The organism is Veillonellales bacterium, from assembly GCA_039680175.1.
Taxonomy (GTDB): domain Bacteria; phylum Bacillota; class Negativicutes; order JAAYSF01; family JAAYSF01; genus JBDKTO01.
Map to the genome: position 1 here is coordinate 1 of JBDKTO010000019.1, position 52,912 is coordinate 52,912.

Annotated in this window: 27 protein-coding genes; 1 reads left to right on the forward strand and 26 read right to left on the reverse strand. The window is 47.8% G+C overall.

The genetic code is table 11. The features are described from left to right. The 11 genes from ABFC84_02935 to ABFC84_02985 all read right to left on the reverse strand — a co-directional run. The coding region (locus tag ABFC84_02935; protein ID MEN6411704.1) for a leukotoxin LktA family filamentous adhesin at nucleotides 1-20,084 on the reverse strand (20,084 nt) is incomplete at its 3' end. A 171-nt stretch (nucleotides 20,085-20,255) separates the two neighbouring features. Beyond that, a complete protein-coding gene (locus ABFC84_02940; protein ID MEN6411705.1) occupies nucleotides 20,256-22,745 on the reverse strand; it encodes a LuxR C-terminal-related transcriptional regulator in 2,490 nt (829 codons plus the stop codon). A gap of 432 nt (nucleotides 22,746-23,177) precedes the next feature. Next, entirely contained in the window at nucleotides 23,178-24,347 is a 1,170-nt protein-coding gene (locus ABFC84_02945) for a (Fe-S)-binding protein (protein MEN6411706.1), read from the reverse strand. Continuing rightward, nucleotides 24,344-25,807, reverse strand: coding sequence for an FAD-binding oxidoreductase (locus ABFC84_02950; GenBank protein MEN6411707.1), 1,464 nt, complete (start codon nucleotides 25,805-25,807; stop codon nucleotides 24,344-24,346). The genes ABFC84_02945 and ABFC84_02950 overlap by 4 nt, the downstream gene beginning before the upstream one ends. Before the next feature lie 63 nt (nucleotides 25,808-25,870). Continuing rightward, the gene (locus ABFC84_02955; protein MEN6411708.1) at nucleotides 25,871-26,212 is read right to left on the reverse strand and encodes a carboxymuconolactone decarboxylase family protein; all 342 of its coding nucleotides are present in this window, start codon (nucleotides 26,210-26,212) and stop codon (nucleotides 25,871-25,873) included. A gap of 44 nt (nucleotides 26,213-26,256) precedes the next feature. Beyond that, the gene (locus tag ABFC84_02960; GenBank protein ID MEN6411709.1) at nucleotides 26,257-27,450 is read right to left on the reverse strand and encodes a dihydrolipoamide acetyltransferase family protein; all 1,194 of its coding nucleotides are present in this window, start codon (nucleotides 27,448-27,450) and stop codon (nucleotides 26,257-26,259) included. A 25-nt stretch (nucleotides 27,451-27,475) separates the two neighbouring features. After that, the gene (locus tag ABFC84_02965; GenBank protein ID MEN6411710.1) at nucleotides 27,476-28,471 is read right to left on the reverse strand and encodes an NAD(+)/NADH kinase; all 996 of its coding nucleotides are present in this window, start codon (nucleotides 28,469-28,471) and stop codon (nucleotides 27,476-27,478) included. A gap of 28 nt (nucleotides 28,472-28,499) precedes the next feature. Next, a complete protein-coding gene (locus tag ABFC84_02970; GenBank protein MEN6411711.1) occupies nucleotides 28,500-29,465 on the reverse strand; it encodes an alpha-ketoacid dehydrogenase subunit beta in 966 nt (321 codons plus the stop codon). Nucleotides 29,466-29,490: 25 nt separating this feature from the next. Continuing rightward, entirely contained in the window at nucleotides 29,491-30,447 is a 957-nt protein-coding gene (locus tag ABFC84_02975; GenBank protein MEN6411712.1) for a thiamine pyrophosphate-dependent dehydrogenase E1 component subunit alpha, read from the reverse strand. A 57-nt stretch (nucleotides 30,448-30,504) separates the two neighbouring features. Then, complete coding sequence (locus ABFC84_02980; GenBank protein ID MEN6411713.1) at nucleotides 30,505-30,867, reverse strand: Lin0512 family protein; 363 nt, start codon at nucleotides 30,865-30,867, stop codon at nucleotides 30,505-30,507. 443 nt (nucleotides 30,868-31,310) lie between these two features. Beyond that, a complete protein-coding gene (locus tag ABFC84_02985) occupies nucleotides 31,311-32,018 on the reverse strand; it encodes a response regulator transcription factor (GenBank protein ID MEN6411714.1) in 708 nt (235 codons plus the stop codon). 389 nt (nucleotides 32,019-32,407) lie between these two features. On the opposite strand from ABFC84_02985, the gene ABFC84_02990 reads away from it, so the two are divergent. Then, nucleotides 32,408-35,065, forward strand: a complete 2,658-nt coding sequence (locus ABFC84_02990; GenBank protein MEN6411715.1) for a flagellin — start codon at nucleotides 32,408-32,410, stop codon at nucleotides 35,063-35,065. Nucleotides 35,066-35,138: 73 nt separating this feature from the next. Here ABFC84_02990 and ABFC84_02995 read toward each other — a convergent pair whose 3' ends face one another. The 15 genes from ABFC84_02995 to ABFC84_03065 all read right to left on the reverse strand — a co-directional run. Next, nucleotides 35,139-35,567 (reverse strand): tetratricopeptide repeat protein, encoded by a 429-nt coding sequence (locus ABFC84_02995; GenBank protein ID MEN6411716.1) that lies wholly within the window; start codon nucleotides 35,565-35,567, stop codon nucleotides 35,139-35,141. Nucleotides 35,568-35,630: 63 nt separating this feature from the next. Continuing rightward, nucleotides 35,631-37,388 (reverse strand): tetratricopeptide repeat protein, encoded by a 1,758-nt coding sequence (locus tag ABFC84_03000; GenBank protein ID MEN6411717.1) that lies wholly within the window; start codon nucleotides 37,386-37,388, stop codon nucleotides 35,631-35,633. Between the two features lie 131 nt (nucleotides 37,389-37,519). Next, the gene (gene fliS / locus ABFC84_03005) at nucleotides 37,520-37,912 is read right to left on the reverse strand and encodes a flagellar export chaperone FliS (GenBank protein MEN6411718.1); all 393 of its coding nucleotides are present in this window, start codon (nucleotides 37,910-37,912) and stop codon (nucleotides 37,520-37,522) included. Nucleotides 37,913-37,976: 64 nt separating this feature from the next. After that, on the reverse strand, nucleotides 37,977-38,396 hold the full coding sequence (locus ABFC84_03010; GenBank protein MEN6411719.1) for a hypothetical protein: 420 nt from the start codon (nucleotides 38,394-38,396) through the stop codon (nucleotides 37,977-37,979). A gap of 38 nt (nucleotides 38,397-38,434) precedes the next feature. Continuing rightward, nucleotides 38,435-40,723 (reverse strand): flagellar filament capping protein FliD, encoded by a 2,289-nt coding sequence (gene fliD, locus ABFC84_03015; GenBank protein MEN6411720.1) that lies wholly within the window; start codon nucleotides 40,721-40,723, stop codon nucleotides 38,435-38,437. 24 nt (nucleotides 40,724-40,747) lie between these two features. Beyond that, entirely contained in the window at nucleotides 40,748-42,268 is a 1,521-nt protein-coding gene (flgL, locus tag ABFC84_03020) for a flagellar hook-associated protein FlgL (protein MEN6411721.1), read from the reverse strand. A 15-nt stretch (nucleotides 42,269-42,283) separates the two neighbouring features. Then, the gene (gene flgK / locus ABFC84_03025; protein ID MEN6411722.1) at nucleotides 42,284-43,801 is read right to left on the reverse strand and encodes a flagellar hook-associated protein FlgK; all 1,518 of its coding nucleotides are present in this window, start codon (nucleotides 43,799-43,801) and stop codon (nucleotides 42,284-42,286) included. 22 nt (nucleotides 43,802-43,823) lie between these two features. Next, entirely contained in the window at nucleotides 43,824-45,908 is a 2,085-nt protein-coding gene (flgK, locus tag ABFC84_03030) for a flagellar hook-associated protein FlgK (protein MEN6411723.1), read from the reverse strand. Between the two features lie 85 nt (nucleotides 45,909-45,993). Continuing rightward, a complete protein-coding gene (locus tag ABFC84_03035) occupies nucleotides 45,994-48,270 on the reverse strand; it encodes a flagellar hook-basal body complex protein (protein MEN6411724.1) in 2,277 nt (758 codons plus the stop codon). A gap of 113 nt (nucleotides 48,271-48,383) precedes the next feature. Beyond that, complete coding sequence (locus tag ABFC84_03040; protein ID MEN6411725.1) at nucleotides 48,384-48,827, reverse strand: flagellar hook capping FlgD N-terminal domain-containing protein; 444 nt, start codon at nucleotides 48,825-48,827, stop codon at nucleotides 48,384-48,386. Between the two features lie 77 nt (nucleotides 48,828-48,904). Further along, nucleotides 48,905-49,684, reverse strand: coding sequence for a hypothetical protein (locus ABFC84_03045; GenBank protein MEN6411726.1), 780 nt, complete (start codon nucleotides 49,682-49,684; stop codon nucleotides 48,905-48,907). Then, nucleotides 49,669-50,244 (reverse strand): hypothetical protein, encoded by a 576-nt coding sequence (locus ABFC84_03050; protein ID MEN6411727.1) that lies wholly within the window; start codon nucleotides 50,242-50,244, stop codon nucleotides 49,669-49,671. The genes ABFC84_03045 and ABFC84_03050 overlap by 16 nt, the downstream gene beginning before the upstream one ends. A 477-nt stretch (nucleotides 50,245-50,721) precedes the next feature. Then, nucleotides 50,722-51,528: a hypothetical protein gene (locus tag ABFC84_03055; GenBank protein ID MEN6411728.1), complete on the reverse strand. Its 807-nt coding sequence runs from the start codon at nucleotides 51,526-51,528 to the stop codon at nucleotides 50,722-50,724. 47 nt (nucleotides 51,529-51,575) lie between these two features. Continuing rightward, nucleotides 51,576-52,244, reverse strand: coding sequence for a hypothetical protein (locus ABFC84_03060; GenBank protein ID MEN6411729.1), 669 nt, complete (start codon nucleotides 52,242-52,244; stop codon nucleotides 51,576-51,578). A 296-nt stretch (nucleotides 52,245-52,540) separates the two neighbouring features. Next, nucleotides 52,541-52,912: manganese catalase family protein (locus ABFC84_03065; protein MEN6411730.1), on the reverse strand; the 372-nt coding region annotated here is incomplete at its 5' end.

Genomic DNA, 52,912 nt, shown 5'->3' on the forward strand with positions numbered 1-52,912 from the left:
TCTTTATCCTTATCCTTATCTTTATCTTCGGCTTTGGCGGCACTGCTGTCGCCTGCCGTTGAATCAAGCTGCAGTACACTGGTTCTCGCGGCAATACCGGTTTCCGTTATCGGATTGCCATTGCCAGTCAGGGACGGACCGGCTGTGCCAGCGCTGTTCCCCGACGGCTCCGGGAGAGTTCTTCCATTGGTAGTTATGGCATGCTCCGCTGCGGTAGAGGCATCATCCGTCCCGCTGATCCGGACACTGCCGGAAACTCTTAGGGCTGTTGCGTCGGTTTCCGCTTTGCCGCCCAGCATATTCAGATAAAATACTCCCTGGGGCTTCAGTGCCAGCGCAGCATTTCCCACCTGGCCGGGAGCCAGGTTCGGCCCGGCGACTGCGGTATAGTATTTGTTGGTGAAGTTTGCCATAGCGGAAATATTCATATTCCGCAATCTCAGGTTATCGGTGCTGCCGGCGGTAATAGCCACATTCACAGCATCCATGGAATTAACCGTCACATCTTTGCTGCCGGTTAGGGTGATATCAGCCGAGTTTGCCGACTTCCGGTTATATCCGGTCAAGGTAATCGTTAACGGGTCGGAACCGCTGCTGTACAGATCGCGCAGCGTCACATCATTACCGGCAAGGGCCATGCTATGATTGACCTGCCCCCTAAACACTGCGGTATCACCGTTGGCAATAAGATGATCGGCGTCGATCAGCAAGGGATTGCTGTCGGTTCCCAATGTACCGGTATCGGCAATAAACGTAACGGTATTGCCCTGGGTCGCGACTGAATTAATAGTATCATTGGTATTTGTCAGAATCGAACCATGGGCATGCAGCCTTACATCGCTCTGACTGTAGATTTCCGCCACTGTTAAATCATTGTATAAGCTGTCGATGTAGATGCTGCCAGCCGCCCTGGCAGTCAGGGCAGCACCGTCGGCCAAGCTGACACTGAATGGCGCAGCCTGAGTACCGATACTGCCGGAATAGCCGCCCTCAATTACCGTCCGGCCGCCTTTTATGGCCGTCAGCTTTTGCGCCTCCGTCCAATTAGCCTGAGCGGTATTCCAGGAAGTTTGCGCTTCATTCCAGGCGGCTTGCGCTATTGTCCAATTATTTTGCGCAGCCTGATAATTATTTTCTGCTTTCGTCAAATTGTCCTTAAACGATGCAAAACTTGTTTGGGCCGTCTGCCAAGCGTTTTGGGCATTCTGCCAAGCTTGTTTATTGGGAGGATACAATTGCTGGAGAGGGTCTAATTTATCCCACTTAGCCTTTGCTGCTTGGTAAGCCTCAAGCTTCGCCGCATAGTCAGTATTAGCCATATAATAAGCGATTTCCGCCTGGTTGTATTGCGCTTCGCTTGTCTCTTTGGCATTCTTAACCGTATTGTAAGCGCTTTGCGCCGCGTCATAAGCGCTTTGCGCCTCTTCGTAAGCCGCCTTTTCCGCCGCCAAATAGTCGCCGGCACTAATTCCCTGTAAAGCCGCTTTCCCCGAAGTGGAGACATCGTATACTCCGGCCTTGCCCTTAAGACGGATTGTACCGTTATAAATACCGTTCACATCATTGACCCGGGTACCGCTTTGAATGCTTTCAACATTAATTGGACTGGCAGAACCAATATACACATGGTCTCTGGCCATCGCCGTCAGCGTATCCGATTTTGTATAAACCGCTTTTCTGAGCGCAATATGAATGTTGTTATTGGCATCAATGGTTACATCATCACTTTCGGCAGCCGCCAGAGCCAGCCGCGCTGCACTGGGAGTCACCGTACCGTCAGCATTGGTAATATCTTTCAACGCAGCCGTATCGCCGGCTTTAATGACGAGTTCACCGTTATCTGTGCCAATTCCTCCCTGTTTAGCGTTCAGCTTGACATGGCGTCCGGTCACATTCGGATCCTGCAGGGTACTGTCCGTGCTGACCGTCTGCTTGGCAATCCCCAGGTCAATCGAATATTTCAGCTGGCTGTCTGTCCATCCTTTAGTCGTCATGCTGGCTCTGTCAGCATCGGTAAGCGTATACGTATAATTGGCATCATATGTGGCATTGCTGTTCAATTGACTGCTTACCGTACGGTACGTTTCCGTCTTCTGATCAATATACTGCTGCTGCTGTGCCGCCGTCATCCCGGCCTGAGTAAACATTAATTTATCGCTGTCGGTCGCCGTATACGTATAGTTCGGATCATAAGCATCCGCCGTATAGCCTGTCACCTTGCCGTTACTGTCATAAGATGCCGTCACATGGCGCAGGCGCCAATAGTCGAAATACGCCGATGTCTTGCTAGCGGCATAGGCTGTCAAAGCCTGATTGTTCAAGGCTGCCGCCTGATCTCCCTGTTTGACCTGCATCCGGTCCCATACGGCATTGAGTTCGTCAACCGTCCGCGTATCGGTCGTCTCCAGCGGATTGGCATCTACCAGCGAGCCGTTAGCCGCCTCAACCGTTACATCACCGCTTTTGGATTCAATATGCCCCAGCCTGAAATCCCCGTTTGGCTGGCGCAAATTAATATTCTTAGCGGCAATCGCGTCAACACTGTCGTCAACGCCGGTACCCATCACGCTGACATTCAATGCCTGATCATCACTGCCGATGGTACCGGCAGTGGATATCAGATTGATGCTGTTTGCACGAATCACCGCATTGCTGCCGCCTGCCGCCTGCAAAATACTGCCGTCACCAGTAAGAGTCACTGTACCATACTGGCCACTGCCATAGGTATCAATGTTATTGATCCGCAAATCACCGGCCGTAGCGTTTAAACTGATATCTCCGGCCTGGGTAGTCGCTGCTAAACTGCCTGATGAGCCGAGCAGCTTCACATTTATCGGCAAATCATTGCCAATCCCATTACCGAGACCACCGGCGTTTAATGCAATGGATTGCGCCGAAATCACCGCATCCTTATTGCTGCCGGTAATTGCACCATTGCCGGCCGAAACCGTAATTTTCCCGCCCTGATTGGTAAGTGATTTATTCAGTACGATATTGCCGCTGCCTTTGACATTAATCGCGGCATTGCCGGCATCATAGCCGATAAAGCTGATGCCAATCGGGTAATCGGCTTTAGCAGAATACGTATAAACATCTTTCGATCCGGTTTCGGTAGTCCGGTCCGTCACATAATGCTTGTAGAAACCGAGCCAGCCGCTTCTATAGGTATATTTCTGTTCTGTCACATTGGAATTAAGCAGGATATTTTTGTATGTCCGTTCCAGTCCTACATTCTCCAGGCTCGTATCCACAACGGCATAAGCGCCGTTAGGCAGCGATACCAATTGTCCGGTTGTCGTCGTGCTGCTTATCTTATCGGAATCACTGGTGACCCAGCCTAACGGATCCCAGCCCCACATGCCTTTCTTGTGATCATAAACATCCTCCGTCGTTGTTGACTTATCCTGCCCCAATGTCCATACATAGCGGGTGCCTGTTACCGGGCTATACCCGCCGTCAACCGTTCGGGTGGAAGAGCCGGAAATGGTTGTAACCGGAGCTTTGCCTGAAGTGCCCGTATAAGAAACGGTCGTCGCAATGGTACCGTCATCATTCCGCCCATACTGTGTAACCTGATAATAATGATTATTGCCGGCATCGGTGTAAACTTTTCCCGTATCGGTAATTTTAACAATTCCGTGAAGGCCTCCCGTATCAAGCGCATTCAGTACCAAACCGTAGGAGGTATTGTTGGTAATGCTGATGTTGCTGTAACCGTCCATGGCTTTGATATTGCCGCCGCCGGTATTCATAATCTGACCGAACAATTCAACCCGTCCGCCCTTGGTCCTGGCGTCACCCAATTCAATCTGATTGGTAGCAGGATTGTAATAAGCGGCTATGGTGCCGAAGGCATCATTTTGCAGGCCGGTAACCTGATACTTGGTATCTGACGGGCTGCCGGCAGCAGCCCATTCCTGTTTTTTATCATTAATAAACTGCCCCAGAGTCTTCGATTCTGTACCGGAATACTTGCTGTTGTTATCCAAGGTCAGGCTCCAGTTATCGACTCCGCTTTGGATCGTGCCGTTGATATTGAGATATTCGCCGCTGATATATACCGTACCGTTGGCAAAAATACCGCCGCTGCCATTAGCAGTCAGTTTCTTATCAAATCCTGACGTCGTAATTCTCGGCACGTTATTGAAGGTACTCTCCAATCCGCCTAAGAGGCCATACGTCAACTGCCAAGATGGGTCGTTATTAACTGCATTGTTCCACAAAGAACGGGGATCGCCGCCTACAGAGGTCAGTCCTGTGGTATATGCCTGGTATACATTGCCGTTAGTTGCCGTGATCTTAACGGTATCGGCAACAATATTCGGCTGGCCGCCGTCGCTTCCTCCCTGCAGTGAAATACTGCCTTCTTTATTGTATATATTGACTAATCCACTGGCATTGGTAATACTGTCGGTGATCTGGATATCGGGCCCGGAAGTGAAAATTTTATTTAATTTATCCCCGCTGTACAGTACGGAATCAAAAGCATTGCTAATGTTAACCGTAGGTTCAGCAGCTCCGTCCAAATGATAAGTAGTGTTGACGGCCGTTCCTGGGGACACATTATACGTTTCCGTTCCATTCGTCGATTGATAAGTAACCGTATCAACAACCTTGCTGACTTTTACATCGCCCCCGCCCCGGGGCAAAGAAATCTGCAGATTTTTGGCATCTGCGGCAGTTGACTTGTTCCGGCTGATCACATCTTGGGTACTCGTTACTTCCACGCCGTTAAGGTTCACATGTCCGCCTTTATCATCAATTGTCAGTTGATGGGTCCTTACATACAGCGGACTATTATTAATGATGGTAATACTGGAATCTTTGGGCGACTGGAGAATGCCGCCGCCGATAAGATTATCGGCGGTAACATTGATATTACCGCTCTTAGCCGTAATATTATTGACATTCAGATAGTAAACATCAGCGCTGGCCAAGGCAATTTTGCTACCGCTGCCGTCAGTCATCAGCATCCCCATACCGGCAAGCTGGCTGTCAATATAAGCGATATCGGAATCATAAGCGGCTATCGCTTTGTCGTCCCCGGCATAGTTTGCCTTTAAGTTCTCCAGCTCCTGACGGCGGGTAAACAGGTTATCCACCAAATTTTCCTTGGTAATATAGTAGCTGACGCCTTCTGAATTCTGTATTGTCACATTATAGGCCAAATTACCGTTCCCGGTATTTTCGTCTATGTTAAAGGCAGTGATATCTCCCTCTTTGATTGGATTAACGATGAGAACCTGCTTGTTTTGGATACCGGTTTCCAGTTTGCCGTTAACATTGACCGTGCGTGCAGTGGTGGCAGCACCGGAATTGTATTCCGTGGCAAAGGAAACATCCCCGCCGCCAAACAGCTTGCTGATTGCGGAGGCCAGCTTTGCCAGCGCCTCACGGTAGGCGTCCTCACCCTTACCGTAACCGACAGCGGTGACGGTGCCGGGTTCTGTCAGCAGGTTAATATCATTGACACTGCCCAGCCAGTTATTTTGACCAATATCGATCGTTTCCGTCTGGTTTACAGCAGCATCAGCCTTGGGAGACCCTTCAATCGGAATCACCGAATCATTATACAAATCCGTATTGGCTCTGGCGGTTATCGTGCTCGTCAGCCCACCGGCACTGCGGCCGGCGTAAAGATTAATATTACCGTCTGTTCGCCAAGTACGGACGGCCTCCCCGCTTGGCGAATCACTATCGGCCAGTGTTATAGCGATTATCGGATTAATGGCGGAATTCGTCGCACCCTGAGAAGCGCCGGCTAATCCCCATACATTAACGCCTACTGAAGTCTGAGCATCATCAGTGGTGTAGGCAGCCAGCGTAACATCGCCCACCGAATCAATTTTTACGTTTTTCCCTACGGAAACTTTCGTAGTAGGATTCATCGTAATAGTAGAAACCGCCTTGGCAATCTCAATCGCGCCGCCGGCTTTCAAGCTGGCCCCGTCATAGTCCTGCATATCGGTCAGGGCTTCAAAAACCATATCCCCCGGATTCTTTTTATCACCGATTAAAGCAAGGTTGGCGCCCTCGCCAATGACAATCTCCGTATTGCCGGTAAATAGACCGGCAGACTGGGCTGCCGCACCGTTTAACAGGCCGCCGGATCCCGCTTCCACGTTATCGTCATGATTGTCTCTCGCCGGCTTTAGCAAATGGTTAATCGCCTTAACGTTCAAATCTTTTGTGGTAATATTACCGTTAAGCAATGTTTCGACATTCATTGTCAGTGTATTGCTGCCAATCGCGCCGCTGGCCCCCGCCACCGAAGCATTCCGGCTGTTTGCATGGGAATGAACCGTACCGGTATATTCAGCCGTCATCGCAAGGGCTGCCGAATGAATCTGCGTATTGTCGTTGACGTTGCCGATGGCCGCCCATACATTATCCAGGGTATTCCCATTATTATCTGTGAGCTTATTTATATTGGTTGTAGCTTGGGCCGCCGCACCGCTGATGATGCCGCCGCTGCCGGCTGTGGCTTCGGCTGAGGAATCGTCATTGCCGCTGGCACTCACCGTTATGCTTTCGCTATCTGTCGTTCCTCCCGCAACGGTTATGTTCTTACCCAAATAAGCAGCAGCGTTAGGAGTCACGTCGGTTTCAGCCAAATTTGCCCCCACAGCGATAATGCCGCCTACTTTGCCGCTGGCACTGGCGCTTTCCTTACTGTCGGCATCGGCGGCAACGTTGATACTGCCTGCCACAGTAAAGCTGCTGTTATCGCCAAGATACGCCGCTATATTATAATTTTCTTTTGCGGTACTCTTGGTAGCATTCACATCGATCAAGCCGCCGCCGGAACCGGTAGCCTCAGCATAGGAGGATATTCCATCTGCGGGCAGTAAAAGATTAGCGGTTACGTTTAGCGCATGCAGCGGAGAATTATCCGCCGTATACGCACCGGTCATATTGCCCGAGCCAAGATACGCCTGCACGGTCGGGTCGACTTCAGCATCAGCCAGGGAAGCTCCCACGCTGAGAATGCCAAAATTATAGCCTTCGGCGATAGCCTTAGCGGAAGGCGTTGCTGTCGCCTTAACTGTTAGTTGGCTGAATCTATTATAAATCTCGTAAATGGTACCGTCCGCATTATAGTAAATAGTGGTACTGCTGGGTAAATTGAGCCGCACATTGCTGCCTGTATAGGCTTTGGTTGCGGATTTGACAGCAGCGGTGGCCTTGGAACCTCCCCCTGCGCCGACTCCGGCGGCTCCGGCCGTGGTTTTTGCCTGTACCGTATCAGTGTTGTCGGCTGTCAGGTTGAGGGTACCGCCGGCTCCCATACTCACCGAACCGTTATCCGCAATAAAAGCCTCAGATTTTCCCTCATCATCTGTGGTAGCAATGGCAGCGCCGATGCCGATACCGCCTACCCCTACACCGATGGCTTCCCCGGTAATCGTTGCCGTATGTGATGATGCTACAGTCAGCGTTTTAAGGGTATTGGCGACTACCGCCTTATCGACATAAGATTCCGTATCGGTTTTATCCTGCAGCGTGGTTACCGCCGCACCGCCGGCAAAGAATCCTGCACTTGGCGCAAGCACTGTACCGCTTAAGGCGGTATCCGTATTGGCTTGTACTGTAATTCCGTTGGCCGCGGTCAGTGTACCATAGGCATTCGTAACACCGTCCACATTGGCCGTAAACACCGCGCCAACTACAGCCGGCCCTGCCAAAGCCACCGAAGCACCTGCTACCTTTCCTGCAGCCGAATGATCCGCCTCCGCTTTTATACTTGCCGTGTTGACCGACATAGTACCCGAACCAACATAAGCCAAAGAGCAACTGCTGTCGTCAATAATTCCCGCCGCACCGGCAATCGCACCGGTAAAACCGGCTCCGCCTGCGGCAACGGTATCGGTGAAATCTTCCGCCAAATCGCTGTTTATTGACAGGTTATCTGCCGTAATATTACTGCCGGTACCAATATAAGCTTGTACATTATCGGCAGTCGAAATAATACTAACCGCGCCGCCTAGGGCAACGCCTCCGGCTACACCGCTGCCGACAATGCCGGTAAACTTCAAATCCTTTTGGGCTTTCACCTTTATGTCTTTACCGGCGCTGACTGCAGCATTCTTGCCGATCATCGCCACCGTTCCATTAGGTACGGCAGTACCGGCAGCAGCTTGAACCGCCGTGCCGTTGACAGTACTGCCGATTTTTACCGACTTATTATTCAAGCTGCTTCCTGCACTTTGTATGTCACTGTTTTGATAGCTGCCGAGCAGTGCCTGATAGCGAGTGAAATCAAGCTGATTATCCACATAATCCTCTACATCATCTTCCGCGGGGTTATTACCATTCGCGGCGTCTTTTTTAGCCTTCAAGCTGGCCAAAGCATCAGCCGTAAGATTATCGTCGATGCCATATACCGACACACTGCCGGCAAGCCCCACAGCACCTGCGGACACGCCCACCGTATAGCTTTCAATATTGCGTGCCGCCATGGCAATAACATCTATACCGCCCAGCGCATCAGCAGTAACATTGGCATTATCGGCAATATAGGCTGCCGTATCGTTTTTGATAAGACCGACATCCACACTGCCGGCCACTCCGAGGCCGCCGGCTCCGCCGGCTCCGCTTACCGACAGGATATTCGCAGTATTGACCGCCGCCACACTGACCGATTGTGCATTGTTAGAACTCCACCAAATATCTTTCGCTGTTTCCGCATTGCGGGAATTGATTTTAGCCTTGCCGATATAGGCCTTGGTAGTAGAATGGTCAATATCTACGCCCAGCGAACCGGCGACCCCGGCATATAAACCGGCACCGCCACCGGCTGCTACATCGGTTATTGTTTCCTTACTGTCCGCCTGTACCGTTAGCCCCTGGATCTGCTTAGCTGTCCGGCTGCCGTTGGCATCCGTATCGCCTGTATACACATTCCATGACTTACTATTTCCAGCATTGCCGCGTACCTTGGCATCTACGACCGCATTGTCGGCAATAAAACTTTCCGTATCCTTGGTAATATCCACCACACCGACCGAACCGCCGACGCCGGCCGCACCAAAGACTATCCCGGCACTGATACCGGCTGCTCCGGCCACACTCAGTACATCGGTTGTATCTTGAGCGGAAATTTCAATCCCGTCAATCGCCGTCACATCCGTATTGCCGCCAATATAGGCTTTTGTATCATCATTTAGGACGGTAGCCGTCACGGCGCCGGCTATGCCGGTTTCGCCGGCAGCCCCCAATGCCGCTGACAAAGCCATAATATTTTCATTGGCATTGGCTTTTACAGCAATATCGGCCATGCCAAAAGCAACATATCCGTCGTTACCTATTCTATGGGTAACCTGCGAACCGTCGGCAAGATAAGCTTGCGTCGTATTATTTACTACCGACACACCGGCTCCGGCCCCGATACCGGTAGCGCCGCCGCCCGAGAGGCCGCCGCCCACCGTCATTTGGTCATAATCGCTGGCAGCCGCCAGCAATAAATTCGAGTCAGTAAAACGATCAGTCGTAATTTTGCTGTTTTGTCCAATGTGGGCCTTTGTAGTGTCTGTCACCACATTAACAGCCGCTGCCCCGGCGAGTGATGTGCCGCCTCCGGCAACTCCGGCTGCGGTTGCCGTTCTAATGGTATTTTGGGTTGATGCCGATACGGCAATGCCTAAAACCGAACCTTTTTGTTCCTGTGCCTGGCGTTTTTTAGTCAGATTTTGGCTGTCGAGATTGCCATTGCCGTGGGTATTAATACCGGGATTGACGACATCGCCGCTGCCGTAATCTCCATACGAAATGTCAAACCCGCCCAGATTAGCAGTAACACCGTCGATGCTGTAACCCGGCCATGTCGAATTAAACGTATCACCTATCAATACCGTGGCCTGCACATTAGAGCCAAAGAAGGCCTGCACATTTTTGCTAACGATATTGACTCCAGCAGAAGCACCTACCCCCGCTAAACTGCCAGTCGAAGCACCGCCGGTAAGCTGATTAAGTTCACTGTCATCCTGGGCCTCTACCAGCAAGCTGTCCCCTGTAGTTACCGTCGTCCACGGAGTAGTGCTTGCAGCCGTATCTGCACCGATATAGGCTTGGGTATCGGTATTCATATTATTTACATTGCCTGTTCCCGACAAGCCGGCTGAACCGCCAACCGCCGCTGCGGCTCCCAGGGAATTTACATTTTCCTGGGAAACTGCTGTGACAAGCAAATCTCTTGCTACAGCTACATTTGAACCAGTATCGATATATGCATACGTTTTGCCGCTATTGTCCACATAAATAATGGACTGACCCGCAGCACTACCGCCGCCGGCGGCTGCCGCCTCCGACACATTGATATCATCCGTTGTAGAGGCATTGACAGCCATATCATAATACTGCACCTTTATCGGATCAATATTCGGACCGACATAAGCCTTAGTCGTAGGCCGATCCAGTATGGTTGCCACTGCTGCCCCTTCTGCATAACTGCCGGTACTTGGAGCAACCAGGATGCCGTCCAAATCACTTTGATGCGTGGCCTCAATCGTGAGAGCTCCTGCTGTAATCGGTCCTAACGTATAGGCCTGCGTCAGGCTGGACAAATCCTCTGTCAAAAGCGTTCCGGCTAAGCCGCCGCTCCCGCCGGAAAGACCGCCGCCAATGATATTGGCGTTTACATTCTGTGCACTTTGTGCCGTTATCGCTACGGAACTATTTAGAAGAGAACTGTCTTCCAAAACAGAACCGCCCTGGTCAACATAAGCAGCCGCATTGGTTTTCGCCGCTAACACACCGACGCTAACGCCGTAGGCTTGCGCTCCGCCGCTCACTGCACCTACACCGGAAGTAAAATCCAAGGTATTCTTGGCATTCACATTTACACTGCCTGTCGTTGCCGTGATCTTAGCACTGCCGATAAAAGCATTGGTTCCGCCTGTCGCAGCAGCAGTGCCATTCAAGCGGCTCCCGATGGATGTATTATGATTGCTTAAGGTTGTACCGGCATTATTGATATCGGTATTTTGATATTGTCCCAGCAAACCGGCATACCGGTCAAGGCTCATTTGGCTGTCGGCATACTCCTGGACATTGCTTTGTGAAGGATTATTCGCATCATTTGCATCCTGTTTAGCATTCAGTTGTTGTTTCGCCTGGTCACTGAGATCCGTGTCAACCGCATAGACAGATACACCGCCCGCTATTCCTACAGCGCCGCCCGATAGGCTGACAACATAACTGTCGATATCCTTATCCGACACGGCGCTTACATTCACCGCACTGCCGGTAACGGTACTGCCGTTGCCGATATAGCCGTCTGTCTCATTATTAATTACACCGACATCGACAGCGCCGGATACGCCTACGGCACCGCCGCCGGCCGCACCGCTGATCGAAAGCAGCTTAACCGTGTTATTCGCCCCGACATTGATGGATGCATGGGAAGAAACCGTATCATCATTACCGATATAGGCCCTGGTTGTGGAATCATCCACATTGACCGCCACGTTGCCGGCTACACCGGCATACAAACCGCCGCCGCCGCTGGCAATGACATCAGTTATATTTTCGCTGCTGACTGCCTGCACATTTACGCCGACAGTCATATAATCCGGATCATATCTGTCCAAATCGTCCAGATAATGATGAACTCCCAGTGCGGTAATGCTGGAACTGTCGTCGATATAGCTTTCGGTATCTTTGGTAATGCTAAGAATATCGACGGAACCGCCTGCCCCCCCCTTCGTAATGCCAATACCAACATTGCCGGCTACCGCCGTCACCTTGGTCGTATCCTGGGCAAGCACTCTCAGATTATTTCCTACATCAATTATTGTATTTTTACCGACATAAGCTTTGGTCGTATCATCCAGCACATTGATCACGCCTGAGCCGGCTGCTCCGACATTGGCGCTTCCTCCCACTGCCGCCGCTGCAGTGATGATATTTTCACCGGCAGCCGCCTTGACCCAGACATCCCGATCGGTTTCCTGATTCACATAACTCGCATCGTCGGTTATGCAGGTTTTAATCATACTGCCGTCATCAATATAAGAGGTAGTGCGATTCGTAATCACGGAAACTCCGGCGCCGGCGCCGACACCGGCAGTCCCGCTGACTGCCAAAGCACCGCCCAGCCCCAGTTCGTTATAGTCGCTGCCGGCCGTCACCAGAACGGTCGATTTATAAGCATTCACCGTCTGATCCTTGGTATACTGGCTGACATGAACATTTTTACCAAGATGCGCATCGGTAGTATTACTGACTACATTGACCAGCGCCGAACCGTCAGCCGCCACAGTTTTGGCTGCAGCGCCGCCGGCGACTACCGACTGAATGGTATTCTGCGCCACTGCCGTAACGGCCAAACCGCGTATCGTTCCGGTCTTTGGCGTTGCAATTCTTTTTTTCGCAGCCGCCGTATTGTCGATATCCCCGTGCTGATTGGTAGTAAAAGTTGGAGCCTTAACATCACTGTCACTATAATCCTGATAAGAAATAGCAAAATCGCCCAAATTAACCGTAACTTCCGGTCTATACCCCGTAAGCAGGAGGCTTGCATTGTCGCCGACAGTGGCCAGCGTCTTCTTCGTAACAACATTTACCCCAACGGCTGCGCCAATACCGGCATTTCCGCCGTAGGCGGCATCGCCGGCAACCAAAGTAAGGGTACTGTCATCCTCGGCTGAAATCACCCCACTGCCGGCAGCGGTAAGTGAAGCCGCTGTTTCCAGTGTATCGCCGCTCCGGCCCACAAAGGCCTCGGTATCCGTATTCATTACATGTACGTTGGCGGCTCCCGCTACTCCTACCTTGCCGCCGCCTGCCGCACTGCCGGCAAAGGATATGACATTTTCCCTGGAGTCTGCCTTTACCATCACATTGTCAGCCGCTGTCACAGCATCATCAGAATCAATATAGGCGTACGTATTCCCGCTGATCACATCTACTTCGGCGCCAACACCCACACCGGCGCTTTTGCCAATCGCCAAAGCTCCTGCCAAGCCTGTAGCTGCCGCCCTATTACTAGCCGAAATTTCCACACTGGCATCGCTGGCAGTCACCGCCGCATTCTTGCCAACAAAGGCCATCGTATTCTGCGTCATCACATTGCTGGCCAAAGATCCGGCAATTCCCGCCGAACCACCGCCCGCGCCGCCCGCGGCAAGCGTAACTGTCTGCGCCCCTTCAGCAGCCGTTAAAGCTACATTTTTCGCCGCTACCGCAGTTTTCGCCGCACTGGCTGTTTGCTTGCTTCTTTCGGCGGCCACCGCCGCCTTATCGGCGATATAAGCATAAACATTGTCATTAGCAATGGATACCGCCGCCGAAGCGCCGAGGCCATTGCCATCCGTATTAGCGGCCACCGCCGCCGAACCCGCCGTAGAAGATACTGTGCTGCTGTCATTCGCGCCTAAACTTAGACCGCCGGTAATATCTACCGCTTTTTTCGTATCGTCGCTGCCGCGAGAAACATATGTTTCAACATCATTGGCGCTGTAATTACCGGTCGCGGAAAAAGCACCCGCCATTTTGCCCTGGCTGGCACCGATTGCGGCTGTCAGAGCAACAAGATGACTATCCTCTGCGCCGGTAAGGCTGACATCTCCATTGCCGGTGATTTGAGAATCGTTACTATAATCGGCTACGCCGTTATCCATGATATTGACACCGAACGATGCGCCAACGCCGGCTTTGCCGCCATATCCCACCGCGCCGCCGACTGCAACGATAGTTTCATTATCCGCAGCGCTCACCGCCGTACCAAATGTCATTGGTCCATTCAGTTTCACCTGCGACTGGTCAATATAAGCGTCGGTATTATTTTGAAGCATATTGACACTGACCTGACCGGCAGCACCTGTACCGCTGGGGGCAATCCCGCCGCTGGCCGACAAGCTGTAAATATCAGAATCGTTATTGGCTGATACGGATAAAAAATCGTCCGTAATGGTAAAATCCGTTTTCGCTATATCTGCCTGGGTCGTGTCAAATATGCCGTTGAACATTAGCGCCCCGGCAATTCCTTTCGATGCGGCATTCGTATTCGCCGCCAGGGCCACCGCACCGGACAGGGCATAAATTCCCGTATCATTTGTCGCTTTAATATTGCTGCTGCCGACGGTTACCGTAGTCTTGTCCGCCGCAGCAGCATCGCCTACCAAAGCCACAGCCTTATCCTGCATGATATTCAGCGCCACATTAGCCGCCGCGCTGATTCCGGATTTGGCCTTGCTGCCGGCAGAATCGGCAGTCGATAAATTGGAGACCTTGCCGGTTACTTTATTTAAAGGGTCGTCATTATTTTCTTCAAAAAGGAAATGAATATCTTCCACCGGATCTGCTGGATCGGAAGTTTCATCGTCAAACAGGTAACGGATATATTCCACCGGATCGGATTCATCGCTGTCTTTGGCGGGTTCCGTTGTTTGCGGCTGATCGGCCGTAGCGCTGCCCGCCAAAGAAATGCCAACACTCGTACCGGTATTTTTACCGGTTACCGACAGAGAATTGCCCGCGGAAAGAGTACCTGTCGCCAAAGCCTTTGTATCCCGTTCAATCAGGTTAAAGGCAATGGAAGCGCCGATCCCAACACTGCCGCCTTCCGTAAGCCCTCCGGCCGCATTGATGTTGTACAGCGAATCAGCGGCATTAATATTGATACTGTTCGCCGCTGCAATCCTAGCCTGGTTGGCTTCCGCATAGGTGGTATTCTGAATGATATCGGCAATAACTGTTCCGTTGAAACCAATATCGGCGGTCTTACCGCCCGCAGCACCGATTGATGTGTTCTTTACATTGGTATCGGCTTTAATGGTAGCAGTATTGGCGTTAACCTTGGCAGCGGAATCGATATATGATTTTGTCGTATTTTTTTCGATAAGCACCAGCGCCGACCCGCCGCCGCCGCTGCCTTGGGAAGCATCCCCCCACAGATCCGCATCCGGCTTGGCGCTTTCCCGCGCCGCTTTAATATAATCATTCATCGGCGATTTTAAAAGGCCGGATAAATTTAAAGTGGTAATGTTATTCTCCGCTTGAACAGTTACATCAGCCGCTGTTCCGGCAGTGTTCTGATTAATCCTAGCGTTTTTACCAATATAAGATTCACTGTCGGTATTGTAATTCATCACATCAATTGAACCCGAGGCCGTACCTTTGCCGGCATCGCTGCTGGTCTGTGCCCAACTGGTAAACATAGCCTGGGAAAGGCCGAGATTATCACTCATAAAGGCGTTTTCCAGATTGGCCGTCCAATCTGTCTTCCAATCCGTCCAATGATTATCAAAGGGAATTGTCACATTGGAATGAACCGTTAAAGTTTTAGCCGCATCGGCTGTGGCATTATCGCCGATATACGCCTTGGCGGTGTTCTTATACTGCCCGTAGATGATAGCCGCCGAAGCCCCATAATCCTTTTTGTTGGCAGGCGTGTTTTCTCCCAGCACTACCGTATCGTCCCGCTGCTTTTGCTGTGCAATGGCACTCGTTTTCATCACATCGGTAACGGCGGCATTAACAGACATATTGCCGCCGGCACTCGCCGCAGCCTGGTTGTGCGTCTGTTCGGCCGCGTCGCCGCCGATATGAGCCAGAGCCGTATTATTGGAAAGGGTCAAGGCCATCGCACCCGCTATGCCTGTACTAGGCGGCACAAAGGGTTTATCATCCGGAGCTGAACCTTTTTTAATCCATCCTTTTACTGTCGGAACAACGCCATTGGCAATCCAGTCGATGACTGTATCCAACCCGGAGCCCGGATCCCCGTCGCCGACCACCGTTTGTGCATTCGTATCGTTCAGCGCCGTAGCAATAGCAGCGTTAACGTTCAAATCGGTACCAGCCGCTGCCGTGCCGTCAATATTGGCGATTGCATTGACATTGGAATGATTGATGGCCACACCGAAGCCCAGCAGCCCGTTGCCGGTCGAAGCCGAGGCCGTGGAGCTGATACTTTTGTCGCTGGTGGCATTAATGTTGATATTTTTCCCCGTCGCCGCCGTTGTCGTAATACTGGAAGTATCATCCAGCGTAATATCCGAATTGGAATCCAGTTCATTGTAGGTTACCATTACATTAACCGGGATTTTTTTATTGGTCAGATTCCCCACAACCGGGCATGGTCTCGTCGTCTCGCTGACCTTATTGGCGGTATGGGCCGTGACATTTACATTATCTCCGGCTGTAATGGCCGAGCCGCCCAGCATATTGACCACCGCATCGGAGTCCGACAGAATAACCCCCACGCCGCCGACCAGGGACATGACCATTGCACTGCTGGTAGAGGAAGACTCGGCGTCAAGGGTCACATCATGCACAGCCTCCAGTTTGCTGGCCGTATCGATATTGATGGTTGCATCGGCCTTAACCTTGGAAAAGCCGACTAACGGCCGGACATTTTCGATGGTGGTAAATAGACCGTCAATCGTCCCTTCCCTGGACAAAGCCCCCAACGAGGCAGTATCCGGCTCATCCCCGCTAGAGGAATCAAAATTCTGGGAAGCATCGTTCTGAGCGACGGCCTGGACGTTGACATTATTACCCTTGATGTGCGCAGCGTGAATATTTACGTCCGCTTTCGTCCCTGTTAAGGCGTAGGTTACCAATTTTGTTTTGCTGGCAGCAATCACGGAAATGGTTCCGTCATCGGTACTGGAATTGCCATCATTATTGCTTGCATAGCCGTTATTGGCAAAGGACAGCAGTTTTGCCCCGCTGTCTATGTCAATCTTGGCCTCATTTTCATAAGTATCATGGGCAACCAGCAAATTTAAGTCACCGGATTTACCGGTTGACAACGACTCATCCTTCTCATGATCACCGGCTGCCGTATTATTGGCTACCTTGCGGGTGGAAAGAATCGCATTGCTGTTCACCGTAATGCTGTCGCCGGCCGTTGCCGTCAGCCTGCCGCCATAGGTCAGAAAATTGCCGGTAAAGCTGATGTCCTTGCCGCTAACCGTTAAATTGCCGCCATTTGTCGTAATATCGGAATTGAGGCTGATCGTTCCTCCGCCCGAAGCAAAAAATCCGCCTGTTCCTGTTGTTACAGGCTTGTCTATCGTTATTGTGTTGGCAAAGACATTCACACTTCCTGTTGCCGTACTTGCTCCCGGAGGAACCTCAGCCGCTTTAATTGTCCCGCTATCCGTAAAAGCATCGGCTGTAATAGATAAAGAGCCTGTCAAAATACTGCCGGTTAATCCAACCGTAATATTCTTGCCGCTGTCGACAAGAGTTAGCTGTCCGCCGTTCGTATCAACCGTACCGTTAATCCCTAAATCTTGATTATTGGCCTTTATGTATACTCCGCCGCCATGTGAGTAAACAGCACTGCCGATTTTCAAGACAGCCTGATCTGTAAACACTTCAAGACCGTATTGCGTCCCTGCTGTATTGCCTACACGATGAGTTTCTACCGTGCCCGCTATATCAAAATTACTGCCTGCGGCTATGCTGTAATTACCCGGACTGTAAAAAAGGTCATCCTCTGTTTTTAATACCGGCAAAAATTTATTTTTTTCCGCTGAAAAAAAGCTGCCGGTCAAATTTGAGGTGAGATTGTACACATTAAGGGAACCGACATTAATCGTACCACTTTGGCTCACAATCATGCCGTTAGGATTAAGAAAATATACATTGCCGCCGATGACGCCGCCTTTTAATGACTTGACCATACCATTAATAACCGATGAGCTGCCGTTGACAACATTGATTAAGTTATCGGCATTATCCGGCACCAGCAGATTAACGATATTCCCATTACCGACAGTAAAGCTGGAAAAAGAATTATAGGCATTGTTGCCGATAATCGACTTAGTGGAGATATCATCGTACCAGTTGGTACCATCCTGGTAATAATTAAGCGTCGTTTCGGTCTGACCATCAGTGGCGATATTGTTGCCGCTATTGATATCGGAGTATTTTAAGCCGTAAATATGGCCTGTATTAATAAAGGTCCCTGGTAAGGTAAAATTCGTCCCGCGCCCGTCGATCACACCGGTATCGGTATTGGTCAAATTACCGGTGGTACTAATGCCAAAAGTTCCCCGGTACGCGTCGATAAAACCGCTGTTTGTCAGACTGCCTGTTGTACTGACAGCAAAATTTGCCTCGCCGCCGCTGTTGATTATGCCAGCATTATTTAGATTGCCGGTCACCGTTAAGCTGCTGTCATTGCCCGTCGCTGCTATTGCCGCGATGCCGTAAGCATTCAAATTGACCACATTGTCAAAGGTGCCGCTTGCTGACCCCGAGGTATCAAACTTGGCGCCGGTGTTGATAATACCACCCTGCCCGACACTGGTACCGCCAGAGCCTGTCCCCAAGGAAATGTTGGAAAGCGCATTAATGGTGCCGTTAAGAGTAATCGCTTTGTCACTAAAGGATAACGGCGCAGTACCGTTCGCCAATGTTGTAAACTGGCTCCATTCCGGAGTATTGCCTGTAAACAGTCCGCTCATATAAGCCGTCGACGGCGTGTAAACCGTTAACGATCCGACATTCAGCACACTCCCGCTGCCTGCTACGACTCCGTTGGGATTCAAAAAATATACATGTCCGCCGATGGCGCCGTCTTTTAGCGAATTGATCGTGCCGTTGATGGTAGACATGTTCGGACCGTTGACCAGATTCAGCAGATTATCCGCCCCAGCCGGCAAATACAGATTCACAATTTTACTGTCGCTGACGTTGAATTGACTGAAAGAATTCAAGGCGAGATTGCCGGAAACCGTCGTGGTCGTAATATTGGTAATTACCTTGTCTCCGCTGACACTGTTTACCACCGTGGTGGACGTTTTCCCGTCCGGAACTATCGAGCCTTCCTTGACGATACCGTAATTGACAAGCACGTCTGTTGCCGGAGAATACGCCCCGTCGTGAGGAGCGATAGTCGCGTATGCCGGATGAATAAAAGCATCGACATTCGTACAATCAATAGTTCCTTGGTGATAACCTTCCAGCCATGCATTAATATCGCCGTTAATAAACTTACCGCCGCTGCCCACATTCAAAGTAAAAGTCTTGGCAATGGGAGTAATTGTTCCCGAATTATTAAAAGTATTATTGCCAATATTCAGCGTAAAATTATTCAGCGGATTGGTCTGGATGGTCGCTCCGACATTTGTAAAATCTCCGCTGTCAAGGCTAATCGTAAAGTCTTTATTTACTCCACCGCTATATATCCTGCCGACATTTCTCATACCTCCGGCCACGATTTCAATGCTGCCGTCCTGATCGGTTTTTACGATTGTATTTCGGTTCTGATCCACATACCCCCAGCCATTGGTATTCACTACAGAATCGAATAAACCGGCCGTCGAACCTGCAGTATCAAAATTAGCGCCGACATTGACTTCCGCGCCTTCTCCTATCCTTACGTTGTTGAGTTTAATGCTGTTGACGGCATTCACACTGCCGCCCTGAATATAAATCAAGCCGGTTGGATCGATGGGCAAAGTGCCGTCCATAACCTGTTGCACTGATGTGGTATTTAGCTGATTATTGCTGTCAAAAAACTTATTGACAAAATCCTGGGTGGGAGTATAAATCGCCAGCGATCCGGCGTTAATACTGCCGGTACCATTTTCATTCCGACCGACTAACACACCCTGCGGATTGAGAAAATACAAATTGCCGCCGATCTTGTTATCCTTAATCGAGTTGAGGGCACCGTAAATCTGGGACTGACTGCCGCCGTTGACCAGATTGATTAAATTAGCGGCGCCGGCCGGCAAAATCATGTTTACCGTATTGCCGGCTGTTACATTAAACCGGCTAAAGGAGTTAATACCGGTAGCGCCGTTGCCTGTCGTAGTGGTCGTTGTAATATTGGTAACCTTGCTATTGACATCATTAACCGTTGTACCTGTCTTGCCATCTGTGGCAATATTATTATTGGCCGCGTCCGTCACCGGTATGCCAAAATTCATGGTCGCAACCATAATGGCCGCTGCTGCTGCCGGTGAAACCCAGCGGGTGAAACGACTGGCCCGCTTGCTCTGAACCCGCTTTTGCCGGGTGGCGATGAGAGTTTTTTGCTGCTGTTGCTTCAGCCACCATCCCCGATAGTAGCTTCGATGACCTCGCTGCCACGCCCGACGCCATTTTCTCTGCATTTTCATCGATAAACTGCCTCCAGTTTATTACTATTCGTAAAAAATTCTATAATTTTTCTGAACAGCAAATTCTAATTTTGCACAAATACCAAAAATAGTAAAAAATCCAATTCACTTTAATTATAAAGTAAGTTGAATTTAAAAAATACTACCCAAAAAGGTACTTTTATTTAATTTTCATTTAATTTTTTGCTCAAAAAACACTTTTGTCAGTTCCGTTCGATTGTTAACACCTAATTTTATAAAAATATTGTGCAGCGCTTTCTTTACAGTGTCCTTAGCTATCCGCAAAGTTTCTCCAATAGCCTCATTGGACATTCCTTCCGCAACAAGTTCTACAATTACCTTTTCCCGTTCAGTAAGCAGCCGCTCTCCGCCAGCACTGTCCAACCCGGTCGAAACCGCCTGCCATTTGGCGGCTATTGCCGGAAACATGCTGCAGACCCTGCCAATAAAATCCCGATAATGACCGGTTGTCGTCAAATCGATCAGCAAATCAGCAATATACTCGCTATTTTCCACAAACGGCATAACAACATGATCAGGAACCGCAATATTCAGCGCTTCCTGCAGCATAGCCCGTGCCTCCTGGCGGCGCCCAAGTTTCTCCCGGGCACCGGCAGCGAAGATATAGATATATACCTTCGCCAGCAAATTGGGGTAAACGGCGGCTGAATCGAGCATTTGATCGGCAACACCGGTTAATTTATGATATTGGCTGCTAATTAACAGCGCTTTCCCCCAGAGAATATTTAAAAATGCATGAATAGGCGCATAAATGATATCCGGCATATCGCCCCGATAAATCCAGGCGGGAATTTTATCTGCCTGTTTCAAGCAGGAGAAAATAAAGCTTTCACACATATCCAGAGTGTAAATATAAATATGCATATAGGACGGCTGTTTCTTTATTTCTTCCCGCATCCGCCGCAAACTGTCCCGCACAGCGGCAAATTCTCCTCTGACAAGCGCCAGCCGTATCATAACAAACTTTGCGCACAAAATGATTGAAATTTGTTCTTTAGATTGAGCAATATGTAAAGCTTTATGAGCAACAATTTCCGCGTTGTCAAAATCACCAATATAATAATACCGCTCAGCCGCCATGACATATTCTGCCCCCGAACCGTGGCCGCTGGTAATATAGTAATAATTGGGAATTTCTTCTGTGACAGTCTTGACTAACGTCTCCAGTTGCCCGCTCTCACGGTAATACAAGTATAACACTGAGGGCGAGCCAAAGGTCCACGAAGTTTGCGGATCAAGAAATATAGACGGTCCGTGCAGCAGTTCCCCGGCCGCTTTAAAATGCTCGGTCATAGCGTTAATGTCATTATACGCAGTAACGCCCTTCAAAGCCTCAAATTCGCCCCTAAGGTTCACCCCGGCCTGATCGTCTATCCCGGGCATTCCTTTGATAAAGCCCGCCAATTCCTCCAGCTGCCGGGTCAACAATTCCAGCTCTTTGGTAAGAAACAAGCTATACGCATATATAACAGCAGCCAGCGGATGCCTTTTTTTTATCTCAGCCGGACATTCCTGAAAATATTTGTTCCGCGCTTCTTTCATTTGTCCGGCAAACGCTGTACCCCTGGCAGCTTCAAACGCAATCAGCAGTTGATCAAAATCGGCACCTTGGTAAAAACAATCCATGGCGCGGCTGTAATCGCCAATGTGCGAATACCATTCGCCCGCCCTCCTCCAGCAAGCGCGGCGCCTGTCTAAATCCTGCCGGTCAAAGAGCTGCCGCAGAAAACCCGTCAGAATATTATGCATGCAGTATGTACGGCTATCATAATCAAAAGTAATAAAAGCGTTTTCGGCTGTAAGCCGCACCAATAAGTGCGCCGCATTTCCCTTTCGCCACATGTACTCAGCCTGCGGCAGTGAAAAGTCGGTGAAAATACTTATCATGATCAGAAATTCTTTCATTTCCGCCGAACAAGGCTGATAAACCACCATGTCGATCAATTCGTCCAGGCTGGCAAAATACCGATCGATCCGCCCATACCGCCGATAACCGAGAATACAGAGATAGACGGCGGTAATCCAGCCTTCGGTATACGAATGAAGCAAAGCGGCTTCTTTGGCATTCAGCCTGACGCCGCACATTCGGCAATACTCAACAACCTCCCTGTATGTAAGCTCAAAATAGCTTTTATCGAGAACCAAGCAATAACCCTTGATCGACAATTCAGTCGTATTTTTGCCGAAAACACGCCGGGATACAATCACAATATGCAGTCCCGAGATTTCCGCTTTTGCCAGCCGCTCGAAAAATCGGTCGATAACATCAGAAAGCAGCAAATTATAGTCATCAAGCACAAGGAGCGTTTTCTGCGGAAACGTAACGCTGCCAAGCAGTTCAACTGCCTGTTCGATGAATACGGTCTTATCTGAAACACCAAGCTGACTAAGACATTTGGCGCATATTGGGTCGAGGTTCTCAAACAAACGGCTGAAGCCATTCCAAAAACTGGTCACGGAAGAGTCATACACTGTTTGCCAAAGCACGTTAGCTTTACATTTTTGCGAGTACTCCGCAATGGCAGTTGTTTTACCATAGCATACCGGCGCTTTCACTAACGTCAGTGGATATTTCCATATTTTAGGTAATACTTTGCTAAGACGCTTACGTGTGTATAATATTTTAGCATCATTAACCATGGTAGTACCTCCAAAAACCGCTGGCTTAGATTATTAATTCTGTGGTTTTGTTCCCAGCCATATCTGTGGTCCAGAAAACCGACTATATATTACATTAATTTTACATTGCCTTTGATTTTCCTTTTATTGCTCAAATATCACAAATAAACGCCAGCCAATTTTCCAAATTTTATCATTGGAAAATTGGCTGGCGTTTATTTATTCCCTTTTTGACACATTATGTGACGAAAAGGATTACAGAGACCGATTCGAAGAATGTTTATACATTTTCCGCCAAAGCTGACTATCCAAACCGGTAATTGCGTCTACGCTCTCGCCTGTACCATTCTTAGCACATCCTGAATTTACGCATCTGCCTTCTTTAATGAGCCAATCAAAGAAGCAAAATGTACGTCCCCATACTTTCCACGCTTTCAGTCCTTTCGGCGCGGCCTATTCCTCCATCGCCATTAACAATAATTCAGCTACATCCATCACCTGTAATGGCAATTTCTCCGTCCGGGCTGCTTTTTCCAGCATTTGTTCACATTGCTGACAAGCAGACACGACAATCGACGCACCAGTTGCCTCAGCCTCTTTTATCCGTTTCCGGGCAATGGCGTCTGCCAGACTCTGATCGGCCCCCTGCAAATTCCCCCCGCCGCCACAGCAGGTGGACTCTTCTCCGTGAGTCGCCATCTCAACCAGCTTAATTCCGGGGATACTATTAATAATATACCGCGGTGGATCAATGACCCCGCTATTACGTCCCAAGTCGCAAGGATCGTGATAGGTTACTGTTTCGTTTAACTCGTTAGGAACTAGTTTTCCCTGTTGGATCAGTTCTGCCAGCAATTCCGTTGCGTGAACCAGCCGGAAGCCGAGATCCTCCTTTAAAATTGCTGAATATACGTGGCTCCAGACATGGTAGCAGGATGCGCACCCCGTAACCATGGTCTTGGCACCCAAATCCCGCACCTTTTCCACATTATGCCGGACATATTCAGCAATCTCCGGCTCATGCCCGCCAGCCAGCAAGGGAAAACCGCAGCACCATTCTTCCCCGCCCAATGTAGTGAAACTAACTCCTGCTTTTGCTAATAATTGCACCATAGCAACAGGTACTTGGGCGGCACGCGGGAAAAATGAGGATACGCAGCCGACAAAATAAACGATTTCCGCCCCTTGTTCCTGATCAAGGTAATCCGGCACTTCATCTAAATCTTCAGCCCAGTCAAGTCTGCTCTCATTAGCAAAATTAGAAATATTCCGCTTCCGCTGCAAATTTGCCGCGATGGCATTATACGCTTCCGGCGCCTTGCCCTCGGCGACTAGTTTTGCCCGCAAATCCTTCCATAGGGATTGGAGATCGATTCTGGCGGCACAAGAACGAGTGCAGGCGCCGCACATGGTACATTGGGTAATTCGCTTGGCATATTCCGGACTAATCTTATCATGGCTTTTTCTGGCAAACAATTCGCGTGCCAGCGAAATCTTAGCGCGGGGCGTTGCTGATTCCCAGCCAATTTCCCGGTATACCGGACAATCAGTCCGGCAATTGCCGCACCGTCCGCAGATAAGGGATTCATTTATTAGATCCTTATAAAAACTGCGCGAACTCATAACTGATTCCTCCCCGCTTTTCCCCTATATACGCAGCGGCTGGCAGCCAGCAAATCCATTCCCGCCTTAAAAAATGCCGGTTTGAGCAGCAAAGGCGCCCCATATCTTTTCCCGGGATTCATAATATTCTTAGGATCAAGCAGCTGCTTGCGCCGTTTTAACTCGTCAAGTTCTTTTGCTGTTTGGCATCGGTTCAAATAGGGGGTGTTCCAAAGGCCAATGCCGTACGGCATACCGCCGAACTTTGCCCCAATATCATGCAGCTTTTTTACCAGGGCCAATCCTTGCAAATATTCAATGGTATCCCGTTCATCCGCCTTAAACATTGTCATAATCATTACATTTTTCTCGGATACAATATGGCCGTAACTTTTGAAATCCATTCGCTGTTTACTGCCAAAAGCAGCTGTCTTTGACAAATAGTCTGTCAGGTTATTAATTGGCAGCAGAATTTCCGCCCCTAATAAAGAGGGACCCTCCCGCTTTAAAACTAAAGAATAAAACCGGTGCTGCCATTCCTGCTCAGCTTCTGCCGACCCCAAATCCCTGCCTTTCGCCGCCTGCAGACAACGCTTATATGCTAAGCCTGCTTCGTCCGTTTCGGCTTTTGAGCCATCATCATCAAAGGCAACCGTATATACTTTCCCCGTGTGCGGACTTGCCAACTCCAGACGCTGTCTAAGTGAATTGCATCCCGGATCGCTAAAGTGTAAATTAAAGGGCTTACTGTGCAATGCTGCCGCCGCTTCAATAAAGTCCTGCATTTGTTCGGCATTCTGGAATGCGGCCAAGCCATGCCATTGTGTTTCCGGATAAGGACGTACTTTAAGTTCAACTTCGGTGACAATACCTAATGTTCCCTCAGAAGCCGCAAGCCAGGATACCGGAGGATCGCTGCTTTCATCCAGTTGCCTGACACTGCCGTCAGGCAGCACCACCTGAGCCGAAATGACTTGCTCCCTTACCGAACCGTATTTTAAACTGCCTATTCCATACCCCATCATAACCAGCCAGCCGCCAATAGTAGCCGATTGTGCACTGCTTGGATACGAGCAGGCGGCCAGCCCCAGCCGGTTAAGCTGCCGTTCCAATTTCCACCAAGGCATACCTGCCCCAACCCGGACAACTTTATTATTTGCATCGACAGCTGCCAGGCTGTTTATGCCATTCATGTCAAGGATAATGCCCTTGCGTGTACAAACAGCATTAAAATAAACAGTCGATCCTCCGGCGCGTGTTGTTATTGCTATGCCCCGTTCATTGGCTAGTTTAACGACCCAGGCGACTTCTTCGACGCTTTGCGGCCTAATAATAATATCTGGCTGTGTATCCGCCAGAGGCTTGGCTAAAAAACCGGGAATAGGCGCTAAATCCCGCTGATAAAAACTGAGTTCGAATTCTTCAGTCGTGGCGCGGTCGCCAAAGGTATTCTTTAATTGTTCAACTGTTTGCGCATCCATGCATTTCCTCCTTCCTTACGACATTAGAATAGTCTGTCTCTGCGGGTACCATTGTCGTCGGCGCTATTCGAAAGCGTCAAGCGCTTTCACAATTTTCGTAGACAAATAAGCCATCGACGGCGACCCGCCAAAAGCTACTGCTACCGCTGCCGCTTCCAAAACCTCTTCCCGGCTGGCTCCTTCTGCTAAGGCATTTTTTACATGAATATTCATACAGTACTCGCAGCGTACGGCAAGAGCAATGCCGACGCCGATCAGTTCCTTATATTTGCGTTCCAGTTCCCCTTCCACATAGGCCGCCTGATCCATGTGGACAAATGCGGCCATAAGTTCAGGACTTTCCTCTTGTAATAGGCTCATTCCCTCTTGCAGCTCACTCATTAACTCCATGCTGTCTCCTGCCATTTATATCCCCTGCCTTTTGATTTTATTGAACACGCAGCCTATAGTTAAATGAAAATTTTATGCGGTTGTTCTATCAGTTTAATAAGCAGCGCCAAAAACTCAGCCGCCGGAGCCCCGTCGATAACTCTATGGTCAAAAGAAAGCGAAAGCCCCATAATAGGTCTGATAACAATCTGATCAGCGACTGCAACGGGTTTCCTCACTGTCCGGCCAACACCTAAAATAGCTGACTCAGGTTGATTGATAATCGGTGTGAAATAATCAACCGATCCATAGCCTCCCAAATTTGTTACGGTAAAACTGCCCCCTGTCATTTCTACCGGGTCAAGCTTATTTCTCCGCGCCGATTTGGCAAAATTCTTAATCTCTTTACTTACCTCGGCTAAGCTCTTCTTATTGGCGTTCTTCACGACCGGGACGACCAGGCCGTCCGGAATAGCAATGGCAACCCCAATATTGATGTCCTGCAATATCAATATTTCATCACCATTTAATGTAGCGTTAATCTTGGGATGAACTTCCAGGGCTCTGGCAGCCGCTTTAACCACTATATCAGTCACCGAGATTTTTTCGGTTTCTTTGACATCGGCGTTAATTGTAGCGCGCAAAGTCTGTATGGCGGTTAAATCAACCCCCACATGATGCGTGACTTTAGGTGCCGTCTTCCAGCTGTTGGCCATATTCTCGCCAATTACTTGGCGCATCCCTTCATAAGGAAGCACTTCAATCGTTGCACGACTATCCTTAGCGGCACTCTTTTCAGTTATCGCCTGTTCAATATCTTCCTTGACAATTCTCCCCTCAGGTCCTGAGCCGGCAAGCTGACTATAGTCAATTTCGTTTGCTTCAGCCAGCGCACGCGCTGCCGGTGAAATTTTAACTTTTGCGCCTGGTACAGCAGCTGATGCGGCCATTGCCACTTTGCCTGCCGCTGTTTTAGCCGCTGCCGGAGTTGTTTTTACCGTATTATTAGCCGCAATGATCTGGCTAATATCTTCACCGGCACTGCCAATAATGCCTAAGAGCCCGCCGACCGGCAATTTAGCTTTTTTATTCGCAATAATCTTAAGCAGCGTCCCCTCGACCGGAGCCTCGATTTTATTAGAAATTTTGTCGGTCATGACTTCAAGCAGATCTTCGCCCTTTTTAACGCTGTCGCCCTCATTTTTCAGCCATTTCCCCACAATGCCTTCCTTCATTGACAAACCTAGTTTTGGCATATTAACTGCTGTCGCCATCATTGTCCTCCTCTTGACTGTAATATCAATTGCCTTTTATGTTGTAGCCTCGTGCAACCGCTGCTGTAAGTGCAGCAGCGGCGTCGATCACCCTGGGACCGTCAAAAGTCAATTTTATCTGCACTTTCTCGTCCGGACGAACTTCAATTTCCCGCTCGCCGTCTAAGGCAATCACACAGGCTTCACTCAATTCAACAACTTCGCCAATTCCGATATACCTATATTTTTGAACAGGTACACATTCAATTAATCCCGGCGCAATCGGGGCGCGTATTTGCAAATTGCCCGCTCCGATCTCAATATCAGCACCTCTGGCCTCACCGGGGCCGACTGGCACCAAATTGCCTGGAATTGAGGATATTCCTATATTATGCGGCTCGCCGCGCGTTACTAAAATTCGCCTTATCTTGGCAACATCCCAAACCGCGCGCGAGCCAATAAAGGAATCCTTAAGAATAACTGCATCAACAATAGCGCAATCTAGCGGCTGACCATTTTTATAGATAACTAATTTCTTGCTTGGCTTTATCGCCGGCTCTCCTGCTACAATTCCCTCGGCGATTACTGCCGCCGCCATACCGGCAATTGTCCCTTCAATTAAATTAGGAAAAACATTATTGGTTCCTGTGGAAATAGGAAGAATGGGTACATCCCGGCAGCCTTTTGCCACTAATCGGTTGGTTCCATCACCACCCAGCGTTATTATGCAGTCAACCCCGCTGTTGGCCATAGCTTCGGCGGCATTACAGCTATCCACTTGTGTCCCTGTAACACAAATATCGGCGGCAGCGAATTCCATATCAGGGCTGTGCCGGCTGCAGATGTTTGCCAGCGCACCGGCAATAATCCCATAATACTCCGGCATATATGTTACCTTCGTCACCCCGGTTGCAGCCAAACTTAAAATAAGCCGTCGAACAATATTAACTTTTTCAAGGTTGTCAACAACAGTTCCATAGGCCACCAGCCGCCGGATATCTTTACCTGATGCCGGATTAGCGATGATACCAACATGTCCCATGCTTCCCGTTTCCCGCCTTTATCGTTAGTTAAAACAAACTTTTTACCGCGTCTATAATCTTTTCTTCGCTCGGAATAACGCTATTTTCCAATACCGGACTAAAGGGAATTGGTGTAAACGGCATAGCCACCCGTTTAATCGGCCCATCCAAAAGATCAAGTCCCTCTTCCGCAACAATCGCTGCAATTTCTCCCCCAAATCCGCCCGTCTTAACCGCCTCATGGACAATCACCAATTTCCCGGTTTTAGCCACAGACTTTAAGATACTCTCCGTATCAAGGGGTATAAGTGTACGCGGATCAAGCACTTCGGCGGCTATACCTTCCTGGGCAAGAGCTTCGGCTGCCGCCAGTGCCTTATGAACCATCCAGGACCACGCCACAATCGTAACGTCAGAGCCTGCTTGCTTTATGTCGGCCTTCCCCAGCGGAACTGTATACTCACCTTCGGGCACTTCCCCCTTAAAACCAAGCAGCTGTTTGTGCTCAATGTACACAACCGGATTATCATCGCGAACAGCAGCCGCCATCAAGCCTTTAGCATCTGCCGGGGTAGACGGCATAACTGTTTTGATTCCGGGAATATGAGTAAACCAAGCCTCCATCGACTGGGAATGCTGCGCGGCAGCCCCCATACCCGCGCCGCAAGGAGTACGTAATACCATGGGTATCGTAGCTTTACCGCCAAACATGTATCGCATTTTTGCAGCCTGATTGAACAGCTCATCCATGCAAACACCCATAAAGTCAACAAACATGATTTCGGCAATCGGACGCAAACCGGCTGCGGCCGCACCCACAGCAGCCCCCACAATAGCAGTCTCACTAATCGGCGTATCTATTACTCTGTCGGGAAACTCCGTGACCAATCCGCCCGTTACTCCAAAGCAGCCGCCAAATTTGCCCACATCTTCGCCCCAAATAAATACGTTAGGATTTCTTTTCATCTCATTGCGCATTCCGTCGCGAATGGCCTCGGCATATGTCATTTCCATCATCGGATCACCCTCTCCTGATTATTTAACCTGCATAAACATCTTTTAAAACGTCTTCGGGATTCGGATTTGGACTTTCTTGCGCAAACTTAATGGCTGCTGCTATTTTTGCTTCAACCTTTGCCTTAATTTCTGCTATATCCTGAGAATAGTTAAGCTCAACCAGTTTTTGCTCTAATCTCGGTATGGGATCTTTCTTAATCCAGGCTTCCTGTTCAGCCGGATTTTTATAGGCACCTGGATCGCCCTCAAAATGGCCGCGCCACCGCCAGGTTTTACACTCAATCAAACTAGGACCGTCGCCTTTTCTTGCCCGTTCAACAGCCGCAGCGGCTGCCTCATAAACTGCCACCACATCATTGCCGTCAACAGTCATACCGGGTATCCCATAAGCGGCGGCACGGTCGGAAACATCCGTTACCCGCATATGGTCCCGCTGATAGTTTGAAATACCATACATATTATTTTCACAAATAAAAACCAGCGGCAGCTTCCAGATTGAAGCCATATTCAAGGCTTCATGAAAAGTACCGCGGTTTGAAGCTCCATCACCGAAAAAGCAAACCGTGACCGCATCGTTTTTCTTATATTTACAGGCAAAGGCAGCCCCGGCGGCAATAGGCTGTCCGGCGCCAACAATACCGTTGGCTCCTAAAATTCCCAGCTCAATATCAGCAATGTGCATGGAACCGCCTTTCCCCTTGCAATAACCGGTGGCTTTGCCGGATAATTCAGCCATCATTAGATCAACATTACCGCCTTTGGCAATCAAATGCCCATGGCCACGGTGTGTACTGGTTATATAGTCTTTAGTTTCTAAACTACCGCAAACGCCGGTAGCAACGGCTTCCTCGCCAAGATACAGATGGACGAACCCCGGCAGTTTGTTATCAGCAAACAACTCCATAGCTTTACTTTCAAACGCCCTTATAGTCAGCATGGTTTCATAAAACCCAAGTAGCTTTTCCTTATTAAGTTCCATGATCTTCCTCCCGCTTTTTAATATTGACCACATACGTTCCTTGGGCCTGTCCTTTTTTCACGGCACATCAATATAGACAGTCAGTGCCGCAACAGCTGCAACAATGTCATCACCCTCCCCGAGTGCCGGCAGATGCAATCCCTTAACCTCAACTCCTCCTAATACAGTTTCTACTGTCACCGTGCCAAACGGCACAATACCTCTGACTTCATCAACATTAACTTTCTCCGGCTGGGGACAGCCGATTTTCACCTCAACCTGCATCTGGTTAGGATCCTGAATTCCAATAATGTCAAACAGCCCGCACAGACAACTTCGCGACATGGCGTCCTTCACTGCTCTTTGCGCCGCTTTTGTAACATTGCCGCCATGTAAATCGGCACCCATACCCATCTCAATAATATAGCGTTTGCGTTTCACCCTATCACCTCTATTCCTCAAGAATATTCTTCGTATGCTGTTAATATTGTGCAATCTAATGCTAAAAAGTATGCACCATTATCCCGCAAAAGATACGTTGAAAATCAGCATGCATAATTTAAGTAAAACTAAATAATTTAATGAGATAATAACTAGAAATATGTAATAAAGAGGTGAAAAAGCATTATGCTGACATTAGGAATAAAACCTGGCAACTACGTTATGATCGGCAAAGACATCATGGTTAAGGTCGTCAAAGGTGACGATAAACATCTAAGGCTGGCAATAAATGCACCGAAATGTATAAATATTGTTCGCGGGGAAGTATACGAAAGCAGCTTAAGGAGTATCCAAGGAGAATAACCAAAAAGAGCTGTCTCAAGCAGGTTTTAACGCCTGTTTGGGGCAGCTCTTTTTCATTAAAATTCTCTGTCGCATTCCATTTACACCGTTCGCGCTACACTCCCGCTGTTTACACATGTGGAGCTATTATCCTTCTGTAAATAATAGCCAATTCCCCGTACCGTCTTCAATTTAGATAAGTTAATCTTTTTGCGCAAGTAATGAATATATATATTGATTGTACTTTCTAACGCATCGGAATTATAACCCCATACCGTTTCTATAATCCGTTGCTTGGTAATTACTTGTCCACAGTTGCGTATTAATAATTCTAACAGCTGTGATTCTTTCAATGTTAAATGAATTATCCTGCCGTTTTGAGTCACTTGAGCCCGCTGGGGATCAAAAATAATATCGTTAAAAGTTAAGATCGTATCCACGATATCTTTATTTTTCCGCCGGGCTAGTGCGTACAATCTTGCTACTAACTCCACAGTAAAAAATGGCTTGACCAAATAATCATCCGCCCCGGCATTCAAGCCTTCCGCCCGAGCTTCGGGGGTATCTTTAGCCGTTAGAAAAAGCACGGGAGTAGTATATCCCAGTCGGCGAAATTCTTTCAGCAGCAAAATACCATTCATATAGGGCAGCATGCGATCCAAAATAATAACGTCATAGTTCCCAGTACAAGCCATGTCCATGCCTATTTTGCCATCCAAAGCAGCATCTACCACAAAGCCATTCTTTTTTAACAAATGCGATAGTGCTTCAACTAATTTATTCTCATCATCTACCAGTAGCAATTTCATTTTAAGTATCCTTCAAGATCACATCCCTGTGGAAAGTTCCTTCCTTGGACATTCCTATATATATGTATTATCATATTATTATTTATTTTTTATTTATTTTATCATTTGTATTTTATTTAATTTACGTTTAACTTTTTTTTACACTATTTTTTTTATAAAAATCGACAATAATGAAACGTTTTTGTAAATTACTAAACGAATTATTAATAATTCGTTACGATAATTTTATTAGAAAATAAGAAAGGAGGTACTTCCCCCAAAAATGCAAGGGGGGAGCATTTATTTAGGTAATTGATGTCGCGTTAGCGAGTCGCTCTTTCCAGCAAAAAGTCTAACGCAAAAATGGTGCACGGAAGCTAAATTTTAATCAAATTCAAGGAGGAATAATTATGTCACTGGTAATTAGTACAAACTTATCCGCTTTAAACACCACCAATCAATTAAACAAAAACACTTCGCTTATGAATTCATCCCTGCAAAAACTATCATCCGGGTATTCCATCAATAGTGCGTCCGACAATTCGGCAGGTTTGGCCATCTCCGAAAAAATGCGGGCGCAAATCCAAGGCCTCGACCAGGCGAGCAGCAACTCGCAAGATGCCACATCTTTAGCCCAGACAGCAGACGGCGCCCTCGACGAAACCACAACCATTTTAAAACGCATGCGGGAATTGGCTGTGGAGGCATCGTCTGATACTTTGACTGACGATGACAGAACTTCCGTCCAGGATGAAACCAACGAGCTGCGGCAGGAACTCGACCGTATCTCAAATGACACGGAATATAACACCAAGAAATTACTCAACGGCGACAGCGGTTCTTCTACCGCCGTATCCGGTACCAATGCATCTGCCATTGATACTACGCTGACGACTGCCGGCAATAATACCGCATCAGGCACTTACACGGTAAACTATACCGCTGTTGCAACCCAGGCAACTACGGGTCTTAGCACCTCCTCTACCGGTATTACGGCTGCTACTGCTTCGGCAACTTCTTTTGCCGGTGATATTTCCATTAACGGAACAACGATAACGATCGCGTCCGGCGACACCATCCAGGGCGTTCTGGATAAAATCAATGCCCAAACAACAACGACCGGTGTAACTGCCACGCTGGATACTACGGATACTTCGAATGAATACATTAAATTAACGGATAGTACCTACAGCAGTTCTTCGTCCATTACCTTAAAAGCTGACAATGCCACATTGACAGGCCTATTTAATGCAACGACAAGCACGACGGACACCAGTGTTACGGCTACCGGCACCGATGCCGCAGGAACAATCAACGGAGCGGCAGCTACCGCATCCGGCAATACATTATCGGCTTTCGACCTCACAGTTACTGGCGATGATGCAGTTCTGGCTAAAACAACTGTCACAAGTAATGCTGCTACTTTAACTACCGCTCTCTCTGCTCTTGGCACTACTGCTGCCAATACTGCTGTCAGTGCTCTTAGTGCCAATGAAAGTGCTAATACTGCTCTTGCTACTGCTATTAAGAATGGGACTACTGATTATACCGATGCCAACGGCACCAGCTATACAGGCGCTACTGCGCAAGCTAATTTTGCGAGTGCAGTGACTACTGCTACTGCAGCTACCAGTAGCAGCCCGGCCTCTAGTGCAAAAACGGCTGTCAGCGAAGCTTATAAGGCATATACTGCGGCTCTTACCAGTGGGGATGCCGATAGTATCGTTTCTACTAAATCTACTTTAGATTCTGCGATCACCACTCTAAATGATCCCACACTTACTGCCGACAAGGCTGCTTATGACACTGCTGCCGGTACAGCTATCAATACAGCGGCTACTGCCGTACAGAGTACGACAACGACCTTACAGGCTGCAGTTGCTGCTACTACGGACAGCTCAATCACTACGACGACTTTGTCTGATGCCAGTACGACTGCGTCTCCCCAGTCTAGTTTAGCAGCTGCGGTTACGGCTGCCACCAGCGGTACTACTTCTACGACAAAAACAGCTGTTACTGATGCATATTCTGCGTATGCCGCAGCTCTTGCGGCTGGCGGAACGAGTACTACGACTGCTGCGACGATAGTTTCTACTAAGACGGCGTTAGATTCTGCGATTTCCACCTTAGGCGATAATACTTTAAGCAGCGCTCTTACTACTTATAATACTGCTGCCGGCACAGCTATCAATACAGCGGCTACTACGGAAAGCTCTACTGATAATGGTACCAATGAATCGGCTGTGACTGCTGCTATAACTACTGCTACTACTACTGCTTCTACTGCTACTGCTAAGTCCACTTTTGCAAGTGCAATTGCTAATACAACGGCTACTGGTGCTACTAAAACGGCTATCACGGATGCCTATTCGGACTATACGGCTGCTCTTGCTAGTGGTGATTCTTCGACGATAGTATCAACGAAGTCTGCGTTAGATACAGCGGTTGCTAATTCAAGTGATACTACCCTCCAAGCAGCTCTTGTTACTTATAACAATGCTGTCGGCTCCGCTATAAATAATGCTGCAACTAAAATCAATACTGCGCTGAATACTACAAGTGATATCAATACAGATTATTCAAATTATAAAGCCGCTGTTGCTGCCAGCGCGAGTGGTAAAGTTGCGACTGCAAAGGTTACCGTAGATGCCAGCAATGCCCTGACCTTCCAGGTCGGCGCCAACTCCGATCAGACAATGACGCTTTCCATCAGCGATATGGACGCCAACGCCCTGGGAGTCGCCGGCAGTACTTCTACGACAGGGATTGATCTTAGCACCGCAAGCAGTGCTACTTCTGCTATCACTACCATCGATGCTGCAATTAAGAAAGTGGCTGCTGAACGGTCTAATCTAGGCGCTGTCGAAAACAGCCTATCCAGCAATATCGATAATTTGGATACCGAAAGTGAAAACCTGACTTCGGCTGAATCCAATATTCGCGACACCGACATGGCAACAGAAATGGCAACTTACACCAAGCTGAGTGTTATTACCCAGGCAGCTACTGCCATGTTGTCCAAAGCCAATTCACAGCCGGAAAAGGTATTGACTCTGTTACAATCCTAATACTCTAATCTAAAAAGGGGCTGTCTCAACATAGGTTGTAAAACCTATTTGCGGCAGCCCCTTTTTTCTATTACTATCCCCCAAAGCCATTTTTACTCTGCAGCTCCAAAGCCCGGAGATAACAAGACTCCGCTTCAGCAACGCGATCACTCAACGCAAGGCAATTCCCCAGATTATAAAATGCCTCGGCATAACCCGGATCTTTCTCAATCGCCTTACGATAGCATGCTTCCGCCTCTGCCAGAAAATTTTTATGTTTTAAAACCACGCCTAAATAGTTATAGGCCGCCGGAATTTCAGTATCCAGTTCAAGAACCTTAAAAAAGCACGCTTGGGCATTACCCCAATCGTTTAGCGATATCAAGACTTCGCCTAAAAGCTGATAGGCCTCCGCCAAACCTGGATCCTGTTTTACGGCCTGGCAGAATGACAAAGCCGCTTGCCGCCATTCACGGCTTGCCGCATGCTCAAGCCCTGCAGCTATCCATTCTTTTACCGTCATCTCCTGCACCTGCTTTCTATAACATAATCAATAGATATGTTAATACCTGTCACGCCCTATTTTTCAATCCCGTCTCATCTGATATTCTTCCCTTAATGCCCCTCGGACCCGATTAATTACATCCGGCCAATCATCCGCCTTACGCTGGCGAAATAGTCGCATTGTTGGATACCAGGGGCTGTCTTCACGATCCATTTGCCATCGCCAGTCGGGGGCAAACGGCAAAAGAAGCCATGTCTTTTTTCCCATAGCCCCTGCTAAATGAGCCACAGCCGAATCAACAGTTATGACTAAATCAAGATGTGTAATCAAGCCTGCGGTCTCGGCAAAGTCTTGCATCTCTTCGGGACGGCTGAATACTTTGCCAGGCACTTTAACTAAATCCCGGGCTTTTGCCCCGACTTGCAGACTAACCCATATCACTTCATCGTCAGCAAATAGATCAGCAAATAGATCGATAGGGATAGAACGGTTGCGATCATTATGATGGCTCGGATTACCAGCCCAAGCCACGCCAATTCTGGCTCTATTTAGCTCCTCAGCAGCCTTACCCCACTTTGCGGCAATTTCAGAGCATACTTTTATGTAGGGAATAGTCCGGGGAATGTCTTTGGCGGCTGTATTAAAAACCATGGGAAGGCTGGGTAACGGACAACAGAAGTCAAATTCTCCCGGCGGTATGTCTGTTGTTCCATGGACCGCTAAAAAGGGAAACGATGAATCTAGCAGCCGCTGCAGCGGTTCCTGAACCCACAAAACCGTCTTCCCGGCTATTTTTGCGACTAACGGAGCATATCTTACAAAAAAAAGTGTATCGCCGAATCCCTGTTCATAATAGAGTAATATTCTTTTCCCGGTAAGGTTCTCGCCTCTCCAGCGGGGCGCCTCCGGCTGAGCCTGGCTATATTTAATCATCCTTGACTTATCATATTTTTCCCATCCCTTTTCGTACTGCGCCTGAAGTAAATATAAAGTTGCCAGAGAAAACTCCGTTTCCACATAGTTTGGGTTAAGGTTAAGCGCTCGGCAAAAATAAGCCTCTGCCTGACTTAATCGATTTATAGTCGTAAATAATACACCAAGGTTATGATAGGGTTCCAGATAATCGGGCTGAATCCTGATAGCATGGTAAAAACAGGCTTCAGCGGCTTCATAGCAGTTGATATCCGTTAAAACTGTTCCCAAGCTGTTATAAGCCTCGGCAAAATTGGGATTTAGTTTAATGGCACGATACGTGTATCGTGCGGCTTCTTCCAGGCGACGCATGCCTTTTAGAACGATGCCCAGATTGTTGTAAGCATCCGGGAATTTAGGATTCAGTTCAATGGCACGGTGGAAAGAAAGCTCGGCTTCGGCTAAAAGAAGCCTTTTTGTCTGGACAAGTCCTAAGTTATTATAGATTTCCGGCGAATTAGGCTTCCGTTCAATAGCACAACGAAAAGAAAGTTCCGCCTCTGCCAAAAGCCCTTCGTGCATCTGGATGAGCCCCAGGTTACTGTAAGCTTCGGAAAAACCGGGACGCATTCGAATAACCGATTCAAGACAATTCTTTGCCTCCTCCAGGCGATGAGTACTGATCAACAGTGCACCTAAGTTGCATAAAGCGTCAGGGTTTTCAGGATTTAGTTTAAGAGCATGGCGTAATGAGCTTTCAGCCTTTTCAAACAAGTGCATTCCGTATTGTACGGCTCCCAAATAATTGTATGACTCAACATCATTAGGATTCTCTGCGAGAACCTGGCGAAATACTTCTGCCGCTTGCGGCAAATCCCCTGTAGTCACAAATTCAAGTCCCCGCTTTACAAGAATTTTGTTGTGCAACTACTCAGTCTCCTTTCATTTTTCCAAGAATTATCCGCTTGAAAAAATAAATACAAGGGACGTCCAAGGATTACTCCCGGGACGTCCTTGCCGTCAAAAATCATATCTTGGTGTTGTCGGATTTTATTAAATTACTTACTGACAGCGTTATCCCCGCGTACCTGATTCATAGCCTGGAACCAGGCGTCGCGAAATTCAATCAGCCATCGTTTTGCCTCTTCCAGCTGCGACTTATCTTTTTCCACGTTACCCTGAATTAAGCAATGTAATATATATTCGTCAATCAATAGCCAATTTTTAGAAATGTCTTGTTTCATATCCATCGTTACCATAAATTCTCGCATGATATTCTGCGCCCGTATATTCGCTCTATGCGCTTTTTCTATCTCTTTCTTTTCAATCGCCAGAATACTTTCTGTAACAAAGCGAATTGCTCCATTGTACAGCATCAGCGTCAGCTCTTCCGGTGATGCTGTCATGATCTGCTGTCTCTTATAGGCATTGGCAGCATTGGCATTATTCATGATCATTCTCCCTTGAACCTTCAAATTTACAATTCAGCGAACCGGCATATCAACCGAATATCACTCATCCTCTTACATTCAGCAGTCTTCTCCGGGAAATCATAGTCCAGGTATTAACATATTCATTTTTCACGTGGCGCCTAATCCTGCTGCTTTTTAATTCAGTGGCAATAAGAGCATGCTCAGCCACCGCTTCCTGCAATACTTGCTTACTGCGCTCCAGCAGTTCCTGCTGCTTTTGGCTGATATCCCGCATCATCGGCGCTGCCGCCGGCACGTATTTCCAGGTTGGATCGCTTGCTAATTCTTTGTTTAGCGCTGCCAATTCGTTAAGCAGCGCCTCTCTTTCTCTAAGAACGCGCCCCAGGCCTTTCATCTCTCGTTTATGGATAAAACGGCACTGTGTTTCGGTATTGGCAGAAATTTTAACAAGTATCTCCATTTTTTGAGTTAAATAAGAACTTGCCCTTTCCCCTTGCCCCATACCCATATCACTCCTTAAAAATGCGGCTATTGGTCCGATCAGCTGCTGGTCATAGACGACAGGGCTGAAAGTTGGGTATTCATTTCACTGATATACGTCTCCAGTGTACTGTATTTCGTATAAAGATTGTCTTCCACGGTATTCAGCCGCGTTTTCTCTGTAGAAATTTCACTGGTATATTCATCAATTTGTGTGGTCAGCGTGTTATCTGTATCGGAAGAGTCATCTGAAATACCCGCTAATTCTAATAAACTGCCCTTACTGCCGGAGGAATCACTGAGACTCGAAATATATTTCTGTATCGTATCGTAAAAGCGGTAAGCAATGCCTTCTTCCTTGTACCTGGTAGTCAAGTCACTGGATGACAGCGAACGTACAATTGTTGTTCCCGCAAGGGATGTGCCCGAAGCTGTCGTAGAGGTAGCCTGCTGCGTAAAAAGATCCATAACTTCTTCCGGATCACTGGCAATAGCTGCTTTTAGCGTATCTTCATCGATAGATAACTGACCTTTGGTATCATAGCTGCCGGTGCTGATTCCAATGCTGAAAATGGTGGTGGACTGCCCAGAAACCGAATCAATCAAGGCCGCCCGCACATCACTGATGAAATCTGTCAAAGTCGAATCGCTTTCCAGCAGCCCCACTTTTGCCTTTTTCTCCCAAGCAGTAATTTCCGTATCTGTCATGCTGCTCTCTTGATCATCGGTAAGCGGCGCATAGTCGGAATCGTAATTTTCATCCAATTCGGTATTAATAGTACTAATCAAGGTATTATAATCATCCACGAAATCTTTAATCAGGTCATACACGCCATCCGTATCCTGGGTTACAGTTACTGTGTCGGCAGTAGAAGAAGTCGCAGCGGCAGCAGAAATAGCGGAAGTAACAGCCGTTTCATTGGCAGTACTATCGCCGGCTGCTTCAGCCGCAGCCGCAGTATTAATAGCGGTGCCGGCTGCAGTATTATAAGTAGTAAGAGCGCTGCTTAAAGTACTATCGCCTAAGGCGGAAATCGCAGAATCTAACGCCGTCTTAGTAGAAACTATCGTCGCAGCAGTCGTAGTACTCGTTCCGCCAGCCGCAAGCGCTGCCGTATAATTGGCATATGCCGTGGTGACGGCAGCTTTTTTAGTAGTGGTAGTGCCGCTAGTAGCCGTTGTAATTGCGTCGGCTAAAGTAGCTTGCGCCGATGCAGTGGTCGTCGTTTCATTGGCTGTATACGTCACTCCATCGACCGTAATGGTGTTGGAACTCCGGGTCAAGGACTGATTGTCCAGGGTTATCTTAGCATCCTTACCGGCAGTGGATTCGCTTAGCAGCACCGACATAAAGTTGCTGCCGGTTCCCTCCGTTACGTCCAGAGTGTCCCCCGCACCCGTGCTATCGGCCGTCATCTCCAGTTCACCGGTAATACTGTCATAAGTCATTGTTACCCCGGCGTCGCTTTTATTGACCGTTGACATCATATCCGCTAAGGTATCCGTTTTGTCAAAAGTTAATGTAGTGCCATTAATCGTCAAATCAATCTGTCCATCCGTATTGAACGTCAATGCCGTCGATGAGCTTAATTGATCGGCAATCGTCGATAACTCGTCGGAGGTATCTAAACGGTTAGAAAGCACTGCATCCGTGCCGAAGCCGAGATTGGACAAAGCACTGGTACTACTGCTTGATGTAGGAGCGCTAATGGTAATTTTGTTTACACCGCTGTCGGCGGCGGTGATAGATAGATATCCGGTGGATGAGTCCGCACTAACGGTAACTTTACCCGAACCAACTGCATCATCAATCGCGGTTTGCAACGAAGAAAGGTCCGTCACACTGGAATCAAGCGTAACAGTCTTCGCCGTACCGTCCAGGGTAATTACAAAGCTTTCGCCGCTGAGACTCGAATAAGTTGGCGTCGTCGAGCCTTGAACATCCTTCGACACACTGCCGTTGCTTGTGCGCGCAGCCTTTGTGGCGAGTTGAGTAACCGCTACGGTATTCGTTCCGGCAGAAGCGGTGCTGGCGGCAGTTACCGTAACTGCACTGTCACTGCTGGTAGCAGTGTACTTAAGAAAGTTACTCGTTTTCAACAGGCTGCTGGATGAAGTTGTATCGAAATATTTACTGCTAAACGTTTGAATGTCCGCGATAAGGGTACGATAATCTGTCTGTTTCCATTCCGCCAGCTGTTCCTTTTGTTCTAATTTATTTAGTTTTTTTGCCCGCTCAGCCGTCATCAATGATGAAACAATGGAATCAACATCAAGGCCGGAAGACAATCCGGTAGCCCTGGTCGTTCCATTGACCGTGGTAACTGTTACACTGCTGCTTGTAGACATCTGCTCTGCCTCCTCCTCTACCCATTATCCCAAATAATCTACCAGCGTCTTGGATATTGCCTTCGCACCGACCGTAAGGGCTGCGTCATAACTATACTCAGCGCTGGTTTGTTCCGTAGCTGCGGTAGCTGTATCTACATCCTCATTGTCACTCATGAGCGTTTCATACGCCGTATAGGCATCGCCCAAGCTTGAAGTTACATTGCTCACATTGTCCATGCGGGCTCCTAAGGTAGCCTGAGCCACCGTCACCCGGCTAAGATCCGTAGAAAATTCATCAATTAAATCGCTTATATCCAAAGAATTTGTTGTAACGGTTACGCCTGAAGAATCCACTTCGGCTGTTTTATAGCTGGTATCTCCGTCCAGGGCCAGCAGCATTTTAGAAAAGGTATCAAATAGATTGCTGCCCGTACCTTCGCCGGCAACGTCCTGTCCCTCAATATTAACCGTAACTTTACTGTTGTTAAAACCGATATTATAGTTAATATTCTGTTCCGAACTGGTAACTGCAGCCGCTAAAGTATCCGAAGTCGTCTTTGCCGCTGTCGCCGCATCCGTTAAAGTAGTTGTGCCGCCATAAGCCGTAACTGCAGCCGCTAAAGCATCTGAAGTCGTCTTCGCCGTGGCAGCTGCTGTTTCTAAGGTACTGTTGCTGGAATCGGCAGTGTAAGCAGCCTCGGCAGTATTATAGGCAGTCAAAGCCTGGGCAGCAGCACTAGATAAGGAAGTAGAACCGCCATAAGTCGTAACTGCCGCTGTTAAGGTTTCATAGGTAGTTTTAGCCGAAGCCGCGGCCACTGTTAAATTCGTCGAACCGCCGTACGTCGTAACCGCAGCCGCTAGCGTATCCGATGTCGCCTTCGCTGTTGCAGCCGCTGCTCCTAAGGTAGTACTGCCGGAATCGGCAGCATAGGCGGATTCCGCAGTGTTATAGGCAGTCAGAGCCTTAGCCGCGGCAGTAGTTAAAGAATCATAGACATCGCCTTCATTGCTGGTATAGTAAGACTCGATGGTGGAATCAGATATATCCGACGACACCACGCCTCCAAGGCTCAGGTAATCTCCCTTAAAAGTCACCGTATCGCCAATACTAGTGGACGTAGACTCATAAGGCGCTTCGCCCGTGCTGTAGCCGCCAAAAATATATCGTCCGTCGTAGGTAGTATTCATAATCGAAATAGCTTCTGTCTGCAGCGTTTCAATTTGTGTCTTAATACTTGACTTATCCGTATCGCTGCACGTGCTGCTGGCCGCTTCCGTCGCTAATTCCTTCGCGCTTGTAATCACGTCGCTTAAGTCGCTTAAAGCCGAATCCGTTGCCTTCTGCCATCCCGTGGCGGCATCCGCGTTATCCTGATATTGTGTAATCTGGGAGACATAGCTGCGATAGGTTACCGCCCGCGTCGCCACAATAGGATCGTCGGAAGCCAGTTGAATCTTTTTTTCAGATGACACAGCCTTATTGGCCGCTGCCAGTCGATTTGCGGCATCATTAATATCCTTCAAGGTACTTGCGATTGTCATATTGTTAGTTATACGCACAAAGGATCCTCCTTTCTAGTTACCATCCACCATATCAATAGTCTCCTCGTATATTTTACTCCAGGTGCTGGTCACGGAAGCCGAAGCAGCATATGCCGCCTGATATTTAGTTAAATTAACCGTCTCTTCGTTACTGGAAACTCCGGATACCGACGACCGGCTGGTACTAATATAACTTGTGATCGCACTGCTGCGGTTATATGATGTTGCTGCGGAAGAACTCTGTGTACCAATCGTGGCAATGATTGCACTGTAAAAGCCTGTAGCCGTGGAATTCCCGAAAATATCGGCACTACTGCTAATACTAATAAGATCCTCAAGATTTGTCGTATTGCTGGTCGCATCAGCTGTTGAAGCTGCCGCAATTTTATCGGTATCATCCTGAATATCCTTTGATACGCTTATATTCGCTGCTGTGATATTTTGATAGGCTTCATCGATCGTGCTACCGCTTGCTATCAGATCGGCGGAAGATTTATCATCGTAGGAAAAAAACCGGATACCTGTGGAATCATCAAGCCCATACCCATCCGCATTGCCGCTATACGTCGTCGTGCCCACCGTAACGCCTTCATTGAAATCCTCGGCAAATGTCCGGGCAAAATCATTTAATTGACTGATATAGTAGGGAATCCCTTTATCGTCTGCTGTAGATCCATCCCGGATGTCCAGATAGCCGTTAAGAGCGCCGGAATCACCGGTATTAACGTCCTCACCCGTAGCTGCATCGCGAATTCCATACATTCCATACGCAGCACTGGTTGTATCCGTCACAGTATAGCATTCCAGCTGGGTGGAATCACTGCCGTCCACTAATACAGAACCTCCAACCGTAATATTAAGACCGCCATTATCGGTTTTGGTCACAGTAACGCCAACCAGTCCGGAAAGTTTATCCACCAGTACATCCTGCTGATCCTCTAGTTCATTCGTGGAAGCTCCGGATGCGGCAGCTGTGGAAATCTGTTTGTTCAATTCAGCAATCTGCGTCGTATAGCAATTAATTTGCTCTACCGCTGTTTTCACCTCGCCATTAACATCACTGCGCAGCTGAGTCAATTGGGACGACGTATCATTAAGTGTTGAACAAAGTGTCTCCGCTTGTTCCAGCACCGTAGCCCGGTTGGATGTACTGGTTGGATCATCGGAAAGTGTCTCTAAATCGGTGTTAAAAGTATTCAGCGCCGTACTAATTGTACTCGTAGTATCATCCGTTGTACTGCCGAAAACAGTTTCTATTTGCGACAAATACGTGGACTTGGCCTCCCATTCACTTGATGCGCTATTTTCCTGCCAATATTTTTGATCAAGGCTGTCGCTGTGCACTCGATCCACAGAAGTCACATCTACCCCGGAACCCACTAAGCTGCCGCTGTAAACCGCAGCCGGGCCAATAGATGTCTGGTTCACCACTTGCACTGAATAACCCGTTGTATCTATATTGCTCATGTTATTCGTGGTCACCGTCAATCCAACCTGAGCGGCATTTAAGCCACGACTGGTAATACTGAGCCCCAAAAAAGTGGAAGCCATCTCACTCACCCCCTTATTCTAATTAAAATGCGTCAAGCAAATCAGCAAGCATAGTATCGATTGTACTCATCACCTTCGCACTGGCAGCATAGGCATTTTGAAACTTAATCATATTCGACATTTCCTCATCAATGGAAATACTCGAAACAGACTGTCTCTGAGTGTCCACCTGATCAACCAGGGCGGTTTGCGTTGTATAATTACTCGATGCCGTATCGCCGGCAGTTCCAATCCAGTCAGTTAACGTCGCATAAAAGTCAATAATATCAAGCGGCGAGCTGCTGCTCTTATAACAGGCAGTATCGCTCTCAAGGTCGCAAACTTCACTAGCGACCGTATTGTCCCCGGCTTCATCGCTGGAAGAGGCAACAACTTTGCTTGAATCAGACACCAGTTCCGGGTTAACCTCAATATTGGTAATACTCAGCGGCTGACTGGAATCAATGGCCGTAAAAAAGTCAAGCCCTGCATTGCCGTCAAGATCGACCCCTGAACTGCTTAAAGAATTAATCTTAGCTGCCAGTGTTGTAATCAAGTCATTGAGACCCTGCCGCAGGGTACTGATCGAACTGGTGGCACTCGTGGTAAAATCATAAGGAATATCGCTGGAGTCGATGGATTCATAGCCGGTTTGATCTGCTTCTTCCAGATAACCCTTTATGCTGCCGCTATTAATAGTGGCTTTGCTATCCGAATCAACCCACTTCACTGTCAACGGATCATCGGTTGTCCCGCTGCCTTCGACAGTCAGCGTATTCGTTGTATCGCCGTCCACCAGTGTTGCTCCGCCGAGAGTGACTGTCAGCGTCCCCTTGGATTCGGTAATGCTAATATTAGCCAAGGCGGACATTTCATCCAGCAGAACATCACGCTGATCCCGCAGGTAGCTGGCCTCGCCGCCCCCTGACTCGGCCTGGGTAATTTGCTTATCCAATTCCGCAACTTGTCCGGCAAGATCATTGAGACTGTCTACGCCGTCTTTAACCCCGGTCACGGCATCCGTCTGCAGCTGCTGCAATTCCTGGTCAATTCCGGTTAACGTACTGATCAATTCGGCACCGGCGGCGGTAACCGCCGCACGGGTAGTCGCCGCAGTAGCCGTATCGGCATCGGCAGCCGTAACCGCAGCAGTCACAGCCGCAGCCGCCGCATTGATGGTTGTCCCGCCATCAGTCGCGCTGTTATAAGTACTGTAAGCGCTGGTAAGAGTACTATCCGCTAACGCCGTAATCGCCGAATCTAACGTCGTTTTAGTAGAAACTATCGTTGCCGCAACACCACTGGTAAGGGCAGTCGTATAAGCAGAATAAGCGTCGGTAACAGCCGTCTTTGCCGTAGAAGTAGTACCGCTGGTAGCCGTAGTAACCGCACTTGACAGCGTGGCTAAAGCAGTTGCCCCATTAGTAATATCCGTAGTCAAAGCAGTCGCATCCGTATTGATAGCCGTCCCTGAACTAGTGTTATAAGTAGTTAAAGCAGCCGTAAGCGTCGTATCATCTAAAGCTGCAATGTCGGAATCCAAAGTGGTCTTAGTAGATACTATAGTCGCTGCACTGCCGCTGGTAAGGGCGGTCGTATAAGCAGAATAAGCTTCAGTGACAGCCGTCTTTGCCGTAGAGGTAGTACCGCTGGCAGCCGTAGCAATTGCAGCCGCAAAAGTAGCCTGCGCAGACATACCCGTACTTGAACTCGTACCCGAATCCGTAGATAAAGTTTGCCAGGCAGCAAAAAAATCCTCAATTGACGCCTCCACACCCGTACTGCTCGTACTATCAGTAGAGGAAGTAGTGTCATATTCACTCAATATCTCGTCCATATATTCAAGATCGGCGTTTTTCACCGACAAATAATTGGCCTCGGCATTCTGTGTCCGGTACGTGCTGTCAAGATATATATCGCGTGATCGCGTAATAGATGCCACGCTGACGCCATTCCCCGTAGATGTCCCGTTTGACTGTACAGTATCTTGTTCAGCACTCGACAGTTGCACTTTTGAAGCTCCGGTAGTATCGATATTGGCAAGGTTAGTGCTTGCCGTAGCCAGCGAAGCCTGATTAACATACATGCCTGAATAAGCGATGCTGTAGGTACCAAAAGTCGACCCCATACGCATACCCTCCTTTACCCTATGAGACAGCAGCAGCTATGCTGCACCATACTTTCGCGGTCTGCTTATCATTGAGCTGCACCCGTTAGGTCACCATATTGATAAGCGATTGCAGCATCTCGCTGCCGGTAGTGATGACTTTAGCATTTGCCTGATAAGCCCGCTGACTGGTCATCATTTGGCTAAACTGCGACGCCAAATCAACGTTGGACAGCTCCAGGGCATAGGATGTCATCGTACCTGACCCGCCTTCACCGGCGACAACCGTGCTATAACTGCCGGAACTGGTACTCGTGGTATAAAAATTGTCTCCGGCCTTTTCCAGCCCGCTGGGATTCTCAAAAACAGCCAATGCAATTTGGCCTATTGATTTAGTCTTTCCATTGGAATATTTAGCAGAAATCGTCCCATCTGTAGCAATGCTGTAACTTTCCGCTGTCCCTGATGCATAGCCATCTGTATTGGTACCGGTCAAAGTCCCCGTGCCGCTGGTGGAAGTAATGTCACTCATATCGAGTTTCACTGAGGCTGCCTGAGTACCGTCCGTTGTGTTGGTCACAGCAAGCGTTGGCGTGGAATTAAAAGTCAAAGCCGTACCTTCAGTAACCGTGAAAGACATTGATCCGTCTTCAATAGACGTTGGGGCAGTCAAGGTGACGGTACCGGATGAGGTTTTAAAAGTAGCCGATCCATCACTTGAAGTCGTTGAATACGTTTTGCCGCTCGTGTCCGTCAGGGTAACCGTGTAATCGCCGCTGGTTGTCGTTGAATCTGCTACCGCAACAGTATAAGTACCTGCCGTCAGACCGGTACTTACCGTAATATCACTGTCAGTATAGCCGGTTTTGGCAGCAGTGGCAGCCGCAATGGCAGTTGTAACAGCGGCTTCGTTCGTAGTACTGTCGGTACTTTCTTCTGTCTTGGCAGCCGTATTAATCGCCGTACCGGCCGCAGTATTATAAGTAGTCAGCGCTGCGCTGAGCGTCGTATTCCCCAAAGAGGAAATTTCACTGTCTAAAGCAGTCTTAGCTGTAACTAAAGCAGCAGCATTTGCTTGACTCGCAGTAGTCTTATATGCAGTAAGAGCATCGGCATAAGTTTTATAATCACTGGTAAGCGTAGTATTATTAACCGTTTCAACTGCGGCCTCAAAAGTATCCAGGGCAGAGCCAGTGGCAGTTGCAACGGCAGTTGTAACTGCGGCTTCGTTCGCAGCACTGTCACTACTTTTTTCCGTCGTAGCAGCCGTATTAATCGCCGTACCGGCCTTAGTATTATAAGTAGTCAGCGCCGTGCTCAGCGTCGTATTCCCCAAAGAGGAAATTGCACTGTCTAACGTAGACTTAGCTGTAACTAAAGTAGCAGCATTTGTTTGCGTCGCCCCGCCCGCAGCTGTATACGCAGCAAGAGCGGCAGCATAGGCCTGATAATCACTGGTAACCGTACTATCACTAGCCGTAGTAACTGCAGCCCCTAAAGCGTCCAAGGTAGACGTACCGGTATTGGAACCTATCGCCGTTGTCAGCGGCGTTACGGAACTGACCATTGTGCCGTCTGAATCAAACGCAATATAGCCGCTTGATGGACTTATCGTCGCATCTGTACCGCTTGCTTCCCAATACCAGCTGGTAGTCGAATTTTCCGTAGCGCATTTTTTATAATTAATCGTAACCGCGGTTTTATTACCCTGCTCATCGTAAACATTTACCGTAGTTGTCCCGTCCCAGCTCGAAATCGCAGTACTGCCAATATCCTGCAAAGTAGCGCCTGACACCACATCAGAGCTGGAGTCGAGAGTCCCCGTAACAGTGGCCGCAGTAGTAGCTTCGGCAGCCAGAACCTTCTTGTTGCCGCTTTCCGTATCACTATAAACATTAAGCGGTTCTACCGAGCCGGTGGTAGTATAAACTTTGTTGCCATCAGAATCGAGCGTAAACGCCTCCCAGCCGCAAACTTCCTTGCCGTCTACGGTGAGGTTGCCCTCCGAGTCAATACTTAAACTGCCGTCTCGGGTAAACTCATATTCACCTGTCGTCCCCGTCTGTACAATCAAGTAACCTGCGCCGGTAAGCGCCACATCCGTAGAGTTGCTGGTAGTTGAAGTGCTGCCGACCGTCATATCAGTATCCGTGCTGGCAATACTGACGCCGAGTCCAACCTGCTGGGCGTTGACGCTGCCGGTAGTTGCCGTAGACCCGGAAGCGGCACTGATCGTCTGACTCAACAAATCTTCGAAACTAACCGTCTGCGCTTTATAGCCAGTGGTGTTGACATTGGAGATATTATTAGCTATTACATCAAGCGCAGTCTGTTCGCTTTTAAGCCCCGTTACTGCGGATGATAATGCGTTCATCATAGCCATACACAAGAACCTCCTAAATTTGCTCTATTACTATTTCCTCTGTCGATCAGAAATAGCGAATAACCTCCCTAATGGGTTCCAGTTATTTACAGCAGTTATTTATTACTTTCATGCTACGTTGAAGATGTCGTGCTGGAGTCGCTTGCCACCTTCGTAATGGAAGCAAGGTCTACAGTTGTGCCGCCGACATCGAGATATGTGTTGCTGCCGGAAACCGTTACTGACAGTACAGTGCCTGTGCCCGTAACTGCGGTGCCCGATGAGTTGGTAGTAGAATACGTTGCCTCCTTTCCTATCATGCTGTATGCTTCAGAATTATTTATGGAAGTGTTAATGCTTGACAATGCCGATAATGAGCTGATTTGGGCCAGCTGAGATACATATTCAGTACCGCTGACCGGATCGTCAGGGTCCTGATATTTCAATTCTGTAGCTAATAGTTGAATAAACTCGCTGAAATCCAAGCTGCTAGTAGTATCCGTACTAGAGCTACTAGTAGAGGTACTGGCGGTAGTTGCTGCCGACGCAGCGGAACTGACTGATGATGTAGTACTCATTTATTTTCCTCCTTCTTTTGTCGAATAATGAATTCTCATCTTAGTATCGCAATTAAATATTTAGTTTTAATTAAGTTTTAGTAAGAAAATTCGCTGTTTTTGAAAGAGATGTCTTTTGCCAATTCATCATACGCCAGCATAAATTGCTGTTCAGAAATTGTTTTATTGCTCATATAATCACTAAAATACTTCCAGGAATCTGCTTCATTCAAAACGCCGTCTTTTGTCTGAATATGCGAAAAATCACCTGTTTTGATATGCCTTGAGCCGAAGGCACGCAGCGATAAACCCTTTACAAAATTCGGGTTGGGGCTCATATTAATTTTTATGGTATGGTAATCATGATTACTATAGTGTAATGAGGCTAATGTCTTGGCCGCGATTCTTATCATAAAATCCAATAACAGCTGATTGGCAATCGGCTTCTCAAACCGGCACCACTGGTGATAGCCGCGTCCGCTCTTAATACTAACCGTCTCGATGCCATACTTTCCCAGATGCTGTTGTAAATAGTCTACGGCAAGCTCCATTTCCGGTATTTTCCCGGCACTATTCGTTTTAAAGTTATTGTCTAAATTAAAGCAGCATGTGTTATTTGCCATTTCATCAAAATAGAGGCAAACATTATACTCTTGATTTACATGTCCTTGGAGCAACCTTTTTCGGACGTACTCTGAAACATTTAACAGCCTGTATTTATGGATAAAATTGTTTTCCATCTGCACATAATCCAATGTCACATCATCTGCTGTCAATTCATTAATAAAATCAAAACCGTAATTCTTATTTTCTATTTTTACTATATCCCGGCGCATTGTTTGATAAAATGCATCCAGCAGTTCTACTCTTGTATCCATTGTTTAATCTCCTCAAATCCAGTAAACCCTTTTGCTGTATGGGGAAAACCCGAGCTATGCCTGGCCATAAAAATAGGATAGTATACCGTAATGCCATATAGCTCACCATGTATAACATTTAAAGCATCATCATCAATTAAATACGGTACATTCCATAATTTACAAAACACAATTTTATTTAGCGCCATAAATAAATAATCATAAGGAATCTGATTGTCCTGCAGCCACTTTTTAGTGCATTCTCCTGTCAAACGCAAATTTCGCTTTGTACAAATAACAACTTTCCAGCCATTCTCTTTTAACCATTGCATAAACCGTACTCCATCCGGGTTAGCTTGCGCCAAACGATAACACTGGGCGTGTATACGATAACGAAAATCAGAAAACTTAGTCGTCAAAAATTTACTTTCAGCAAAGGCATTGCGTTTTACCAGATCAAGATAATAATCAAATTCTTCGCGAGACAAGCCATATGAATCATTATATTTAAATGCAGAACTCGCTAAGGTAGCTGAAAAATTATTCAACACATTGTCAATATCAACCGCTATTACTTTCATCTGGCGCACCTCATTTTATATTGCCTCATTTATTTAGCTGCAATTATCTTCTTATTAATAATCGCTGCTAAAAATTAATATATGATTAAATAAATCCGTCTACAGTCATTATTTCTGATAACTGTAGACGGATTTTTGACTTATATGGTTTAACTTATCAGCCTGAATTCCCGAAAATGCATAAAAGTGCAAGCTCCACTAAATATCGTGATGCTTCCACTTTTCTATACGGTTATTTAATAAAGCTTACATGTTTGCAAAATTCAGCAATCGCCGCTTCCTTTTTATTGAACTCCATTTTGTTTTCTTCAAAAAGATTACAGTCGCCATGCGTATCAATTGGCAGGCTTATCGCATGGGCAATTCTAATGCATTTAGATCCCGCAAAAGATTGCGAAGCAAAAAGTACGTCCCTAAGCTTCTATAAAAAAGGAGGCACCGTAGCGAGCAATATGCTGTGTTCCTCCTTTTTGTTTATTACCGTTTAAATATGTTGTTCAGCTTTTCTTTATATTCTTTCAACTGATCTTCATAAAAAGCTGCAATGAATTTATATAGCATATCCGCAAATACATCAATCAGTTTATCGCCCATTTTGTCAGATAATTTTACCATCATATCCCGATCAGCGACAAACTGATAGGTGTCGTACGACGAATTCAGCGTAGTCTTCTCTGCTCCGCCGCATAGCGATTTCACGACAGTCTCTTTCATGTGCATTGCAAAACTAACGGCGCGTATGGAAATTTCGGTTGAAGCATAGCCGGTGATAATGCCAAAATACTTAAAATCCTGATCCGTATTACTATAGGATGCCAGGTTTCCGCCTGATTTTTTTAGGGCGGAAATAACAGAGTCCTTCAATCCCTGCACATTTTTAATATTAACAATATTTTCGACTACAGCTGCATCCGCATTGAGCGTAAAATCGTTTTTCTTATATACATTACTCTGCGTATCTTTGAAATTAAATACCGGCAAGGGAAAATCAACAAATCCGGCTACCCAGGCGTCAATATTTTTCAGCGCATCGGCGGGAGCAACACCAGCCTCCTGAGCAGCGTCGGTAACTTGTTTTTGAACCATATTCACGCAGACGCTCATGATCATTGAACATTTCTTATACGTGTCCATGTCCATATCGCCATTGGCATTCACCACAACCGGATTGGGGATGTTCATCTGGCCGCTAACCGCAGCTGGATTCGCTGCCGGCGCACCTAATTTCCCCATGATTTTACTGTTCATTGCATCCTTCAAAAATTGATATCCGTCCCACATCATCGTTACATTCCCTCCCAGATTATTATTGATGGCCGATAGTCTATTATTTATATGTCGCAATAGTCTTTAATCTCTGTACTACGCTTCACAATGAATTGAATATCTTGTTTGATATTGCCGTCTGGCATATTTGCATTATTAAGTGCCGCATTTGCATCATCTATTTTTATAAAGCGATGCTCCTGATGATAAATTGCTTTAGATATTTTATTCCAGTCATTTGATATTCTTACATAATCCGCTCTTGCTTGCGTGAAATGATAGCCATCTATTTTACATCCAGCGCGCACACATTTTTGACAAATCTCATTTTTTGCTGCATCAGAAACCAAAAAAATCGCCAATAAAAATAATGTCCTGTCGTCATTATTATTCTCATCAAGGGGTCGTCCCTCATTGGCTAAAACTGCTCCACGTTTAATACAGCTGCTTATGGTTGAAGCATATATCGGCGTATTGGGATCATCATTAAGATACTGAAAAAATCTGCTGTTAGATTTATAAAATTCTATAAGACTATCACTTTCATCCCTGCTACGCTTATAGCCTTCAACTTGAAGCGCTGGAGAGTACGCAGCAACATGAAATTGTACTGAATCAAAATCCAATGTAACCGTGATATATTCTTGTGGTCCGAGACTCTCTCGCCGTTTTTCTAATGCAGCATACTCTGCTTGAAGAGTATTTCCTTCATTCGCAAAATGTAATATGCACATAAATCCACCCCCTTTCTTTATGGAAGATAATAACTGTATTCTCATTAAAATACAAAATTCCTGCAAAAATATGTATATTTTGAGTTAATTTTACAAGGTTTTAACTCTCCCCGCACCATGCAAAAACCCCGGCATTCACCGGGGTCATTTTACCGCTCATTTTCACTCTCCCTCAATCCATTACGCAAGGAGCCGGTTATTGACAAAAAGCAAGCTGCGATCCCCTGCTGCTGTGCGGACAAGATCAAATACTCCGGCAGTTTTCCAGTGGAATGAGCTGACAACCGCTGCTAATTTTATTCCTGCTTCATCTCACAGCCGCACCACATATTTTGCTTGGTCAAATGTTCCTGCACCGTATTCAGCATCTCCCCGAACCGCTGGAAGTGGACGACCTCCCGTTCCCATAACCAGCGCAGGGTATCTTTCGCCAGTGGATCCTCGGTGGATTCAATCAGGTGTTCGTAGGTAACCCGGGCTTTTTGCTCGGCAGCCATGTCTTCGGTTAAATCGGCAATCGGGTCGCCTAAACAAGCGATGTATTTGGCGCTCCAGGGAATGCCGTTGGCGTCTGTCCAAAACAGGCCGTGATCGTGCTGAACATACTGCCCGCCCCAGCCGGCCGCTTCAAAATCAGCCGGATCGGCGCCTTCCGTCAATTTATAAAC

Bases quoted from the DNA above. Each gene is read 5' to 3' on its own strand.
- ABFC84_02940 (MEN6411705.1), bottom strand. From the start codon at position 22,745: ATGGTTAATGATGCTAAAATATTATACACACGTAAGCGTCTTAGCAAA.
- ABFC84_02950 (MEN6411707.1), bottom strand. From the start codon at position 25,807: ATGGATGCGCAAACAGTTGAACAATTAAAGAATACCTTTGGCGACCGC.
- ABFC84_03055 (MEN6411728.1), bottom strand. From the start codon at position 51,528: ATGATGTGGGACGGATATCAATTTTTGAAGGATGCAATGAACAGTAAA.
- ABFC84_03035 (MEN6411724.1), bottom strand. From the start codon at position 48,270: ATGGCTATGATGAACGCATTATCATCCGCAGTAACGGGGCTTAAAAGC.
- ABFC84_02960 (MEN6411709.1), bottom strand. From the start codon at position 27,450: ATGGCGACAGCAGTTAATATGCCAAAACTAGGTTTGTCAATGAAGGAA.
- ABFC84_02945 (MEN6411706.1), bottom strand. From the start codon at position 24,347: ATGAGTTCGCGCAGTTTTTATAAGGATCTAATAAATGAATCCCTTATC.
- ABFC84_02955 (MEN6411708.1), bottom strand. From the start codon at position 26,212: ATGGCAGGAGACAGCATGGAGTTAATGAGTGAGCTGCAAGAGGGAATG.
- ABFC84_02965 (MEN6411710.1), bottom strand. From the start codon at position 28,471: ATGGGACATGTTGGTATCATCGCTAATCCGGCATCAGGTAAAGATATC.
- ABFC84_02985 (MEN6411714.1), bottom strand. From the start codon at position 32,018: ATGAAATTGCTACTGGTAGATGATGAGAATAAATTAGTTGAAGCACTA.
- ABFC84_02995 (MEN6411716.1), bottom strand. From the start codon at position 35,567: ATGACGGTAAAAGAATGGATAGCTGCAGGGCTTGAGCATGCGGCAAGC.
- fliS (MEN6411718.1), bottom strand. From the start codon at position 37,912: ATGAATAATGCCAATGCTGCCAATGCCTATAAGAGACAGCAGATCATG.
- ABFC84_02975 (MEN6411712.1), bottom strand. From the start codon at position 30,447: ATGGAACTTAATAAGGAAAAGCTACTTGGGTTTTATGAAACCATGCTG.
- ABFC84_03010 (MEN6411719.1), bottom strand. From the start codon at position 38,396: ATGGGGCAAGGGGAAAGGGCAAGTTCTTATTTAACTCAAAAAATGGAG.
- flgK (MEN6411723.1), bottom strand. From the start codon at position 45,908: ATGGGGTCGACTTTTGGTACCTACAGCATCGCTTATTCAGGCATGTAT.
- ABFC84_02990 (MEN6411715.1), top strand. From the start codon at position 32,408: ATGTCACTGGTAATTAGTACAAACTTATCCGCTTTAAACACCACCAAT.
- ABFC84_03050 (MEN6411727.1), bottom strand. From the start codon at position 50,244: ATGAAAGTAATAGCGGTTGATATTGACAATGTGTTGAATAATTTTTCA.
- ABFC84_03040 (MEN6411725.1), bottom strand. From the start codon at position 48,827: ATGAGTACTACATCATCAGTCAGTTCCGCTGCGTCGGCAGCAACTACC.
- ABFC84_03045 (MEN6411726.1), bottom strand. From the start codon at position 49,684: ATGGATACAAGAGTAGAACTGCTGGATGCATTTTATCAAACAATGCGC.
- fliD (MEN6411720.1), bottom strand. From the start codon at position 40,723: ATGTCTACAAGCAGCAGTGTAACAGTTACCACGGTCAATGGAACGACC.
- ABFC84_03060 (MEN6411729.1), bottom strand. From the start codon at position 52,244: ATGTGCATATTACATTTTGCGAATGAAGGAAATACTCTTCAAGCAGAG.
- ABFC84_02970 (MEN6411711.1), bottom strand. From the start codon at position 29,465: ATGGAAATGACATATGCCGAGGCCATTCGCGACGGAATGCGCAATGAG.
- flgK (MEN6411722.1), bottom strand. From the start codon at position 43,801: ATGGCTTCCACTTTTTTGGGGCTCAGTATTACCAGTCGTGGCTTAAAT.